At 65.4% G+C, this 50,080-nt stretch carries 41 protein-coding genes; 22 read left to right on the top strand and 19 right to left on the bottom strand.

The window, feature by feature from the left end:
• Nucleotides 1–1,059 (top strand): tRNA (uridine(54)-C5)-methyltransferase TrmA (trmA, locus tag N7333_RS13880; RefSeq protein WP_279858991.1); only part of this gene is annotated, 1,059 nt, incomplete at its 5' end.
• Nucleotides 1,060–1,097: 38 nt separating this feature from the next.
• On the opposite strand, the gene N7333_RS13875 is transcribed toward trmA, so the two are convergent.
• On the bottom strand, nt 1,098–1,481 hold the full coding sequence (locus N7333_RS13875) for a DUF4345 domain-containing protein (protein WP_011920987.1): 384 nt from the start codon (nt 1,479–1,481) through the stop codon (nt 1,098–1,100).
• Between the two features lie 129 nt (nt 1,482–1,610).
• Between N7333_RS13875 and N7333_RS13870 the strand changes: the two genes are divergently transcribed.
• Both N7333_RS13870 and N7333_RS13865 read left to right on the top strand, forming a co-directional pair.
• Nucleotides 1,611–2,045, top strand: coding sequence for a DUF411 domain-containing protein (locus N7333_RS13870; RefSeq protein WP_129482886.1), 435 nt, complete (start codon nt 1,611–1,613; stop codon nt 2,043–2,045).
• A 37-nt stretch (nt 2,046–2,082) separates the two neighbouring features.
• Nucleotides 2,083–2,943, top strand: coding sequence for a neutral zinc metallopeptidase (locus N7333_RS13865; RefSeq protein WP_129482885.1), 861 nt, complete (start codon nt 2,083–2,085; stop codon nt 2,941–2,943).
• 9 nt (nt 2,944–2,952) lie between these two features.
• On the opposite strand, the gene N7333_RS13860 is transcribed toward N7333_RS13865, so the two are convergent.
• The 3 genes from N7333_RS13860 to N7333_RS13850 form a co-directional block, all read right to left on the bottom strand.
• The gene (locus N7333_RS13860) at nt 2,953–4,122 is read right to left on the bottom strand and encodes a multidrug effflux MFS transporter (RefSeq protein ID WP_011920984.1); all 1,170 of its coding nucleotides are present in this window, start codon (nt 4,120–4,122) and stop codon (nt 2,953–2,955) included.
• 92 nt (nt 4,123–4,214) lie between these two features.
• Nucleotides 4,215–7,352 (bottom strand): efflux RND transporter permease subunit, encoded by a 3,138-nt coding sequence (locus tag N7333_RS13855; RefSeq protein WP_011920983.1) that lies wholly within the window; start codon nt 7,350–7,352, stop codon nt 4,215–4,217.
• Nucleotides 7,353–7,357: 5 nt separating this feature from the next.
• Nucleotides 7,358–8,509, bottom strand: coding sequence for an efflux RND transporter periplasmic adaptor subunit (locus tag N7333_RS13850; protein WP_003242823.1), 1,152 nt, complete (start codon nt 8,507–8,509; stop codon nt 7,358–7,360).
• 138 nt (nt 8,510–8,647) lie between these two features.
• On the opposite strand from N7333_RS13850, the gene N7333_RS13845 reads away from it, so the two are divergent.
• Nucleotides 8,648–9,268, top strand: a complete 621-nt coding sequence (locus N7333_RS13845) for a TetR family transcriptional regulator (protein ID WP_003242822.1) — start codon at nt 8,648–8,650, stop codon at nt 9,266–9,268.
• Between the two features lie 48 nt (nt 9,269–9,316).
• Here the strand turns inward: N7333_RS13845 and N7333_RS13840 are convergent, their stop codons facing one another.
• On the bottom strand, nt 9,317–9,514 hold the full coding sequence (locus tag N7333_RS13840; protein WP_041772807.1) for a cation transporter: 198 nt from the start codon (nt 9,512–9,514) through the stop codon (nt 9,317–9,319).
• 138 nt (nt 9,515–9,652) lie between these two features.
• On the opposite strand from N7333_RS13840, the gene N7333_RS13835 reads away from it, so the two are divergent.
• From N7333_RS13835 to cueR, 13 genes are all read left to right on the top strand, one after another.
• Nucleotides 9,653–10,042, top strand: a complete 390-nt coding sequence (locus N7333_RS13835) for a hypothetical protein (RefSeq protein WP_003242820.1) — start codon at nt 9,653–9,655, stop codon at nt 10,040–10,042.
• Between the two features lie 64 nt (nt 10,043–10,106).
• Nucleotides 10,107–12,479, top strand: coding sequence for a heavy metal translocating P-type ATPase (locus tag N7333_RS13830; RefSeq protein WP_129482884.1), 2,373 nt, complete (start codon nt 10,107–10,109; stop codon nt 12,477–12,479).
• Nucleotides 12,480–12,612: 133 nt separating this feature from the next.
• On the top strand, nt 12,613–14,670 hold the full coding sequence (locus N7333_RS13825) for a type VI secretion system tip protein VgrG (RefSeq protein WP_129482883.1): 2,058 nt from the start codon (nt 12,613–12,615) through the stop codon (nt 14,668–14,670).
• Nucleotides 14,667–15,509 (top strand): DUF4123 domain-containing protein, encoded by an 843-nt coding sequence (locus N7333_RS13820; RefSeq protein WP_129482882.1) that lies wholly within the window; start codon nt 14,667–14,669, stop codon nt 15,507–15,509. The genes N7333_RS13825 and N7333_RS13820 overlap by 4 nt, the downstream gene beginning before the upstream one ends.
• Complete coding sequence (locus tag N7333_RS13815) at nt 15,506–15,976, top strand: DUF3304 domain-containing protein (RefSeq protein WP_129482881.1); 471 nt, start codon at nt 15,506–15,508, stop codon at nt 15,974–15,976. The genes N7333_RS13820 and N7333_RS13815 overlap by 4 nt, the downstream gene beginning before the upstream one ends.
• Nucleotides 15,963–16,442: a DUF3304 domain-containing protein gene (locus N7333_RS13810; RefSeq protein WP_129482880.1), complete on the top strand. Its 480-nt coding sequence runs from the start codon at nt 15,963–15,965 to the stop codon at nt 16,440–16,442. The genes N7333_RS13815 and N7333_RS13810 overlap by 14 nt, the downstream gene beginning before the upstream one ends.
• Nucleotides 16,429–16,899 (top strand): DUF3304 domain-containing protein, encoded by a 471-nt coding sequence (locus N7333_RS13805; RefSeq protein ID WP_129482879.1) that lies wholly within the window; start codon nt 16,429–16,431, stop codon nt 16,897–16,899. The genes N7333_RS13810 and N7333_RS13805 overlap by 14 nt, the downstream gene beginning before the upstream one ends.
• Nucleotides 16,896–18,710 carry a DUF2235 domain-containing protein gene (locus N7333_RS13800; protein ID WP_252576730.1) on the top strand — a complete coding sequence of 605 codons (1,815 nt, stop codon included), beginning with the start codon at nt 16,896–16,898 and terminating at the stop codon, nt 18,708–18,710. Before N7333_RS13805 ends, N7333_RS13800 begins: the two co-directional genes overlap by 4 nt.
• Before the next feature lie 82 nt (nt 18,711–18,792).
• The gene (locus tag N7333_RS13795) at nt 18,793–18,945 is read left to right on the top strand and encodes a hypothetical protein (RefSeq protein ID WP_177491153.1); all 153 of its coding nucleotides are present in this window, start codon (nt 18,793–18,795) and stop codon (nt 18,943–18,945) included.
• Between the two features lie 142 nt (nt 18,946–19,087).
• Nucleotides 19,088–20,089 carry a hypothetical protein gene (locus tag N7333_RS13790; protein ID WP_129482878.1) on the top strand — a complete coding sequence of 334 codons (1,002 nt, stop codon included), beginning with the start codon at nt 19,088–19,090 and terminating at the stop codon, nt 20,087–20,089.
• Nucleotides 20,089–20,433 (top strand): hypothetical protein, encoded by a 345-nt coding sequence (locus tag N7333_RS13785; protein WP_252576729.1) that lies wholly within the window; start codon nt 20,089–20,091, stop codon nt 20,431–20,433. Before N7333_RS13790 ends, N7333_RS13785 begins: the two co-directional genes overlap by 1 nt.
• Before the next feature lie 12 nt (nt 20,434–20,445).
• On the top strand, nt 20,446–20,790 hold the full coding sequence (locus N7333_RS13780) for a hypothetical protein (protein WP_252576728.1): 345 nt from the start codon (nt 20,446–20,448) through the stop codon (nt 20,788–20,790).
• Nucleotides 20,791–20,826: 36 nt separating this feature from the next.
• Complete coding sequence (gene cueR / locus N7333_RS13775; RefSeq protein WP_129482877.1) at nt 20,827–21,258, top strand: Cu(I)-responsive transcriptional regulator; 432 nt, start codon at nt 20,827–20,829, stop codon at nt 21,256–21,258.
• Between the two features lie 81 nt (nt 21,259–21,339).
• On the opposite strand, the gene N7333_RS13770 is transcribed toward cueR, so the two are convergent.
• A complete protein-coding gene (locus N7333_RS13770) occupies nt 21,340–22,227 on the bottom strand; it encodes a PA4780 family RIO1-like protein kinase (RefSeq protein ID WP_129482876.1) in 888 nt (295 codons plus the stop codon).
• Between the two features lie 86 nt (nt 22,228–22,313).
• Entirely contained in the window at nt 22,314–23,201 is an 888-nt protein-coding gene (locus tag N7333_RS13765) for a LysR family transcriptional regulator (protein WP_129482875.1), read from the bottom strand.
• Nucleotides 23,202–23,300: 99 nt separating this feature from the next.
• Between N7333_RS13765 and N7333_RS13760 the strand changes: the two genes are divergently transcribed.
• Both N7333_RS13760 and N7333_RS13755 read left to right on the top strand, forming a co-directional pair.
• Nucleotides 23,301–23,942 (top strand): NAD(P)-dependent oxidoreductase, encoded by a 642-nt coding sequence (locus N7333_RS13760; RefSeq protein ID WP_129482874.1) that lies wholly within the window; start codon nt 23,301–23,303, stop codon nt 23,940–23,942.
• Between the two features lie 75 nt (nt 23,943–24,017).
• On the top strand, nt 24,018–24,317 hold the full coding sequence (locus tag N7333_RS13755; RefSeq protein ID WP_129482873.1) for a DUF2218 domain-containing protein: 300 nt from the start codon (nt 24,018–24,020) through the stop codon (nt 24,315–24,317).
• Nucleotides 24,318–24,416: 99 nt separating this feature from the next.
• On the opposite strand, the gene N7333_RS13750 is transcribed toward N7333_RS13755, so the two are convergent.
• Nucleotides 24,417–25,160 carry a 5-oxoprolinase subunit PxpA gene (locus tag N7333_RS13750; RefSeq protein WP_129482872.1) on the bottom strand — a complete coding sequence of 248 codons (744 nt, stop codon included), beginning with the start codon at nt 25,158–25,160 and terminating at the stop codon, nt 24,417–24,419.
• Between the two features lie 229 nt (nt 25,161–25,389).
• On the opposite strand from N7333_RS13750, the gene N7333_RS13745 reads away from it, so the two are divergent.
• The gene (locus N7333_RS13745) at nt 25,390–27,621 is read left to right on the top strand and encodes a TonB-dependent receptor (RefSeq protein WP_129482871.1); all 2,232 of its coding nucleotides are present in this window, start codon (nt 25,390–25,392) and stop codon (nt 27,619–27,621) included.
• Nucleotides 27,622–27,704: 83 nt separating this feature from the next.
• On the opposite strand, the gene N7333_RS13740 is transcribed toward N7333_RS13745, so the two are convergent.
• From N7333_RS13740 to N7333_RS13715, 6 genes are all read right to left on the bottom strand, one after another.
• Nucleotides 27,705–29,900: a TonB-dependent siderophore receptor gene (locus N7333_RS13740; RefSeq protein WP_279858990.1), complete on the bottom strand. Its 2,196-nt coding sequence runs from the start codon at nt 29,898–29,900 to the stop codon at nt 27,705–27,707.
• A 242-nt stretch (nt 29,901–30,142) separates the two neighbouring features.
• Nucleotides 30,143–31,255 (bottom strand): alpha-hydroxy acid oxidase, encoded by a 1,113-nt coding sequence (locus N7333_RS13735; RefSeq protein ID WP_129482869.1) that lies wholly within the window; start codon nt 31,253–31,255, stop codon nt 30,143–30,145.
• Between the two features lie 82 nt (nt 31,256–31,337).
• A complete protein-coding gene (locus N7333_RS13730) occupies nt 31,338–32,006 on the bottom strand; it encodes a Fe2+-dependent dioxygenase (protein ID WP_279858989.1) in 669 nt (222 codons plus the stop codon).
• A gap of 136 nt (nt 32,007–32,142) precedes the next feature.
• Entirely contained in the window at nt 32,143–34,437 is a 2,295-nt protein-coding gene (locus N7333_RS13725; protein ID WP_279858988.1) for a TonB-dependent siderophore receptor, read from the bottom strand.
• Between the two features lie 287 nt (nt 34,438–34,724).
• Nucleotides 34,725–35,888 (bottom strand): type III PLP-dependent enzyme, encoded by a 1,164-nt coding sequence (locus tag N7333_RS13720; protein ID WP_003242791.1) that lies wholly within the window; start codon nt 35,886–35,888, stop codon nt 34,725–34,727.
• A gap of 436 nt (nt 35,889–36,324) precedes the next feature.
• A complete protein-coding gene (locus N7333_RS13715; protein WP_279858987.1) occupies nt 36,325–38,856 on the bottom strand; it encodes a sulfite reductase flavoprotein subunit alpha in 2,532 nt (843 codons plus the stop codon).
• Between the two features lie 236 nt (nt 38,857–39,092).
• Here N7333_RS13715 and N7333_RS13710 point away from each other — a divergent pair, with 236 nt between their 5' ends.
• Complete coding sequence (locus N7333_RS13710; protein ID WP_096827364.1) at nt 39,093–40,676, top strand: peptide chain release factor 3; 1,584 nt, start codon at nt 39,093–39,095, stop codon at nt 40,674–40,676.
• A 36-nt stretch (nt 40,677–40,712) separates the two neighbouring features.
• On the opposite strand, the gene N7333_RS13705 is transcribed toward N7333_RS13710, so the two are convergent.
• Nucleotides 40,713–43,133 (bottom strand): membrane-bound PQQ-dependent dehydrogenase, glucose/quinate/shikimate family, encoded by a 2,421-nt coding sequence (locus N7333_RS13705; protein ID WP_129482865.1) that lies wholly within the window; start codon nt 43,131–43,133, stop codon nt 40,713–40,715.
• A gap of 167 nt (nt 43,134–43,300) precedes the next feature.
• Between N7333_RS13705 and cobB the strand changes: the two genes are divergently transcribed.
• Nucleotides 43,301–44,008, top strand: coding sequence for a Sir2 family NAD+-dependent deacetylase (gene cobB, locus N7333_RS13700; RefSeq protein ID WP_129482864.1), 708 nt, complete (start codon nt 43,301–43,303; stop codon nt 44,006–44,008).
• Nucleotides 44,009–44,242: 234 nt separating this feature from the next.
• Here cobB and N7333_RS13695 read toward each other — a convergent pair whose 3' ends face one another.
• The 4 genes from N7333_RS13695 to N7333_RS13680 all read right to left on the bottom strand — a co-directional run.
• Nucleotides 44,243–46,423: a hypothetical protein gene (locus N7333_RS13695; protein WP_129482863.1), complete on the bottom strand. Its 2,181-nt coding sequence runs from the start codon at nt 46,421–46,423 to the stop codon at nt 44,243–44,245.
• A gap of 117 nt (nt 46,424–46,540) precedes the next feature.
• Nucleotides 46,541–48,265: a fructose-specific PTS transporter subunit EIIC gene (locus N7333_RS13690; RefSeq protein WP_129482862.1), complete on the bottom strand. Its 1,725-nt coding sequence runs from the start codon at nt 48,263–48,265 to the stop codon at nt 46,541–46,543.
• An 11-nt stretch (nt 48,266–48,276) separates the two neighbouring features.
• Nucleotides 48,277–49,197, bottom strand: coding sequence for a 1-phosphofructokinase (gene pfkB, locus N7333_RS13685; protein ID WP_129482861.1), 921 nt, complete (start codon nt 49,195–49,197; stop codon nt 48,277–48,279).
• Nucleotides 49,197–50,080, bottom strand: an 884-nt coding sequence (locus N7333_RS13680; RefSeq protein ID WP_347815291.1) for a putative PEP-binding protein, incomplete at its 5' end; no start/stop codon positions are given. The genes N7333_RS13680 and pfkB, both read right to left, overlap by 1 nt.

Genomic DNA, 50,080 nt, shown 5'->3' with positions numbered 1-50,080 from the left:
TACGACGCCCAGCTCGCCGAGAAGAAGCAGCGCCTGATCGAGCTGCTGGCCCCCTTCGCCGCGCCCGAGCCCGAGGTGTTCGATTCGCCGCGCGAGCACTACCGCCTGCGCGCCGAGTTCCGCCTGTGGCGTGAAGACGGCCAGCGCCACTACGCGATGTTCGCGCCGGGCGACAAGCACACGCCGATCCTGCTCGACGACTTCCCCATCGCCAGCCTGCGCATCAACGAGCTGATGCCGCGCCTGCGCGCCGCCTGGCAGGCCAGCGAGGCGCTGTCGTTCAAGCTGTTCCAGGTGGAATTTCTCACTACCCTGGCTGGCGACGCGCTGATCACCCTGGCCTACCATCGCCCGCTGGACGAGGCCTGGCAGGCCGCGGCGGAAAAACTGGCCAGCGAGCTGAACGTCTGCCTGGTCGGCCGCTCGCGTGGCCAGCGCCTGGTGATCGGCCGCGATTACGTGGAAGAGGAACTCACCGTGGCCGGGCGCCGCTTCCGCTATCGCCAGCCGGAAGGTGCCTTCACCCAGCCCAACGGCGCGGTGTGCGAGAAGATGCTGGGCTGGGCGTATGAGGCTCTAGGCGAACGCGATGACGACCTGCTGGAGCTGTATTGCGGCAACGGCAACTTCACCCTGCCGCTGGCCACCCGCGCGCGGCGCGTGCTGGCCACCGAAATCAGCAAGACCTCGGTGAACGCCGCCCTGGCCAACCTGGCTGACAACGGCGTGAACAACGTCGAGCTGGTGCGCCTGTCCGCCGAGGAGCTGACCCAGGCGCTGAACGAGGTGCGCCCGTTCCGCCGCCTGGCCGGCATCGACCTGAAAAGCTACGACTTCGGCAGCGTCTTCGTCGACCCGCCGCGCGCCGGGATGGACCCGGACACCTGCGAGCTGACCCGGCGCTTCGAGCGCATCCTGTACATCTCCTGCAACCCCGAGACCCTGGCCGCCAACATCGCCCAGCTGAGCGACACCCACCAGGTGACGCGCTGCGCCCTGTTCGACCAGTTCCCCTACACCCACCATATGGAAGCGGGTGTATTGCTGGAACGGCGCTGAAGCACCTGCCGTAGCCCGGATGCAATCCGGGCTACGGTTCAGCGTGACAAGCCGCGCAACGCCCACCAGGCCAGGCCGGCCGAGACCACCTCGAGCAGCAGCGCGTAGAGGTTGAAGGTCTGCTGCGTGCCGCCATCGAGCCACAGCCCGGCAATGCGCGCCAGCGCCAGCACGCTGTACAGCAGCACCAGCAGGATCAAGGCCGGACGCAGCAGGTCCTGGCGCATCAGCGCCATCGCCAGGTAGGCCGCCAGCCCCAGTTGCAGCCCTCCGTAGTAGGCCCGGACTTCGGTCACCGCGGCGTTGCTCATCAGCAGCGCGCCGCTGAGGCTGGTCATTTCTTCGGGGCGGATGAAATAGGCCAGCCCCAAGCCGACCAAGGCAGCGATCTGGATCAGCAGGACGATTCGTGCAAGCAGCATCGACGGGTTCCCGGTAGCCAAGGATGCACGCAGCATAGGCCGCCGTCGGTCGCGACGCATAGTCGCAATGGCTTGGGCCATGCCACAGCCGGCGCTATGCTGGGCATTCGTTTTCCCTGGAGCCTTGCCATGCGCCGTTCACTGCTCGCCCTCTTTCTCTTCACCAGCCTGGCCCAGGCCGGCGAAGCCCTGACCATCGACGTGCATCGCGACGCCAACTGCGGCTGCTGCAAGGCCTGGATCGATCATCTGCAGGACAACGGCTTCACCGTCAACGACCATGTCGAGGCCGACATGAGCGCGGTTAAGCAGCGGCTCGGCGTCCCGCCACGTCTGGCGTCCTGTCACACCGGGGTGATCGACGGCAAGTTCGTCGAAGGCCATGTACCGGCCGCCGACATTCTCAAGCTGCGTAAGCGCGTCGACCTGATCGGTGCTGCCGTGCCCGGCATGCCCATGGGCTCGCCCGGCATGGAGTACGGCGACCGTGTCGATGCCTACCAGGTGATCGGCCTGGACAACCAACGCCAGGATGTCGTGCTGAGCGACTATCCGGGCAACTGACCGCACCTACCGCAACGACCGATCAGGGGAGCGAACGATGCGCTGGCAACGCGGCAGACGCAGCGACAACGTGGTGGATGCCCGTGGCCGCACCGGCAGACGCGTGGGCGGCGGCCTGAGCCTGGGCGGCGTCGCCCTGGTGGTCATCGTCAGCCTGATGATGGGCCAGGACCCGCTGCAGATTCTCGGCCAGATCGCCGACCAGGCCACCCAGTCCCAGGTCGGCCCGTCAGGTGGCGTACCGGCCGCCAATGACCAGCAGCGCGAGTTCGTCCGCGCCATTCTCGGCGACACTGAAGACACCTGGCGCGAGCTGTTCCAAAGCGCCGGCCAGCAGTATCGCGACCCGCAGCTGGTGCTGTTTTCCGGCGGCGTGAACTCGGCCTGCGGCTTCGCCAGCTCGGCGGTCGGCCCCTTCTACTGCCCGGGCGATCAGCGGGTCTACCTCGACATGACCTTCTTTCGCGAGATGGAGCAGCGCTTCGCCGCCGCCGGCGACTTCGCCCGGGCCTACGTGATCGCGCATGAGGTCGGCCACCATGTGCAGACCCTGCTCGGCGTCTCGGCCAGGGTTCACGCGGCTCGCCAGCGCGGCGAGCGGGTCGAGGGCGACGGCGGCCTGCTGGTGCGTCAGGAACTGCAGGCCGACTGCCTGGCCGGCGTCTGGGCCCACCATGCCCAGCGCCGCCACGACTGGCTCGAACCCGGCGATCTGGAAGAGGCGCTGAATGCCGCCAGCGCCATCGGCGACGACCGCCTGCAGAAGCGCACGCAAGGCCAGGTGGTACCGGATGCCTTCACCCACGGCACCTCGGAGCAACGCGTGCGCTGGTTCAGCACCGGCTTCGAGACGGGCCAGCCGGGACGCTGCGACACCTTCAAGGCAGCCCGCCTGTAACGCGCCGTATCAGACCACGAAGCGCTTGCTCCAGCAGGCGAAAGCACAGGCGACGCCGCCACACAGGGCGATCACCAGGGCCATCGGCATGGCCGAGCCATCATGCAGGAAGGCCACCAGTGCCGAGGCGCTGGCCGCCACGCTGAACTGCATGCTACCCAGCAGACCCGATGCGCTGCCGGCATGCCGGCCCTGCCCGGCCATGGCACACGCCGTGGCATTGGGCAGCACGCAGCCCAGGCTGGCCACGCAGACGAACAGTGGGATCAGCAGCGGCCACAGCTGCGCCGGCTGCCACAACGCCAGCGCCAGCAGGCACAGGCCGCTGGCCAGATACACCAGCACCATGCGCCGCAGCCACAGCGCCGGGCCGCCGCGCAGCACCAGACGCGCATTGACCTGCGCCATGAGCACGAAGCCCGCCGCGTTGCTGCCGAACAACCAGCCGTAATGCTCGGCCGGCACGCCGTACAGCTCGATGAAGACGAAAGGCGAGCCGGCGATGTAGGCGAACATCCCGGCCATGGCCACACCACCGGCCAGGCTGTAACCCATGAACGGCGCATTGCCGAGCAGGGCCCGGTACTGGCCGAAGGCGCCGCTCAGGGGCGCGGGCTGCAGATGCTGCGGACGGGTTTCCGGCAGCCACAGCAGCACGGCCAGCAGGCACAGGCCGGAGAAGATCGCCAGGCTGTGGAAGATCCAGGGCCAGCCGAGGGTTTTCAGCAGCAGACCACCACCCAGCGGCGCGAGGATAGGCGCCAGGCCCATCACCAGCACCAGTTGCGAGAACACCTTGGCCGAAGCCAGCGGATCGCACAGGTCGCGCACCACTGCGCGGGTAATGACCATGCCGGCGCAGCCGCCCAGGGCCTGCACGAAGCGCGCCCCGATCAGCCATTCCAGGCTCGGCGCCAGGGCGCAGGCCAGCGAGGCCACGGTGAACAGCGCCACCCCCGCCAGCAGCGGCACGCGCCGGCCGTAGCGATCCGCCAGCGGGCCGTAGAACAGCTGACCGATGGCGATGCCGACGAAGTAGGCCGCCAGCGACAGCTGCACATGCTCGACGTCGGTGGCGAACTGCTGCGCCAGGGTGGGGAAACTTGGCAGGTAGAAATCAATGGCCAGCGGGCCGAAGGCGCAGAGCGCGCCGAGAATCAGAAGCGTGCGGAGGTTCATGAGCGTTCCGGGCTATTTGTTAGCCGACTAATCATCTCACCGACCGCACGCTCGACGGAAGGCCGGGCCGCCAGATAGCGGCCCGCCATGTCTCAATGCGCCTCGTCTCCCACCTGCGCCTTGCCGCGACGACTCAGGCGCTGCGCCCCGGTCTCCACCAGCAGGTAGAACATGGGAATGAGGAAGGTGGCCAGCAATGTGGCCGCGAGCATGCCGCCGATCACCCCGGTGCCGATGGAGTGGCGGCTGGCCGAGCCGGCCCCGGAGCTGATTGCCAGCGGCACGCAACCGAGGATGAACGCCAGCGAGGTCATGACGATCGGGCGGAAACGCAGCTTGGCCGCCTCCAGCGCCGAGTCGAAGATACCCTTGCCTTCGGCGCGCAGCAGCACGGCGAACTCGACGATGAGGATGGCGTTCTTCGCCGCCAGACCGATCAGGGTGACCAGGCCGACCTGGAAGTACACATCGTTCTGGATGCCGCGCAGCCACACCGCGAGAATCGCCCCGAACACCGCGAAGGGCACCGCAGTGACCACCGCCAGCGGCAGCGTCCAGCGCTCGTACTGCGCCGCCAGGATCAGGAACACCAGGATCAGGCCGAAGACGAAGGCCTGGGCGCCCGAGCCCTGAGTCGCCAGTTCCTGATAGGCCGAGCCGATCCAGCCCAGGCTGTAGTCCTCGCCGAGCACCTCGTCGGCCACCGCCTGCATGGCCGCCAGCGCCTGCCCCGAGCTGTAGCCGGGCGCCGGGCCGCCGAGTACCTTGGCCGAGGGATAGACGTTGAAACGGTCATAGGAATCCGGCCCGAGGATGCGCCGCACCCGCAGCAGGGTCGACAGCGGCACCAGATCGCCGGTGCTGGAACGGACGTAGACCTGGCCCAGATCCTCCGGTTTGCGGCGGAACTCCGATTCGGACTGCAGGCTGACCTGCCAGGTACGCCCGAAGAGGGTGAAGTCGTTGACGTAGTAACTGCCGAAGGTGGCCTGCATGGCGGTGAACACGTCGCTGACGCTCACGCCGAGCGCGCGGGTCTTGGTGCGATCCAGGTCGATGTAGTACTGCGGCACGTTGGCGCTGAAGGTGCTCTGCACGCCGGCCAGTTCGGGACGCTGGCTGGCAGCCTGGACGAAGGCCTGCACCTTCTCGCCGAGCTGCTCGACGCTGCCACCGGAACGATCCTGAATGTAGGATTCGAAGCCGCCAGTGGTGCTCATGCCGGTGATCGGCGGCGGGTTGAACGACAGCACCAGGCCGTCCTTCTGCGCGGCGCCCATGCCCATGAACTCGTGGGTCAGGTTGCGCGCATCGAGCTCCGGCGTGCGTCGCTCGCTCCAGTCCTTCAGTGGCACGAAGGACACCCCGGCGTTGCTGCGCACGCCGAAGGTGAGCACGTCGAAACCGGCGAAGGTCACCACATCCTCCACCGCCGGGTGCTCCATCAACTGCTGGCTCACCGCACTGCTCAGCGCCTCGGTGCGATTGAGCGAGGCGGCCGGCGGCAGGTAGTAGGCGTTGATCACGTAGCCCTGATCCTCGTCGGGCACCAGCGAGCCGGGCACCCGTGCGAATAGCAGCATGATCAGCGCGATCATGCCGCCGAACAGCAGCAGGCCGACCAGCGAGCGCTTGAGGAAGAAGCGCACCCCGGCGCCGTAGCCCTCGGTGGCCTTGTCGAAGAAGCGGTTGAAGGCGCGGAAGGGCGCCGCCGGCTCATGATGGCCGGGCTTGAGCAACAGGGCGCAGAGTGCGGGCGAAAGGGTCAGGGCGACGATCCCGGAAATCACCACCGACACCGCGATGGTGATCGCGAACTGCTTGTACATCTGCCCGGCCAGGCCACCGAGGAACCCCACCGGCACGAACACCGCGCAGAGCACCAGGACGATGGCGATGATCGGCCCGGTGACCTCCTCCATCGCCTTGATCGACGCCTCACGCGGGCCGAGCCCCTGGGTGCGCATCACCCGCTCGACGTTTTCGATCACCACGATGGCGTCGTCCACCACGATGCCGATGGCCAGCACCATGCCGAACAGGGTCAGCAGGTTGATGGAAAAACCCAGCATGTACATCCCGGCGAAGGTGCCGACCAGCGACACCGGAATGGCCAGCACCGGAATCAGCGTGGCGCGCCAGTTCTGCAGGAAGATGAATACCACCAGCACCACCAGCACCAGCGCCTCGAAGAAGGTGTGGATTACCTCCTCGATGGAGACCTGGACGAACTTGGTGGTGTCGTAGGGAATCTTGTAGGCGATGCCCTCGGGAAAGCGCTTACTCAGGCGCTCCATGGTGCGCTGCACTGCTTCGGCGGTGTCCAGGGCGTTGGCGCCGGGCTGCAGGTAGATGCCGAAGGCGGCGTTCTGCTGGCCGTTCAGGGTGGTGACCAGCGAGTAGTCCTGCGCCCCCAGTTCGACCCGGGCCACGTCCTTGAGCAGCAGGCTGGCGCCGGTGGCATCGGTGCGCAGGATGACGTTCTCGAACTCCTTGGGATCGGTGAAGCGGCCCTGGGTGGTGACCGTGTAGGTGAAGTCCTGCGGCTCCTTGAGCGGCTGCTGGCCGAAGCTGCCGGCGGCGAACTGCGAGTTCTGCTCGCGGATGGCGTTCACCACATCGGTGGGCGTGAGGTTGTACTGCGCCAGCTTGTCCGGGCGCAGCCAGATGCGCATGGAATAGTCCTTGGAGCCGAACTGGCTGGCATCGCCCACGCCGGGCAGGCGCTTGAGCTCGTCGATGACGTTGATCAGGGCGTAGTTGCTGATGAAGATCGGGTCACGCGAGTCATCCGGCGAGTAGAGGGTGATCACCTGGAGAATGTCGGAGGACTTCTTCTCCACCTTCACGCCCTGGCGGCGCACCTCCTCGGGCAGCTTGGCCAGCGCCGCCTGCACCTTGTTGTTGACGTTGATGGTGGCCTGATCGGGGTCGGTACCCACCTCGAAATAAACCGTCAGGCTCATCGCCCCGCTGCTGGACGAGTTGGACAGCTGGTAGATCATGTCCTCGACGCCATTGATCGCCTGCTCCAGCGGCGCCGCCACGGTCTCGGCGATCACCTGCGAACTGGCGCCGGGATAAGCGGCCGAAACCGAGACCTGAGGCGGCAGGATTTCCGGGTACTGGGCGATGGGCAGCGCGCGCATGGCGGCCAGGCCCGCCAGCACGATGACGATGGAGATGACGGTGGCGAATACCGGGCGATCGATGAAGAAGCGCGAGATCATGGCCGTTACTCCTGAGCCGGGGTCTGGGCCGTGGCCGCCTTCGCCTCCTCGACCTGCACCGGGCTGTCCGGACGCACCTTGGCCAGGCCATCGACAATCACCCGCTCACCATCGCTGACCCCGGACAGAAGCAGCCAGCGCCCGCCCGATGTATCGCCCGTGGCGACCTGGCGCATGCGCGCGATGCCCTGATCGTCGACGACGTAGACGAAGGTGCCGCGCGGCCCCTGAGCCACGGCCCGCTCGGGCACAGTGATGGCCTGCGGGCGCGTCAGCCCCTTGACCTTGACGCGCACGAACTGCCCCGGCAGCAGCTTCTGATCGGGGTTGGGCACCACGCCGCGGGCACTGACGGTGCCCGTACCGCGATCGATCAGGCTGTCGGTGAAGTCCACCTCGCCGGGCACCGGATAGGCCGAACCGTCGCCGAAGTGCACCTCCACACTGAGCTTGCCGCTGGCCGGCGGCACCAGGCTGCCCTCGGACAGCTCGCGCCGCAGGCGTTCGGCCTCGGCATCCGGATAGGCGAAATTGACGAAGATCGGGTCGAGCTGGGTGATCTGCGTAAGCAGGCTGGCACTGGGGTCGCCAGCGACGATCAGGCTGCCTTCGGAGACGCTCTCCTTGCTGGTGATGCCGGTGATCGGCGCCTTCACCGTGGTGTAGTCGAGGTCGATCTGGCGCGACTGCACCTCGGCCTGGGCCGCCTCGATATTGGCCTTGCTCTGCTCGAAGTTGGACACCGCATTGTCCAGCTCGCTCTCGCTGGCGAAGCCCTTCTTCTGCAGTTCACGGATGCGCTTGAGGTCGCGGTCGGTCTGTCGGAAACGCGCCTGCTCCTGCGCCAGCGCGCCCTTGGCACGAGCCAGGGCGGCCTCGTAGGGGCGCGGGTCGATGCGAAACAGCACCTGATCCTTCTGCACCCGGCTGCCTTCCTGATAGGTGCGTTCCTGCAGGATGCCGCCGACCTGCGCGCGTACCTGCACCTCGCGATAGCCCGTGGTGCGGGCCGGGTACTCCAGCACGATCGGCAATTCGCCGGCCACCACGCGCTCCACCGTCACCGCGGCTGGCGGCGCATCGGCAGCCAGTGCAACCGACGACAACAGAGCTAGATTGAAGGGCAGGCAGCAACGCAGCAGACGAACGAGCGGCATGGGGAACTCCTCTCCTTGGCGACACGCACTGCAGAAGAGGCGCAACGGACCGGACGGTCACGCTGCGCCACCAGCTGGCAGGGTAAAATCGGTACACTCGGCACCAAAAAAAGCCTAGCTTCAATTAACCGGAGCGCCATGCGTAGAACCAAAGAAGATGCGGAGAAAACCCGCTGCGCCATCCTCGCCGCAGCGGAGCAGTTGTTTCTCGAACAGGGGGTGGCCCATACCAGCCTGGAGCAGCTGGCACGACGCGCCGGCGTGACGCGCGGCGCCATCTACTGGCACTTTCAGAACAAGGCGCACCTGTTTCACGAAATGCTCAACCAGGTGCGCCTGCCGCTGGAGCCGCTGGCCGAGCAGCTGGAGGCGGCCGACAGCCTTGTCTCTCTGCAGATGCTGCGCGATCTGTGCGTCGAGGCCATGGCCAACCTGGTGCAGGACGAGCAACGCCGGCGCATCTTCACCATCCTGTTGCGGCGCTGCGAGTTCACCGAAGAGCTGCGTGAAGCCGAGGAGCGTCACGAAGCCTTCATCAATCAGTTCATCGACCTGTGCGAACGCCAGTTCGCCCAGGAGGCGGTGCAGCCCCTGCTGCAGCCGGGCATCACCCCTCGCCTGGCGGCGCGCACCCTGCATGCGCTGATCGTCGGCCTGTTCAGCGACTGGCTGCGCGACCCCAATCTGTTCGATCCGCAGCTCGACACCCCGGCAATGGTCGACAGCTGCTTCAGGGGGCTGCTGACAGCCTGGACATAGCATCGCCATGGAGCCCTGCGCTCGGCAGGGCTCCGGGCCGAAGGGTGCTCAGGCTGGCTGCGCCTCGTAGCCCTCTTCGCGAATCGCCGCCAGCAACTGCTCCTGACTCAGCCGGCTGGCCACCCGCACTTCACCGCTCGCCAGCTCGACCTGTACTTCGGCCGCCGCATCCAGCGCCCTGATCGCTTCGCCGATGGCCCGCACGCAGTGCCCGCAGGACATGCCACTCACCTTGAAAATCTGCATCTGCCAACTCCTTGAGGTTGATTTGCCTGCAGCCAGTCTCAAGCTTGCCACCATGGCAAGGTCAAGCCCCTGGCCTGGATCACTTGCTCATCCCACCATATCGGCCAAGCTCTGTAGACCACCGAAGGGAGAGTCGCCATGCGCCCCGTTCTGTTGCTCGCCGCCCTGCTGAGCCCGACGCTCGCCGCCCAACCCCTGGCCCCGCTGCCTACCACGACCCAAGGCGAAGGCTATGCGGTGCTGATCGTCTCGCGCGAGCGTCTCGAGGTGGCCACCACCTGCGAGGTGGCGCTGTATCTGTATGACCAGATGGCCGCACGTCTGCACCAGGGCCAGTCGGTGGCGTTCAACCTGCCACCGGGCAAGGTCTCGTTGCGCCTCGGCCTGACCGGCAGCGGCTCCTGCGAGGGCGGGATCGCCCAGCTCAATGGCGAGGCGCTGGACCTGTACGCAGGCGAGGTCCGGCGTTATCGCATCGCCATGGACAGCAGCGGCCTGCGACTGCATGCCGCGCCGCCCTCGCACTGAAGGCTTGACCTTGCCATGGGGTCAAGGTTGATCCTGTAGCCATGCCGTTACAGGGAGCCCGACCATGACCACCTTCGACCTGCCGATCCAGGGCATGACCTGCGCCAGTTGCGCCGGACGTGTCGAACGCGCACTGCGCAAGCTGCCACAGGTGACCAGCGCCAGCGTCAACCTGGCCAGCGAGCAGGCACGCGTCGAAGCGCCGGGCGCCAGCCTGACGCAGCTGATCGCCGCCATCGAGGACGCAGGCTACGCCGTACCCAGCCAGCCGCTGGAACTGGGCATCGAGGGCATGACCTGCGCCAGCTGCGTCGGCCGTATCGAACGCGCCCTGCACAAGGTGCCCGGCATCCGCCAGGTGGCGGTCAACCTGGCCGACGAGAAGGCTCACCTGCAGGTGCTCGCCGGTTTCGATCCGCAGCAGGCCGTGAAGGCCGTGGTCGCTGCCGGATACAAAGCCACCCTGCCCGACGCTCGCCCGAGCACCGACGACGCACACCGTCGCCTGCGCCGCGAGCGCCTGACACTGCTGGCGGCCATTGCCCTGACCCTGCCGCTGGTGCTGCCGATGCTGGTGGAGCCCTTCGGCCTGCACTGGATGCTGCCGGCCTGGCTGCAGTTCCTGCTCGCCACGCCGGTGCAGTTCATCTTCGGCGCACGCTTCTATCGCGCCGCCTGGCAGGCGCTCAAGGCGCGTGCCGGCAACATGGATCAACTGGTGGCCATCGGCACCAGCGCCGGCTACGGCCTGAGCCTGTATCAATGGGCCGTAACGCCGCCTGGCGGCATGCCGCACCTGTATTTCGAGGCCTCGGCGGTGATCATCAGCCTGATCCTGCTCGGCAAGTACCTGGAAAGCCGCGCCAAACGCCAGACCGCCAGCGCCATCCGCGCCCTGCAGGCGCTGCGCCCGGATCGCGCCGTGCGCCTGATCGACGGCCGCGAGGAAAACGTGGCCATCGAGGCCCTGGCGCTCGGCGACCAGGTGCTGGTCAAACCGGGCGAACGCTTTCCGGTGGACGGGCGCGTGACGGAGGGACACAGCCACGCCGACGAGGCACTGATCAGCGGCGAAAGCCTGCCGGTGGCCAAGCAGCCGGGCGACAAGGTCACCGCCGGCGCCATCAACGGTGAAGGCCGCCTGCTGGTGGAAACCACCGCCCTGGGCGCGGAAACCGTGCTGGCACGCATCATCCGCCTGGTGGAAGACGCCCAGGCGGCCAAGGCGCCGATCCAGAAGCTGGTGGACAAGGTTAGCCAGGTCTTCGTCCCGGCGGTGCTGCTGGTCGCCCTGGCCACCTTGCTCGGCTGGCTGGCATTCGGCGCGCCACTGGAAAACGCCCTGCTCAACGCCGTGGCGGTGCTGGTGATCGCCTGCCCCTGCGCGCTGGGCCTGGCCACGCCGACCGCGATCATGGCCGGCACCGGCGTCGCCGCGCGCCACGGCATCCTGATCAAGGACGCCGAAGCGCTGGAAGTGGCCCACGCCGTCGACACCATCGCCTTCGACAAGACCGGTACCCTCACCGAAGGCAAGCCGCGCATCGTCCATATCGGCCTGGCCGAGGCCAGCGAGGACGAACTGCTGCGCCTGGCCGGCGGCCTGCAGCAGGGCAGCGAGCATCCCCTGGCCAAGGCCGTGCTGCAACGTTGCGCCGAACGACAGATCGCCCTGCCCGCGCTCAGCGACAGCCGCGCCCTGCCCGGCCGCGGTATCGCCGGTACGGTGAGTGGCCGTGCGCTGCAGTTGGGCAGCCATCGCCTACTCGACGAGCTGCACCTGCCAAGCGGCCCGCTGGCCGAATACGCCCGCTCATGGGAGGCCGAAGGCCGCACCCTGTCCTGGCTGATCGAAACCGGCGAGACGCCGCGTCTGCTGGGCCTGCTGGCCTTCGGTGACACGCTCAAGGACGGCGCCGTGCAAGCCATCGCCAAGTTGCGCGAACAGGGCATCGGCAGCCACCTGATCAGCGGGGACAACCCGGGCAGCGTCGCCGCCGTTGCCGACGCACTGGGCATCGATCAGCCCCACGCCCAGGTGCTGCCGGCAGACAAGGCGCGCCTGATCGGCGAACTGCGCCAGCACGGCACCGTGGCCATGGTCGGCGACGGCATCAACGACGCCCCCGCACTGGCCGCCGCGGATGTCGGCATCGCCATGGGCGGCGGCACCGATGCCGCCATGCACGCGGCCGGCATCACCCTGATGCGCGGCGACCCGCGCCTGGTGCCCGCCGCGCTGGAAATCAGCCGACGCACCTACGCCAAGATCCGCCAGAACCTGTTCTGGGCCTTCATCTATAACCTGGTCGGCATTCCCCTGGCCGCAGCCGGCCTGCTCAACCCCATGCTCGCCGGCGCCGCCATGGCGCTGTCCAGCATCAGCGTGGTGAGCAACGCCCTGTTGCTGACCCGCTGGAAACCGCAAGACCTCTAGCAAGGGAGCGAGCCCGGACGCCTCGGCGCTTTTTTCATGACCCGGTGCATAGTATGGGAATGCCATCATTGAACCGAGACGCCGCGTCCGGCACCCTTCAGGCCTCGCCCAACTCAAGGATGGAGGCCACGGCATGCTGGATGCCAACCAGGCGCATATCACCCTCGCCATTCCCGCCGTCGACAACGACCTGCAGGTACTGAGCTTCGAGGGGCGCGAAGCGCTCAACAAGCCCTACCGTTTCGATATCGAGCTGGTCAGCCAGCGCGCCGATCTCGACCTCGACGCGCTGATCAACCAGACCGCCTACCTGACCTTCGGCCCCTCCGGCAAGGGTGTGCATGGCGTGGTCTACGCCATCGAACAGGGCGACTCGGGCAAGCGCCTGACGCGCTACCGCATCAGCCTGCGGCCTCAGCTCGCCTATCTGGCTCATCGCCACAACCAGCGCATCTTCCAGCACCTCACCGTGCCGCAGATCATCGGCCAGATCCTCGAAGAGCACGGCATCCAGAGCGACGCCTATCAGTTCCAGCTCGGCTACCTCTACCCCGAACGCGACTACTGCGTGCAGTACGACGAGAGTGACCTGCACTTCATCCAGCGCCTGTGCGAGGAAGAAGGCATCAGCTTCCATTTCCAGCACAGCGAAGACAGCCACCGCCTGGTGTTCGGCGACGACGCCAGCGTCTTCCCCAAGCTCGATCCGCTGAATTACCAGCAAGGCAGCGGTCTGGCCGCCGATCACGAAGTGGTACGCGCCTTCGGCGTGCGCCTGGAAACCCGCAGCACCCATGCCACCTGGCGCGACTACGACTTCGAGCAGCCCAAACTGAGGATGGAGGCGGACTACCGCAGCGAGTTCAGCCCGGCGCTGGAAGTCTACGACTACCCTGGTCGCTTTACCGACCGCACACGCGGCAAGCACCTGGCCAAACGCAGCCTGGAGCGCCTGCGCAGCGACTACGAACTGGCCGAAGGCGAGAGCGATGCGTACCTGATCAGCGGCCACTTCCTCGCCCTGGCCGGCCACCCGCGCCAGCAGTGGAATGACCTGTGGCTACTCGATGAAGTGATTCACGAAGGCAAGCAGCCGCAGGTGCTGGAGGAGTCGGTCACCAGCAACACCCTGCCCGGCGATGGCTTCCAGCAGGGCTACCGCAACCGCTTCACCGCCACGCCCTGGGACATTCCCTACCGCCCGGCGCTCGAACATCGCAAACCCAAGGTACTGGGTAGCCAGACGGCCGTGGTCACCGGTCCGGCTGGCGAGGAAATCCACTGCGACCAGTACGGCCGGGTGAAGGTGCAGTTCCATTGGGACCGCGAAGGCCTGGGCAACGACACCACCAGTTGCTGGCTGCGCGTGGCCTCCAACTGGGCCGGCAAGGCCTACGGCGGCATCGCCATTCCCCGGGTGGGCATGGAAGTGCTGGTCACCTTCCTCGAAGGCGACCCCGACCAGCCGCTGATCACCGGCTGCCTGTACCACGCCGAGCACGTCGTGCCCTACGACCTGCCGGCGAACAAGACCCGCAGCGTGTTCAAGACCCTGAGCAGCCCCGGCGGTGGCGGCTACAACGAATTTCGCATCGAAGACCGCAAGGGCGCCGAGCAAATCTACATCCACGCCCAGCGCGACTGGGACGAGAACATTGAGCACAACCAGAAGATCCGCGTCGGCAACGAGCGCCACGATACGGTCGAAGCCAACAGCTACACCGAGCTTAAGGCCGAAGAACACCGCACCACCGACCTCGACCGCAAAGTGGAAGTGCGCGCCAACGACCACCTCACCGTCGCCGTCACCCAGCACAACAGGATCGGCACCGGCCAGTTCATCGAAGCCGGCAACGAGATTCACTACAACGCCGGCAGCAAGGTGGTGATCGACGCCGGCATGGAACTCACGGCTTCTGGCGGCGGCAGCTTCCTCAAGCTCGACCCGAGCGGCGTGACCCTGAGCGGGGCGACGATCAAGATGAATTCGGGGGGTGGGCCGGGTAGAGGGTCGGGGTTGAAGATTTTGATGCCGGTGATACCGGGGATGGCCGATAGCGACCAAGCGGGCAGTTTGCTCGAACGCGTCACGGCCGGAAAAAAGTTAACGCCCCCCAAGGGCATCTGCCTCGAATGCCTGCGCAAAGCCATGCGCGAAGGTAACGCAATCCTGGCAGGAATCTCGATATGAATGATCTGGACGTCTCGCGCAGTGACTGGGAACAGGCGCTGGCCGCTAGCCATAGCCTGACCATGGTGGTGGAGCTTGGCCTCCTCTCCACCGATGCCCGCCAAGCGCTGCTGGCCGAGCATAGTATCTGGCCGTTGCTGCACCAGGCAGACATGGAGCATCTGCGCTACGAAGGCCCGGCAATGGTCGAACTGAGTGGCCAACCGTTCAGCGCCTTGCAAGAACAATACGAACGGCTCGCACCCGCTGCCCGGCATGGCTGGCTGAGTAGCCGCCTGAGCATGCTGCAGTTGCAGCAACACCTGGGCGATGCCCTCGCCTGCCGCGACATCGATGGCGACACGCTGCTGATACGCAGCTACGCGCGCAACGTGCTGCCCGTCCTTCATGCACGCCAGGAACAACCCTGGCACGCCTGGCTATTCGGGCCCATCGAACACTGGTGGCTACCGAGCGCCCAGGGCTGGCAGCGCTTCGAGGGCCTGGCGCAAGGCAGCGTGCCTGCCTATCACCCCATCGAACTCGACCAGGCGCTGGTCGAAGCGCTGGGTGTCGATCTGCATGCCCAGGCGCTGGTGGAGGAGTTGCAACAGCATGCCCCGCAGGTATTTCTCAGCGACTGCCATGGCGAGCGCCTGGATCAGGTAAGCCAGGCACTATCGCACGCTCGAGAAGCAGGCTTGAGCCAGCAGTCGGATCAAGCCTTCCACGCGCTCTACAGCTTGATGAGTGGCCAATCGTTAAGCCTGCATCCCGATTGGCCATTGATGCTGCAGCGCGTGGAGCATGAGGGGCTGGCCCTCGCCAACGCGCTCGCCGAGCGGGACGAACAGGGATGAAGTGGGCGCCATCATCGCCACACAAAAGCCTGATCGGTTTGTTGCTAGTGGGGGCGTTACTGCTGGTTTGTATGGCTTGGGCTTACCGGCAAATGCCCGGCGCAACTCTGTACGTACACAACCACACCGACCGCCCCATCTTCAGCTACGCCGTCAACGAAGCCTGGGGTGGAAATGCATCGGCTTTTGGCGGAGGAGGTGCCGCCTGCTGCTCACGTATCGAGGGTGATGTGCTGAGCGTGCAATGGATCAAGAGCACCACCCAAGCCCAGTACGATGCTGGGCTGCGTGAGGAAACCATCACCCGGCAAGTACCCAGCCCGCCCCGCACCCGGCAAGACAATTACCTGCATGTGCATTTCTTTCCGGGGGATCAGGTACGTCTGTTCTGGAGCCCCACCCCAGGCAGCCCTTACAAGGCACTAAAGGAAGCCCCCGAACAAGAGATGGCAGATGAACCCCGTTGATCAAGGGCTCCGCCGCTGGCGGGCCTTGCCGGCCTCAGCCAGATCGCTGATCAAACTGCTGCTGCCGATAGTGTTAGTGCTCACCTACGTAGCCTGGGTTTACACCCGCATGCCCGGCGCCATTCTGTATGGACACAACCATACGGATCGCCCTGTCTTCAGCTATTTCGTTAACGAGGCCTGGGGTGGCAATGGTGGGGCCGTATGCTGCACGCGTATCGAAGGCGATGTGCTGACAGTGCAATGGATCAAGAGCACCACCCAAGCTCAGTACGAGGCTGGGCTGCGGGAGGAAACCATCACCCGGCGAGTGCCCAACCCGCCTCGTACCCGGCAAGACAAGTACCTGCATGTGCACTTCTTCCCCGGTGATCAAGTCCGTCTGTTCTGGAGCGCCAATCTGGACAGTCTTTACGAAAACTTCAAGGAAGCACCCGAACAGGAGGTAGCAGATGAACCGCATTAATAAAGGGCTCCGCCGCTGGCGTGCCTTGCCGGCCTCGGCCAGATCGCTGATCAAATTGTTGCTGCCGGTAGCGCTGGTGCTCACCTATGCAGCCTGGGCTTACACCCGTATGCCCGGCGCCATTCTGTATGGACACAACCATACGGATAGACCTGTCTTCAGCTATTTCGTCAACGAGGCCTGGGGTGGCAATGGTGGGGCCGTATGCTGCGCGCGTATCGAAGGCGATGTGCTGACAGTGCAGTGGATCAAGGGACGCACCGGGGAACAGGTTCGCCAGGGCGTTGAAAAAGAGACCATCACCCGGCAAGTGCCCAACCCGCACCGCACCCGGCAAGACAAGTATCTGCATGTGCACTTTTTTCCGGGGGATCAGGTGCGTCTGTTCTGGAGCCCCAATCTGGACAGCCCTTATGAAAACCTCAAGGAAGCACCCAAGGAAGGTACTACGCCATGAGCAACACCATTGCCGAACAGGCAGCGGCCATGTCCGCACGCTGCAACCCTGCGCAACGCAGCTCGCATATCGCGCCCTGTGAACATACCTTGAGGATCGGTTTTTTCTTCGACGGCTTCGGGCGTCACCGCATCAAGGATATGCAAACGGGGCGGGTCAGTAACATCGCTAAACTGTTCCTTGTACATAAGTTTGATCAACCCAATCAGCCTCAGGATCCACTCTTTTCATATAGAAAATTCTATGCATCCGGCCTGGGTGAGGATTTTTCCGCTGACTTGAATCTAATCGCCAATAGTGGACTAGCTAGCTTCGAGTCGACGGCCAGCGATATACCGGCTGACGCGGTCAAGGATGAGGCCATCGAGACTGCTAAGGATATCCTCGATGCCAAACGCAGTTGGTGGGAACGCATCAGCCGAGACCTCAAGGCCTTTCTGCAAAAGCCTGTCAAGGCGGGGAAGTTGCTCCAGGGAGCTTTAATCGATGCCAGCGTCGAGCTATTGGCTCCTGTGCGTGATAACGCCTTCGTAGCCGAGCTGTTGAAGACCGGCGCTGATACGCGTATCGAGGGCGCAATTGATTTCATCAATGACGCAATAGGCAAGATCGAGGCACAAACCGGTCGCCCCCTTCTCAAACGGATCGAATTGACCGTCTATGGCTTCGATTACGGCGCCACTTTGGCACGCGCCTTCCTGCATGAACTGCTAAGCCGTGAGCCGCAACCCGCCGACGGCACTTACCGCTATCAGGGCAAGACGCTGACTATCCTCTTTGCTGGGCTCTTCGATGGTGTTGACCGCAGCCATGTCGACCTTCCTTACCTGCCCTTGCCCGTGCGCACCGTGCTGGACGATGGCGGCCCCTTGCCCGAGCACGTCAAGCAGGCGTTGCATCTGGTGGCGGCCCATGAACGTCGCTTCTACCGCCGTGCTCGCCTGCTTGGCAGCAGCAAGGCCAACTGGCGGGAGAAATGGATGCCCGGCGTTAGCGAGGATATCGGCGGCAGCCTGCTCCCCGGGGAGCAGAAGCCCAGTGCCGAACTGGCCCTGGTGAGCCTGCATGAGATGTATCACGCCGCGCGCAGAGCGGGGGCGCCATTTCCTTCGTTGGATCAGCTGTATGAAATCGATGCGGATACTGCCTCTCTCTTTATCTTCAACGATCACTTCGAGCAGGCCAGCGCCAAAGGGCTGAGCCGCCATTATGAGCGCGAGGCGCAAACCAGCATCGCCGAATTGAAGAGCGTCAAGCCCTTCTATGCCGTCGCCCCCATGCGCCCGCAGGAGTTGCTCTTCGCCGCCCATATGCGTCTGTACATCCGCTGGCTGGCCGCGCTGTGGAGGCCCTACCAGGAACGCCTGCGACAACTGGCAGAAGAGGAAGAGCGCCTGCGCATCAGTGCACTGGGCAGCATGAGCGGCATGCTTGGTATCTCTCGCGAAACTGCGGCGCAACGTGATGACCGTACACAGCGCCTGCAAGCCATCACCGACGAGCGCGCCAGGCTACGGGATGACTTCGGCTGGCTGGAAGAGGTCGATGAAGAGGCCAATGACATGCGCCTGGCCCTGAACAATCCCAAGCTGGGCTGGCGCGCAGCGGGTACGCGGGAGCAGGCCGATATCTGGCTGGTACTGCTGTCGGAATGGTTCGACAAGAACCCCAGAGAAGTCAGTGAGTCCGTGCATCGCTTCTTCGGACACTTCGTCCATGATCGACTCGTGTTCAGCGTCGCGCAGCGCTCAGCACAGCAGTTTCAAGGGCAGAGCTTCTTTGCGTTGCGCGGATTCGATGTGGCTTCGTGATCACGATGTTCGCCATCCCGGGTTGCTGACCTAGCCGGAGAGTGTCTCTACCACCGACTGCACCCACCACTGGCTGGCCGCTGTGCACAGCCAGTGGCTGTCCATCCATCAGGGTATGGGCCTGCGCCTGAGCGGCAAGCTGCCGGCACAGCCGGAGGGCAGCTACTGGCAGTTGCAGGTGATCTACCATAACCCCCTGGCCATGCTGACCGGCACCCTTAACCCCGCCAACTAGTGGTCGGTGGTGCCCAGGGCATGCGCTATATCATCCGTGGTACCAGTATTACCGAGCATGGCAGCAGCGACGGCCCATTGCTCAGCGACAGCCTACCCGCCGTTGAGGTCGAACGGACAGTCTTGACTCCCGAGGATCAGTAATGAACGCACAGGCCGGCGATATCGAACGCGGCTTTCTCCGCCAACAGGAGCATCTGGCCCCTTTGCCGATACCAACCGGGCAGCCACCCCAGGATCTGATGAATATCATCTGGCGCAAAAACTCGGTTTATCTGGATATCGGTAGTTTCGCCATGGGGGGGGGGTGGATGACGCTGCATGCCATGTCCCTCGTATTCATTGCGATTTCTGTTTGGGTCGTTGCAAGCTCTTCTGCCGTTCCAGGTGTAACTTGGGTCTATCTGGGGATTATCCCATTGGTGGGGGCGGCGATCATGGGGCCGCTTTGGTACTTTTTTATAAAGCAATGGCGTAAACCACTGACACCGCCCCTGCGCTTCAACCGACAGCGCCGTGAGGTCTGCGTGACCGAGCCGGACGGCAACTACTGGTTCGTTCCCTGGGAGCGTGTGCATGCTGTGTCCCCCAGCGCGCTTAGCCTCAATACCGGCGGCGCCAGCAAGCAGGGTGCACTTATCCTCTGGTTGCCCCTCGAAGGGCAGGAGCATGAGGCCTATTCGGAGAACAAACCGGGCTGGGTGATGATGCTCAATACCGGAGGTGGCACTGGCTCCATGGCGCAGTGGGAATGTATTCGCAGCTTTATGGAAATCGGCCCGGAGGCGGTGCCTGATACCACCCGTGAAGACGCCTATGAGAAGGTTCAGCGCGGCGGCTACCTGGGGGCATGGATCGAGGCATTCCAGCAGTTGTTCCGCGAGCTGAAGCAAGGCCAGTTCGGTGCTGCCTGCATGACCTTTCTCGGCCTGACCATTTTCGGTTTGCCCTGGATTGCGGTACTGCTGATCCGAAAACTCGCCAATATCCCCGACCTGACCGCCCCAGAAGCGGTGGAATGGTCAAACCCCCTGCCACCCGAACAATGGGCCAAGCGCTCCCCGGAACTGGAGCGTGCTATCGCAGAGCGGGAGGCTGAGCTGGCCCGACAGGTAGGCACAGCGGACGATGAATCGAGCCGATAATGGACGCCACACTATCGGTCAGGGCCGTTCTGGCGAATACCCTATTGCTCATACTGGTGACCGGCACCCTCAATCATGTCTATGCTGCCTTCTTCGGGATTCGCAGGCTGGATAGGTACTTCTCCAGCAAGCCTGATCCAAGCTGGGAATCACGGAGCCCATTCGATGGTTTCTATAGATTGCACAAGTACAGTTTTCTCTACTCGCTAGGCATACGCCGCCCCACTGTAGGCGCGGGTCTATCGCTCTGGCTGTATTTCTCGTTCTTCAGCCTCACCATCATTTGGATCACATTAGGCTTGGCGGCGCTCGGCAGGTATTTACAGATTGGCCCCTTTGCCTAGGCGTATCCCGGCGTGAGTGACGCATCGCCCCTGGAAATCGTGCTGGTCCTCGTCTGGGTGCTGCTTTTCGTCGCCGGCGGCTTCAACGGCATCTACATGTGCTTCCATGGGATAAGTCGGCTCGACCCATACTTTTCCAGGCTTCCTGATTTCAGGCAGGAGTCCGTCAGCCCTTTCGACCGTTTCTGCCGGATGCACCGTTATAGCTTCCGCTACACCCTGGGCTTGAACAAACCCAGGGTCAGCCTACCCCTGTCGATATGGTTGTACTTCACTTGCTTCAGCCTGACGGTATTCTGGATCAGCATGATCATCGGCCAACTCAAGATTCATTTCGGGTTCAACCCTCTGGCATAGTCACGCGGAGTTTCTGCCGACAAGAAGGCTGCATCCATGAACATCGGCCAAGCCGCCAAGCACACCGGCCTCAGCGCCAAGATGATCCGCTACTACGAGTCCATCGACCTGCTGCCGCGCGCCGGGCGGTCGGAGAGTGGTTATCGGCAGTACAGCGCGTCGGATCTGCACCGCCTGGCCTTTATCAAGCGGGCGCGGGATCTGGGGTTTTCTCTGGAGGAAGTGGGCCGGCTTCTGGCCCTGTGGCAGGACAAGCAGCGCGCCAGTGCCGATGTGAAGGCGCTGGCCGAGGGACATATCGCAGAACTGGAACGCAAGATCGCCGAGATGAGCGCGTTACGCGATACGCTGGTGGAGCTGGCCGACAGTTGTCAAGGCGATAGCCGGCCGGATTGTCCGATTCTGCAGGGATTGGAGGAAGGGGTGGGCTGCGGTGCGCCGGGGTGTTCGTCGCACCGTCAACCGTAGGGCCGCGCCAGTTATAAAGTCCCACCCGCGGCACCGGGCGCAGTGTGAAGATGGTGCGAACGGCGCACCCTACGCCCCCTCTCAACGCATCCAGGGTGGTGTGGGTTCGACGTCCTTGGGCTCGTCTTCGGCGTTGCGCAGCGCCTGTTTCTTCGCTTCTTCGGCCAGGGCGGCCTTGATCTCGCGCATCACCGCATCGATATCGGCGGCGTCCTCAGGTTCGGCGAACTCGCCGGTCAGCTGGGTGTGCGGCGTCAGTTTGCCGGCCTCGTAGAGTGCCCACATTTCCTTGGCGTACTTGGTGTATCTCAGCTCGGGGGCGAACTGGCCGAAGTACTCGGCCATGTTGCGCACGTCGCGCTCGAGCATGCTGAAGGCATGGTTGTTGGCCGCCGCGTCCACCGCCTGCGGCAGGTCGATGATCACCGGGCCGTCGGGGCCGAGCAGCACGTTGAATTCCGACAGGTCGCCATGCACCAGGCCGGCGCAGAGCATCTTGACGATCTCCTGGATCATGAAGGCATGGAATTCACGGGCGTCGTCCGGGTGCAGGTCGACGTCGTTGAGCCTGGGGGCCACGTCACCCTCGCCATCGGTGACCAGTTCCATCAGCAGCACGCCATCGAGAAAGTCATAGGGCTTGGGCACCCGCACGCCAGCACTGGCCAGGTGAAACAGCGCAGCGACCTCGGCGTTCTGCCAGGCCTGCTCCTGCTCCTTGCGCCCGTACTTGCTGCCTTTGGCCATGGCGCGCGCCTGGCGGCTGCCGCGCACCTTGCGCCCTTCCTGATACTCGGAGGCCTGGCGGAAGCTGCGCTTGTTGGCTTCCTTGTAGACCTTGGCGCAGCGCAGCTCGTCGCCGCAGCGCACCACATAGACCGCTGCTTCCTTGCCGCTCATCAGCGGGCGAAGCACCTCGTCCACCAGGCCATCCTCGACCAGGGGTTCAATACGTTTGGGCGTCTTCATCGGTGCGAATCACGGGTCCTTTCTGATGGAGAGATTGATTGCCGGCCATCCTCGCACAGCCAGAGACGGATGCCGACTGTTGATCATCATGCGCTGACCAGATGCCGCCTTAGCGCCTCGATGGCATAGCGCACCTTGGCCGGTTGCGCGTCGCGACGCGGGGTGACGATATGCAGGCCGATCGGCTCCAGCTGCCAGTCCGGCAGCAGGGCCAGCAGCTCGCCGCGCGCCAGCAGCTCGCGGATTTCCGGCTCCGGCTGCAGCGAAACGCCCATGCCCGCCAGGGTGAACTGGCGCGCCGCAAGAACGTTGTTGCAGGCGATGCGACTTTCCAGACGCAGGCGCTGCGTTGCGCCGCCCGGCCCGTGCAGCTGCAGATGCTGGCTGCGCTCGGTGTTCAGCGCGATCCAGTCCAGATCGAGCAGTTGCTGCGGCTGCGTCGGCCAGACGTGGCGCGCCAGGTAGGCCGGCGCAGCGCAGACCAGCATGCGCCAGTCCGCGACATGCCGGGCCACCAGGCTGGAGTCATCCAGCTGGCCGACGCGGATGGCCAGGTCGATACGCTGCTCGATCAGGTCGATCTGCTCGTCCTGGAAAAACAGACGCAGGCTCAGCGCCGGATGCGCGCTCAAGAGCGGCGCCAGCGCTTCACTCAACACCGGCCCGGAAAAGCCGACCGGTGCGGCGATACGCAGCTCACCAACCGGCGCGTCACGCTGCTCGGCCAGACGTTGCTCGGCCTGCTCGGCCAACTCGACGATTTGCCTGCAACTCTCGTAGAACTGGGCCCCCGCCTCGCTCAGGGTCAACTTGCGCGTGGTGCGATGCAGCAGGCTGACGCCAGTGGCCTCCTCCAGCCGACGGATCTGCTGGCTGACGGCCGACGCGCTCATGCCTAGGACCTCGGCGGCAGCGACCATCGAGCCCTTCTGCACCACCGTGGCGAACAGCGCCATGCGTTTGAGCTGCTCCATTATGAAGCCCTGCTTAATTATCCAAGTGCATCAAGCCAGTTTTTCCGGCGTTTATCCATAGGGATGATGTGTTCACCTTCACACACCGAGGCACTCCCCATGAAACTCGCCCTGATCGGCGCCAGCGGTTACGTCGGCGCGCCGCTGCTGCAAGAAGCCCTGAATCGCGGCCACCAGGTCACCGCCCTGGTACGCCATCCGGAAAAACTGCCCGCTCATGCCAATCTGGTCGCCGTGCGAGCGGACGTGCACGACAGCGCGGCGCTGGCCGAACAGCTGCGTGGCCACGATGCGGTACTCAGTGCCTTCAACCCCGGCTGGGGTGTGGCCGACATTCGCGAGCAGTTCATCGCCGGCAGTCGTGCCATCCTCGCTGCGAGCAGGCAGGCCGGAGTCAGGCGCCTGCTGGTGGTCGGTGGCGCCGGCAGCCTCTATGTCGCCCCCGGCCTGCAGCTGATCGACACGCCGGATTTTCCCGCCGAGTACGAGGAAGGCGCCGAGGGCGCACGCCAAGCACTGAACATGCTGCGTGACGAGCATGAGCTGGAGTGGACCTTCCTCTCCCCCGCCGCCCTGCTCGAGCCGGGGCCGCGCACCGGCAAGTTCCGCCTCGGAGGCGACGAGTTGCTGATGGACGGCGACCAGCCCGGACGCATCTCGCTGGCGGACCTGGCCGTGGCGCTGCTGGACGAAGTCGAGCAGCCGCAGCATGTCCGTCAGCGTTTCACCCTGGCCTATTGAACCGACTTGCCGCCGCTACGCGATGGAGCGGCGGCCACCAGCAGACCCGGTGCGCAATGCACCCAAGGAGCAGCGATGAACACATTGAGCAGCAGCGCTTTCGTCACCACCGACACGCCCGCGCGCTACATCGGCCGGCTGTGCAAGCACTTCGCACACAAGATTCCGGTCAGCTTCGACGCGCAACAGGGCCGTATCGAGTTCGCCTTCGGCCTGGCCTCGCTGCAGGCCGAAGCTCACGGGCTGCGCCTGCGGGTCGAGGCCGCCGGCAGCGAAGAACTGCAACGCCTGCAGGAGGTGGTGGCCAGTCATTTCGAGCGTTTCGCCTGGCAGGAGGCGCTGACCCTGGACTGGCAGCCGAACGGCCCCCGCTAGCCGGCCTGCGTAGGGGGTGTTGCGCGTACCAATCGCTGCGTGGCTTGCAAAAACTCGCTGGTGCGCACGGCGCACCCTACGTCATGTTTGGCTCGCGCCTCACAATGCATCCAGCTGCGCCCGCAAGCGTCGCAGCACGGCCAGCGACTCGGGGTTGTCGCCGTGCACGCACAGGCTGTCGGCGCGCAACTGCAGCGGCTTGCCATCGATATCGGCAAAGGGCTCGCCACGGGCGATGGCCAACGCCTGGGCGAGGATGCGCTCGGGATCCTGGTGCACCGCGCCACTGAGCCGGCGTGGAGCCAACTGGCCGTCCGAGAGGTAGGCGCGGTCGGCGAAGGCTTCGAACATCAACGGCACGTCCGCCTCGTCGGCCAGGCGCAGCTCTCGGCCGTTGTCGGCCAGAGCCAGCACCATCAACGGCAGGCCCTTGCGGTAGCAGTGGCAGGCATCGAGCACCGCCATCAGCAGCGCATCGTCGCGCACCAGATCGTTGTACAGCGCGCCGTGCGGCTTGACGTAGGCCAACTGGCCACCGGCGGCGCGGCAGAAGGCATCCAGCGCGCCGATCTGATACAGCACCAGCGCCCGCACCTCTTCGGCCGAGCATTGCAGATGGCGGCGGCCGAAGCCCTGCAGATCCGGATAGGAAGGATGCGCGCCGATGCGCACGCCATGCTCCATCGCCAGGTTGACGCTGCGCGCCATGATCAGCGGATCGCCGGCATGGAAGCCGCAGGCGAGGTTGGCCTGATCGATCAGCGGCATGGCCAGCGCATCGTCGCCCATGCGCCAGGCACCGAAGCCCTCGCCCATGTCGCAGTTGAGAAGAATACGGTTCATGCCGGCAGCTTAGAGCGCCTGGAAAACATCCGCAAAGCCTGTCCGCGCATTCGAGAATTTATCGCACTTACAAAATTTACACCTGGCTGCAGCCCAGCCACCACGGCACGTCCAGGCCGTTGCCGTGGTCATCGATCTCACCCGCGATTGAACCCTATATGCAAATCACTATCATCCCGGCCGTTCGCAACCGTTCCGCCTGCACTCTCATACTGCCAGGAGTAGATCGATGTCCGCCCTCAATTCCCGTACCGCCCTGGCTAGCGCCGTTGCGCTGGCCGCCAGCTTCGGCGCCCAGGCCAACGAGCCGATCGCCCTGGGCGACGTGGTCGTCAGCGCTTCCGGCTTCGAACAGAAGATCACCGAAGCCCCCGCCAGCATCAGCGTGATCAGCCGCGAGGAGTTGCAGCAGAAGCGCTACAGCAACCTGGCGCAGGCATTGGAAGACGTCGAAGGCATCGACGTGCGCCAGGGCACCGGCAAGACCGGCGGCCTGAACATCAGCATTCGCGGCATGCCCAGCGACTACACCCTGATCCTCATCGACGGCCGGCGCCAGAACACCGCGGGCAACGTCACGCCCAACGGCTTCAACGAAACCGCCACCAGCTTCATGCCGCCGATGTCCGCCATCGAACGCATCGAGGTGATTCGTGGGCCGATGTCGACCCTGTATGGCTCTGACGCCATGGGCGGCGTGGTCAACATCATCACCCGCAAGGTGGCCAAGGAATGGGGAGCCAGCCTGAGCCTGGACCACACCTTCCAGGAGAACCGCGACTATGGCGCCACCAGCAGCACCAGCCTCTATGCCAGCGGCCCGCTGGTCGAAGGCCTGCTGGGCCTGGCTGTGCGCGGCAGCTTCTATGACCGCGGCGAGTCGGAGCTGCAGTTCGACAACGACAGTACCGTCAGCAAGCGTGGCGCGTCGCCGGTCGAGGGCCGCAACGCGACCTTCGGCAGCCGCCTGACGCTGACCCCGAACGAAAGCCACGACTTCTCGCTGGATTTCGAGCGCGGCCGTCAGGTCTACAACAACGACGACTGCCAGCTGGGCAATCTCGATGGCAAGAACGGCGGCAGTGCGACCGACGGCTGCACCACCAATGCCCCCTTGCGTGCCAATGGTTACAAGGATGAACTGCGCTTCCAGCGCGATCAGTTCGCCCTCAGCCATACCGGACGTTTCAGCTTCGGTACGCTGGAAAGCAGCGTCACCCACAACACCACGGAAACCTTCGGCCGCACCATTCCCGGTAACCCGATCGGCAACTCGTACACCGGATTCCCCTCGATCATCATCGGCGACGACCGCGAGCTGAAGTCGACCGATCTGGTCGTCGACACCAAGCTGGTCGCTCCAGTGGGCGAATCGCACATCACCACCGTCGGCGCTCAGTGGTGGGACGCCAAGGTCACCGACGGCATCGCCGACGAAGATTTCCAGCAGACTTCCTGGGCGCTGTTCGCCGAAGACGAGTGGCGTCTGCGCGACAACCTGGCGCTGACCCTGGGCGCCCGCTACGAAGATCATGAAGCCTTCGGCGGCCACATCAGCCCGCGCGCCTACCTGGTCTGGAACACCACTGACGCCTGGACACTCAAGGGCGGCGTCAGCCGTGGCTACAAGACTCCGACGCTCAATCAGCTGCACGATGGCATCAACGGTGTGACCGGCCAGGGCTCGACCATCACCATCGGCAGTCCGGACCTCGACCCGGAGATCACCACCAACACCGAAATCGGCGCGTACTACGACAACCTCGCCAACTTCAATGCCAACGTCACCCTGTTTCACAACAAGTTCAAGGACAAGATCGACGACGGCACACCGCTGGCGAACTGTTTCTACACGGCGAACCCGAACCAGCCAGGCTGCGTGAGCTATGGCCCGGGTTTCACTCAGGAGAACTTCGCCCAGAGCGTGAACATCGGCGAAGCCGTGACCAAGGGCGTGGAAGTAGCGGGTCGCTGGCAGTTCGCACCGGCCTGGGCGCTGGCCGTCAACTACACCTACACCGACAGCGAACAGAAAAGCGGCATCAACAAAGGCGCGCCTCTCACCAATACGCCGGAGCACATGGCCCATGCGCGCCTGAGCTGGGCTGCCAATGACCGCCTGACCCTGTGGTTCAAGGGGGAGTATCGCGGTGAGCGCGCCCGCTTCACCGATCGTTACGCCAACCTGACCGCCGCGAACAAGGCCCTTTACGATGCCGTCGGTGATCTGAAGGCTTATGAAGTCTTCCACCTCGGGGGTTCGTTCAAGGCGACCGAAAACCTGACGTTCAGCGCCACGATCTACAACCTGTTCGACAAGGACTTCACCAGCGGCAGCTACTACACCACCAACACCGGTTCCACCGGATGGGCGTCCGACTACACGCAGATCGGCCAGTCGACCACCGGCACTCTGGAAGAAGGGCGCCGCCTCTGGCTGTCCACCGTCATCGAGTTCTGATTCAGGACACTGCAATGCAAAACGCCAGCCCCCGGGGCTGGCGTTTTGCTTTCTGGCGACTTCCAGGGAAGCCGCAGCGGCACTCAGAAGCTGTAGGTCGCCGACAGGATCGCCGAGCGCGCATCGCCGTACTCGATGGCCGAGGAGCGGGCGGTGGTACCGATGTTCTGCCGCACACGCTCGACGTAATCCTTGTCGAACAGGTTGTTGACGTTCAGCTGCAGGTCGAGGTTGCGGTTGACCTTGTAGCCGATCATCGCGTTGTGCAGCCAGTAGGCGTCGAGTTTGGCCTGGGTGCTGGCACTGACGTTGCGCTCGCTGACGTAACGGGCGCCATAACCCAGCGTCCAACCCTGAGCGACCTCGTAGGTGGTCCACAGGTTGAACGAGTGCGGCGGGGTGTTGCCCAGCGCCTGACCCTCGCGGTTCGGGTCGATGGTGGACTTGAGGGTCTCGCTGTCGAGGAAGGTGTAGTTGGCGTAGACGTCCCAGCGCTCGCTCAGCTTGCCGGTAGCCCCCAGCTCGACACCCTGCACGCGCTGCTCGCCCGCCAGGATATAGCTGCCATCGGCCAGCTGCTCGCGCGCATCGGTCTTGTCGACGCGGAACAGCGCGCCATCGAGCATCAGGCGGCCGTCGAACAACTCCCACTTGGTGCCCAGCTCCCAGGTCTCGTTCTTCTCGGGATTGAGGCTCTGGGTCGCGGCGTTCAAGCCACCGCCGTTGGAAGCGACGTTCTCCGCCGAGGGGTTGAAGGAGGTGCCCCAGGCGACGTAGATGCGGCCATTTTCGGCCGGCTTGTAGACCAGGCCGGCACGGCTGCTGAGCTCTTCATCGGTGGAGGTGAAGCGGCCGGTGCGCACATGACTGGCGGAGAAGGACTCGCTCTCGGCATCGAACCAGTCATAACGCAGCCCCAGGTTCAGGTCCCACTGCGGGCTCAGTGCAATGCTGTCGAACACGTAAAGCGCACGGTTATCCAGCTGGTTCTCGGTGTAACCGGTGGTGGTCTTGTTGATCGGGCCGTTCCAGCGACCGGGCGGGTTGGACAGGTCGAAACCGCTGCCCGGATACACGGCATTGCCCAGGCCATGGTTGTAGGTCTTGAGGTCGAGATTCTCGCGCGACACCTCGACACCGGTGACCAGCTCGTGGGCCAGCCCGGACGTGTCGAAGCTGGCGCGCAGGTTGGTCTGGTTGATCCACATTTCGGTGGTGACGTCACGCCCATAACCCTGCGGGCCGGCCGGACGATAATTACCCGCCGGCACGCCGGTCAGGTTCACATGCGACGCGGAAACCACCGTCTCGCGATCCACACGGCTGTAACGGGTCAGGTTCTGCAGACGCAGCGCGTCGTTGATGTCGTGCTCGAGGTTGACGGTGAACGCGTCCTGCTCGATGCGCTCCTTGTCCAGATTCTTCCAGCCGAAGTAATCCTCGCGGCTGACGCCGGCCAGCTTCTTGCCATCCAGCGCGGGCACGCCGTAGTCGGGCAGGTTGTCATCGCTCTGGTGGAAATAGCTCAGGGTCAGGCGAGTCGCCTCGCTCAGGCCCAGCGCCAGCGAAGGCGCGATGCCCCAGCGCTCACGGTCGATCTGGTCACGCCCGGGGACATCGTTCTCGTGCGCCATCAGGTTCAGGCGCACGGCGCTGCCGACACCCACGCCATCGAGGGTCTGGTTGGTGTCCAGGGTCAGGCGGTGGTAGTTGTCGGTGCCGAGGCCGGCGCCGATTTCGGTGAAGTCTCGCTGCAGCGGCTGCTTGCTGATGATGTTGATGCTGCCGCCCGTGGTACCTGCGCCCCCGAATACCGAATTGGGGCCCTTGATGACCTCGACCTGCTCGATATTGAAGGTATCGGTGCGGCTGGTCTGGGCGCTGTCGCGCAGGCCGTCGATCTGCAGGTTGGCGTTGGCGGAGAAACCGCGGATGTTGATGCTGTCACCCGAGCCGCCACCGCCCTCCCCGGCGTTGAAGGTAATGCCGGAGACGTTGGACAGCACCTGGCGCAGGCTCAGCGCCTGCTGCTCACGAATCACCTCGGCCGGCACCACATTGATGGTCTGCGGCGTATCGAGCAGCGGTTTGACGTACTTGGCCGATGCGGAGCTCTCCGTCTTGTAGCCGCTGTCCCTCTTTGCCTTGACGGTCAGATTGTCCAGCTGCACGGCGTCGTCAGCCAGAGCGGGCAGGCTCAGCGAGGCGACTGCAAGACCGACGGCAGTGGCCAGCAGGCGCTTGGAAGGCAGGGAGCGTTGGCAGTTCTTGGCGCACATTTGATAATTGCTACCTTAGACTATTGATAATTATTCACATAAATACTCGGACGTTGCCCTTGATATCCGGGGGTCACGAGCAGCGGGTCGCGCAGGCACGGCGAAGCGGCTTGCAGCTAAATGCAAATCTATATCATCCGCATGAAATAATCAGCAACAACCTTGCGCTCTTATGCGCATGTTGCGCACAGGATCCATGCCCCAGGGGTTGGCGGCGGTCCTGCTGGCCGATGGCAGGCGGCCTAGCGTAGCGTCGAACGCCAGATGACCTGCGGCCCGATACTGGCCAGATCGGCGCAGCCGGTCAGGGCCATGGCCACTTCCAGCTCGGCCCGCAGCAGTTGCAGCACATGCGCCACGCCTATAGCCCCGGCGGTCGCCAGAGCGAAGACGTAGGGCCTGCCCACCAGCACGGCGTCCGCCCCCAGCGCCAGCGCCTTGAGGATGTCGCTGCCACGCCGGATACCGCCATCGAGCAGCAGCGGCACACGCCCCTGCACAGCGGCGGCGACTTCGGGCAGCACGTCGATGGTCGCAGGCAGACCATCGAGCGTGCGTCCGCCATGGTTGGAGACGATCAGCCCGTCCATCCCCGCCGCCATCGCCTGTTCGGCGTCGGCGCCGCTCATGATGCCCTTGAGCAGGATTGGCAAGCGCGTCTGCTCACGCAGCCAGGTGAGGTCGGCCCAGGTCGGCGCCGCGGCCAGCAGCGGGCCACCCAGCAGCAGACTGCCGTTGTGCGGCTCGGCCTGTGCCTGCAGTGGCCGCATTCCGCGCAGATTGACCGCCTCGACGCCTGCCGGCAGGGCGAAACCTGCGCGCTGCTCGCGATTGCGCACGCCATTGACGGGGGCGTCCACGGTCAGCACCAACGCCTGGTAGCCGGCGCTTTCTGCACGGCGGATCAAGGCCGCAGTGAACTCGCGATCAGGCTGGATATACAGCTGGAACCACAGGGGTGCCTGCGCCTGCGCCGCAATGGCCTCCAGCTCGACGCTGGCCTGGGTGCTGACCACCATGCCGGCGCCCAGCGCAGAAGCCGCGAGCACGCTGGCCAGCTCCCCCTCCGGATGCGCCAGCTTCTGATAGGCCACCGGCGCGAGAAAGACCGGATGGGCGAAATCCTGGCCGAACAGGCGCAGGCGCGTATTGCCGCCGCTCAGATCCTGCAGCACCCGCCCACGCAGGCGCAGCCGCTCGAACGCGGCGCGATTGTCGGCCAGGCTCAGCTCGTCGGCGGCGCCGCCGGCCAGATAGGCCCAGGCCTGCTCGCTCATGCGCTCGCGGGCATAGGGTTCGTAGTCGGCGACGGCGGCGATGGTCGGTGGAATCTGCTGCAGTTTGGGCAAGGCCATGGCGTTTCTCGGCGCATTGTCATCGTTGATTCGTAGCCCGGATGCAATCCGGCGCATGCAGCGCAGTTGGCGCTGGGCTGACTCAGGTCTGCGTCCATTGCCGCAACAGGTTGTGGTAGATCCCGGTCAGCCGAACCAGTTCGGGGCTGTCCGGCACCTGCTGGCGCAGCGCCTGGATGCTGTCGTCCAGCTCCAGCAGCACGCTGCGCTGCTCGTCCTGACGCACCAGGCTCTGCACCCAGAAGAACGATGCCAGACGCGCGCCGCGAGTCACCGGCTCGACCCGATGCAGACTGCCGCTGGAATAGAGAATCAGATGGCCGGCCGGCAGCTTGATGCGTTTGTCCTGCACCACCAGCTCGCCGCCTTCGTACTCGTCCGGCTCGCTGAAGAACAGGGTGGCCGAGAGGTCGGCGCGAATCCGATGCGGCGTGCCCGGCACGCTGAACACGGCGTTGTCGATATGGTCGCCATAGGTGCCGCCCTCGGTATAGCGATTGAAGCGCGGCGGCACCACCTTCAGCGGCAACGCGGCGGCCATGAAACGCGGATGCTGGGCCAGGCAGGCCAGGATGAAATCGCCCAGTTGCTGCGTCAGCGGGTCATCCTGAGCAAGCTGCTGATTGGCCTTGACGTTCACCGCCTGGTGCCCGGCGGTGAGCCGACCATCCTGCCAGTTGCCGCCCTCGAGCGCGGCGCGGCACTGCTGCAGTTGTTCGGCATTCAGCACGTCGGGAATGCTCAGCATCATGTTCGGGGTTCTCCAGGGCAAGCGCCGTTGCGAATGATTCTAAAGGGCAGCCGCACTCGGAAAGAAGTCCGATCGGCTGCCACCCAATGAAAACGCCCCGACTGCGTTGCAATCGGGGCGTTTGGGCACAGCGTGCTTAGAAGTGGAAGTTGGTGCTCAGGGTGAAGGTACGTGGATCGCCGAGCATCACGCGACGCCCGTTCCAGTTGCTGGACACGGCGTATTCCTCGTTGGTCAGGTTGTCGATGTTCAGGCGCACGTCGACATTCTGGTTGACCTCGTAGCTGGCCATCGCGGCGAAGGTGGTATAGCTCGGTAGCTTGCCGTACAGACCATTGGCGACGATGCGGCTGGCGTCATCCGGACGTCCGAGGTAGGACGAACCGACATGCTGCGCACCCAGACCCAGGGTCAGCCCCACCGGCAGACGGTAGGTGGTCCACAGGTTGCCGGAAACCTTGGGCGTGAAGGCCAGCTCGTCGCCATCGGTACGCTGGGCGGTGCCGTAGTCGCTCGGATTGGCGCGACGACGCACTTCATCCAGGTAGGCGCTGTGCTTGCGCTCGCTGTCCATGAACACGATGCCGGCGAAGACATCCCAGCTGTCGGTGATCTTGCCGCTGGCGCCCAGCTCAAGCCCTTTGACCACCTGCTCGCCGTAACCCTTGAGGCTGTCGCTGGTCTCGCCGACGTCACGACCGGTGATGGCGACCTTCTTCTTCTCCGTGTAGAACAGCGCCGCAGTGGTGGACAGGCGCTTGTCGAAGAAGTCCCACTTGGTCCCGATCTCGTAGTTGTGCGCACGCACCGGATCGGCGCCATCGACGAACCCGGGGAAGGCCTGGCCGTTTACCCGCGAAATGTCCGGGTTGGACAGGTAAGAGCCCGGGGGCTGGGTGGAGACGCCATAAGCTGCGTAGACACTGCCGTTCTGCGCCGGCTTGTAGACCAGACCGAGCTTGCCGCCGATGCTGAACTCACGGTCATCGAAGCCATCGGCACCGACGGCCGTGCCGGTCTGAACGTTACGGCTGCGAATGTCCACGTCGTACTGCTCCAGGCGCAGGCCGCCGGTCAGCTGCCACTGCGGCGTGAACTCCAGGGTGTCGTAGACGTACAGCGCTACGGTATCGACGTTTACGTCGCTGCGCTCACGCAGACGGCTGCGCTTGGAGACCGGCCCGCTGCGCTCCCAGTCCGGGTCGAAGATGTTGGTGTTGCCTGGGTTGACCTCGGCATAGGTCCCCGCCTCCGCCTCCTCACGAGTGAGTTCGAGACCGGCCGCAAGATTGTGCTTGATCGAACCGGTGGCGAACTGCGCCGAAAGGTTGGTCAGGTTGCTCAGGCTGGTGTTGACCCGGTCGTAGAACTGCGTATCGGTGCGCAGCTGCGTACCGCCCAGATACTGGAAGGGTACGGTGTAGCGCGCCTGACGGTCGACGCGGGCCCAGCGGGTCTGGTTGCTCAGGGTCATGCCGGTGGACAGATCGTGCTCCAGACGTAACAGCAGCGCGTCGCTGGTGGTGTCGTCGAAGTCCGATTTGAGGCCGTAGAACTCATCGCGGTCGACCCCGGAGAGCGCCGGGTTGTAGGGAGTGTCGCCCTTCATGCCCTTGACCGAGGCCCCCGAGACGCCCCAGTCCGGGCGGTCGTTCATCTCGACATGCTCGTAAGCGAGGATGGCGCGAGTTTCCGTACCCAGGCCGAAGGCCAGCGACGGCGCAAAACCCCAGCTGTTCTTCTCGGCATGCTCACGGCCGGCGACGCCGCTGTCCTCGACCAGCAGGTTGAGGCGCAACGCGGTGCTGTCGTTGATGATCTGGTTGGTGTCGAGCGTGGCACGGCGACGCGGCTCGGAGTCGTACTGATCAAAGCCGAAGCTGGCGCCACCGGCGATAAAGCTTTCCAACGTCGGCGTCTTGGTCACCTGGTTGACGTAGCCACCGGCGCCACCGCGGCCGTTGTCGGCCGCCGGGCCTTTGAACACCTCGACCTGCTCGACGTTGAACACGTCGCGGGTATAGCTGCCGTTGTCACGCGCGCCATCGACGAAAATGCTGCCGCTGGTATCGAAACCGCGCAGGCTGAAGTTGTTGGTGCCGCTGGCAAAGCCGTTTTCGCCGGCGTTGAAGCTGATGCCAGGGGTGTTCTTCAGCACATCGGTCAGGGTGCGGGCGTTCTGCTGACGGAACAGGGTTTCCGGAATGACGTTGACCGTTTGCGGCGTATCGAGCAATGCGGCGGTCTGTTTCGGCGAGGACGCCTTGTCGACCTTGAGCCCGTTCTCCTGCTGCCCCTGGACGGTTACATCGCCCAGTTCGACTGCCGACTCCTTCGCCACGGCAAAGCCGGACAGCAGGGCCAGGCCGACGGCCGAGGCCAGCAGATGCCGCTGGGGAAAGGGTGCACGCTTGTTATGTTTATCGCTCACGAGAATCACTCCAGATGAAAACTGCGCGCGATAGTATTTGAGATTCAATCGTAATCAATCTTTACGAATGATTTACATGAAACTTATTTGTAACAAAATTGTCGGCGCCCTTTCGCTCCATCTGACGGACCGCTCTGGCACGCTGAATAGCGGGAATCAGCCGGCTCTGGTCGGCAGAAACGACAACGCCCACACAAGGTGGGCGTTGATCGAGCAACCGTGACATCACCGGTAGGGTGCGCCATGCGCACCGCTACTGGCGGGCAGGCGCAACCTACGCGGCGGTCTTACAGGTAGTAGGACTTCAGCGGCGGGAAGCCGTTGAATTCCACCGCGCTGTAGCTGGTGGTGTAGGCGCCGGTGGACAGCCAGTACAGGCGGTCGCCGCTGGCCAGGTTCAGCGGCAGGCCGTACTTGTAGTGCTCGTACATGATGTCGGCGCTGTCGCAGGTCGGGCCGGCGATCACCACCTCTTCCATCTCGCCCTTCTTCTCGGTCCAGATGGGGAACTTGATCGACTCGTCCATGGTTTCGATCAGGCCGCTGAACTTGCCGACATCGGCATACACCCAGCGCTCGACCGCGGTGCGCGACTTGCGCGCCACCAGCACCACTTCGGACACGAGCACGCCGGCGTTGGCGATCAGCGAGCGGCCCGGCTCGAGAATGATCTCCGGCAGATCGTCACCGAAGTCCTCCTTGAGGAAGCGGGTGATTTCCTCGGCATAGGTTTCCAGGTCGTTGGTGCGCTGGATGTAGTTGGCCGGGAAGCCGCCGCCCATGTTGATCATCTGCAGGGTGATGCCGTCTTCCTCGCGCAGGCGCTCGAAGATCACCTTGACCTTGGCGATGGCGGCGTCCCACACATCGATATCGCGCTGCTGGCTGCCGACGTGGAAGGAGATGCCGTAGGGCACCAGGCCCAGCTGCTTGGCCAGGATCAGCAGGTCCAGGGCCATGTCCGGCTGGCAGCCGAACTTGCGGCTCAGCGGCCAGTCGGCGCTGGTGGAGCCTTCGGTGAGGATGCGCACGTAGATCTTAGAGCCCGGCGCGGCCTTGGCGATGTTGCGCAGGTCGGCCTCGGAGTCGGTGGCGAACAGGCGCACGCCCTTGTCGAAGAAATAACGGATGTCGCGCGACTTCTTGATGGTGTTGCCGTAGCTGATGCGCTCCGGGCCGACACCGGTGGCCATGACTTTGTCCAGCTCGTAGATCGAGGCGATGTCGAAGCTCGAACCCTTGTCGCGCAGCAGTTCGATGATCTCCACGGCGGGGTTGGCCTTGACCGCGTAGTAGATCTTGGCGAAGGGGAAGCAGTTGCCCAACTGATCGTAGGCGTCACTGATGATCTGCCGGTCGATCACCACGAACGGGGTTTCGTGCTGATCGGCGAACGCCTTCATGCGGGCAAAAGTGGCGGGTGCGTAATAGTCTTCGACCTTGATCGACATGCTGGTGACTCCAATGGCAAAACCGGGAACACATTGATTCGGGCAGCAGAACCGCTTACAGGTTCCACCACGTGTCGGGGCTGGCCGCGCAACACGCCGGCCTGAACGTCTGACAGTTTCCCCACTTTGGTTCGCCTACTTCCCAAGGCATGTCGCCGAGCATCACCGGTACCGACCATTCGCCGGCCGGCAACCTCTCGTCGTCAGTACTTGAGCCGGATGGATCGTTTCCAGCATGGACGTTCGGGCGCGGACTTTAAGACCATGCGCCGCGCAGATCAACCGGAAATTCTGCCTAATTTCAGCACGTTCCGGATATCACACAAAACGTCCTGAAATGCTGAACAGGCGGGGCTTTCAGCCAGTTTCGCGCACCCGTGTTTCAGTGCCATTGCAGCACCTCGCGGCGAGCGGCTTGCACCGCTCGCCCACCGGCTCAATACACGTCGCGGCGATAGCGCCCTTCCTCGATCAGATCGTCCACCTCTTGGTCGCCGAGCAGCTCGCGCAATGCCGCATCCACGCCGCCGGCCATGCCCTGCAGGCTGCCGCAAACGTAGATCGCCGCGCCCTCGGCCAGCCAGGCATGCAGACGCTCGCGCTGCTCGCGCAGCAGGTCCTGCACGTAGCGCTTGTCGGCCTGGTCGCGGGAGAACGCCAGATCCACATGCTGCAGCTCGCCTGCGGCCAGCGCCGCCTGCAGCTCGTCGCCACAGAAGAAGTCGCAGGCGCGGTTGCGCTCGCCGAACAGCAGCCAGTTGCGCCCCTGCCCGGCCAGTGCCCGTGCGCGCAGCAACGAGCGCAGTCCGGCCAGGCCGGTACCATTGCCGATCAGGATCAGCGGGCGGTCGTCGTCCGGCAGGTGGAAGCCGCTGTTGCGCCGCACCCGCGCCAGCAATTGCCCGCCGGCTGGCAGATGCTCGGTCAGCCAGCCGGAGCCCAGACCGAGCCTGCCGTCGACCTGCACGGCCTGGCGCACGATCAGTTGCAGCACACCGTCGGCCGCCACCGAGGCGATGGAGTATTCACGCGAACCCAGCGGCGCCAGGGCATCGACCAGCGCCTGGGCGTGCAAACCGACCAGATGCGCGAGGCTGTCCGGCAACTGGCGTTCGGCCAGGGCTTCGCAAAGGCTCAGCGAATGGCCATCGAGGGTTACCGGCTCGAGGCCGTCGCAGCCGGAGTGCTGCAGCCAGGCCTGCACCGCAGCCGGCGCATGACGCGGACGAATTTCCAGGATGTCGCCGGCCTGCCAGGTGCTCTGCGCAGGCGGCGTCAGGCCGAGGAAGAACACCGGCGCACCCTGACTGCCGGGGTTGAGCAGGCGTCGTTCGGCCAGCGTCCAGCTCTGCCAGGGCGCCTGTTCGAAGCGCATCGGCGCGGCGCCGGTCAGCTCGCTCAGCTGCTGTTGCCAGCGCTGCAGTGCGGCCTGGTCAGCGCCATCGACCTCGACGCTGTCGAACAGGCGCTGCGCGCCCTGCAAACCCAGCCAGTCGTTGATGCGCCGGGCGAAGCCGCAGAAGTGCTGATACTGCCGGTCGCCCAGCGCCAGCACGGCGTAGCTCAGCTGTTCGAGCGGCAGCGAGCCGCCCAGCACCTTGCGCTCGAAACCCAGCGCGGCGTCCGGCGCCTCGCCGTCACCGAAGGTGCTGACCACGAACAGCGCCTTGCGCGTCCGGCGCAGGCTGTCGGCATCGAGGCGCGACAGCGGCTCGACCCGCACCGGGATGCCGGCGGCCTGCAATTGCCCGGCGCTCTGCCAGGCCAGTTGCTCGGCAAAGCCGCTCTGGCTGGCGAAGCCGACCAGCCAGCCTTCACCTGAATCATCCGTTTTCATGGCACTGCGCGCAGCCACTGCTGCGCGCTTCTTGCGTCGGCGATCCAGGTACAGCAGCCAGCCGGTGACGAAGAACAGCGGCATGGCCGCCGTGGCCAGCATCATCAGGATGCGCCCGGTCAGACCGAAGTATTCGCCGACATGCAGGGCATAGACGCTGGTCAGCAATTGCGCCTTGAAGCTCTTGTCGGCGTAGCGCTCATGGCGGCTGACGACGCCGGTAGCGGGGTCGATCTGCAACTGGTTGAAGGCACGCACATGCTCGGCGTCGTCGAGCACATAGAAGACCGTCGCCGGCTGCCCCGCCACCGGCGGCAAGCGCAGGTTCCAGGCGACCAGCCTGGGCCCGGCGGCCTGTTGCACGCCCTGCCAGATGGCCGAGTGATCGACCTGCAGTGCAGGCCCGGCGCTCGCATCACGTCCAGCGCGCGACCGCCCTTCGCCATGCTGTTCGGGCGGATTGTCCGAGAGCAGGCGCGTCAGCCCTTCGCGGTACCAGTCGTAGGACCAGTACAGGCCGGTGAGCCCGGCGCAGAGGTAGAACAGCAGCGCCCAGGTACCGGCCACGGCATGCAGGTCCCAGTTGAAGCTGCGACCCTTCTTCTTCCAGTCCAGGGTCAGCCAGGTGCGCCAGTTCAGCGCCTGGCGCGGCCAGCGCAGATACAGGCCGGACAGACAGAAGAACAGCAGCGCCAGGGTGCTGGCCGCGGTGATCTGCTTGCCCACTTCGCCCATGGCCAGGAAGCGGTGCAGCTGCAGCATCAGGCCGAAGAACTGCTGACCGACGGGCTCGGCCAGTATCTGTCCGGTGTAGGGGTCGAAGGTCACGCGCGGCCCGCGCCGCTCGCCCGGCGGCGGCGCGAGAAAGGCAGTGCCGGGGCCATCGTGGCGGCTATCGAGCCACAGGCTGGCGACCCGGTCGGCGCTGGCCGACTCGATCCTGGCGACCAGTTCGGCGGGCTCGAGCCAGCCCTGCTCGCTGCGCTGGATCTGCCAGCGCTCGGCATTCAGGGCCCGGGTGATCTCGCCCTCGAAACTGTAAAGGGCTCCCGTGATACCCATGATGGCCAGCACCAGGCCGGCGCTGATGCCGAAGAACCAGTGCAACTGGAAGATGATTTTCTTGAACACGACGGAGCAACCCCTGCCCTGACCCACTGCGACGGGCGGCTACTCTATATGGGAATAATTTTCATAACCATTCATTTACGCGTTATTTACGCATCTGCGCAGGTGCCGAGAGGCATCGCCCGGCGCGCTTGAGAAACCCGATGGTCGCCCCTCGGCCAGCGCCTGCAGTTATCGGTATAATCGCCAGTTTTCCAGGCACCAAGGTGCCTTCAACGCTTCCATCCAGGCACATATTCATGACCACCCAGGCCGCCGAAGTCGCCAAGCGCCGTACCTTCGCCATCATTTCCCACCCGGACGCCGGTAAGACCACCATCACCGAGAAGCTGCTGCTGATGGGCAAGGCCATCGAAGTGGCCGGCACCGTGAAGTCGCGTAAATCCGACCGTCATGCCACCTCCGACTGGATGGAGATGGAGAAGCAGCGCGGCATCTCCATCACCACCTCGGTGATGCAGTTCCCCTACCGCGAGCACATCGTCAACCTGCTCGACACCCCCGGCCACGAGGACTTCTCCGAAGACACCTACCGCACCCTCACCGCGGTGGACTCGGCCTTGATGGTGCTCGACGGCGGTAAGGGCGTCGAGCCGCGTACCATCGCCCTGATGGACGTGTGCCGCCTGCGCGACACGCCCATCGTCAGCTTTATCAACAAGCTCGACCGCGACATCCGCGACCCCATCGAGCTGCTCGACGAGATCGAGGCGGTGCTGAAGATCAGGGCCGCGCCGATCACCTGGCCGATTGGCTGCTACAAGGATTTCAAGGGCGTCTACCACCTGAGCGGCGACTACATCGTGGTCTACACCCCGGGCCACGGTCACGAGCGCACCGAAGCCAAGATCATCCAGAAGCTGGACTCCGACGAGGCCCGCAACCACCTGGGCGACATGTACGAGCGCTTCGTCGAGGAGCTGGAGCTGGTGCAGGGTGCCTGCCATGAATTCGAGCCCGAAGCCTTCCTCAAGGGCGAAATGACCCCGGTGTTCTTCGGCACCGCGCTGGGCAATTTCGGTGTCGATCATGTGCTCGACGCCGTGGTCGACTGGGCGCCGCGCCCACTGCCACGCGCAGCCAACGAGCGCACGGTGGAGCCGACCGAGGAGAAGTTCTCCGGCTTCGTGTTCAAGATCCAGGCGAACATGGACCCGAAGCACCGCGACCGCATCGCCTTCATGCGCATCTGCTCGGGCAAGTACACCCAGGGCATGAAGATGCGCCACGCGCGCCTGGGCAAGGACGTGCGCGTCGGCGACGCCCTGACCTTCTTCTCCAGCGAGCGTGAACACCTGGAAGAAGCCTACGCCGGCGACATCATCGGCCTGCACAACCACGGCACCATCCAGATCGGCGACACCTTCACCGAAGGCGAGAACCTGGGCTTCACCGGCATCCCGCACTTCGCCCCGGAACTGTTCCGCCGTGTGCGCCTGAAGGATCCGCTGAAATCCAAACAGCTGCGCCAGGGCCTGCAGGAGCTGGCCGAGGAAGGCGCCACCCAGGTGTTCTTCCCCGAACGCAACAACGACATCGTGCTCGGCGCCGTCGGTGTGCTGCAGTTCGACGTGGTCGCCAGCCGCCTGAAGGAGGAATACAAGGTGGAGTGCGCCTACGAGGCGATCAACGTCTGGTCGGCGCGCTGGATCGAATGCAGCGACGAGAAGAAGCTCAAGGAATTCAAGGACAAGGCCTACGAGAACCTCGCCGTGGACGGCGGCGGCCACCTCACCTACCTGGCCCCGACCCGCGTCAACCTCAGCCTGATGGAAGAGCGCTGGCCGGAGATCAAGTTCCGCGCGACTCGTGAGCACCACTGACATTGAACAAGGCCCGCTCTGCGGGCCTTGTTCCGTTTACTCATCTTCCTCCAGCGTCCAGGCCACCAGCGAGTCGCCCATGCGCGTACCGAACGAGCCGTGCCCGCCGGCCATCACCACCACGTACTGCTTGCCGGTCTTTTCCGAGACGTAGCTGATCGGCGTGGCCTGGCCGCCTGCCGGCAACCTGTCCTTCCACAGCTCCTCGCCGGTGCGCATGTCGTAGGCGCGCAGGTAGTAGTCCAGGGTGCCGCTGAGAAAGCCCAGGCCACTGGCGGTGATCAACGGGCCGCCGAGGTTCGGCACACCGACGGTCAGGGGAATACCCAGCGGCGCACTGTCGCGGCTGGTGCCGTTCTTGCGCTGCCAGACCTTGTCCATGCTGCGCAGGTCGACCGCGGTGACATAGCCCCATGGCGGCGCCTGGCATGGCAGCCCCAGCGGTGACAGGAAGGGCTCCAGGCTGACCATGTAAGGCGCGCCGAGGTTGGGTTGCAGGCCGCGTTCGCTGCCGCCGGCACCGGCCTGCTCGCCGCCCTCCTCGCGCTTGACCAGGCGCGAGACGAAGGCCAGGTAATTGGGCGCGCCGAAGAGGATCTGCCGCTGCGGATCGACCGCCACCGAGGGCCAGTTGAACACCCCGACGTTGCCCGGATAGATCAGCGAACCCTGCTCCGACGGCGGGGTGAAGTCGCCCTCGTAACGCAGTCGATGGAATTGGATGCGGCAGATCAGCTGGTCGAACGGCGTACCGCCCCACATGTCGCGCTCGTGCAGCGGCTCCTCGGGGGCATAGCTGAGTGCCGAGGCCGGCTGGGTCGGCGCGGTGAAGTCGCCCTCCACCGTGCCCTGCGGCACCGGCTGTTCGCTGACCGGCACGATGGGCTCGCCGCTGCGCCGGTCGAGCACGTAGAGGTCGCCGCGCTTGGTTGCCTGGATGATCGCCGGCACCGGCCCCTCGGGGCCTTCGATATCCACCAGGGTGGGCTGGGACGGCAGGTCGCGGTCCCACAGATCATGGTGCACGGTGCGAAACTCCCAGCGCACCCGTCCGCTTTCCAGGTCGAGCGCCACCAGCGCCGCGGTGAAACGCTCGGCCTCGGCGCTGCGCTGCACACCCCACTGATCGGGCGTCTGGTTGCCCATGGGGATGTACACCAGGCCCAGTGCCTCGTCCGCCGTGGCGATGGTCCAGGAGTTCGGCGTGCTGCGCACGTAGGTTTCGCCGGCTGGCAGCGGCTCGGTGGCATCGGGACGGCCAGGATCGAAGTTCCACACCAGCTCGCCGCTGCGCACGTCATAGGCACGAATCACCCCGCCCGGCGAATCCACCGAGCCGTTGTCGGTCACCGAACCGCCAACTATCACCAGCTTCTCGGTGACCACCGGTGGCGAGGTGGGCAGGTAGACGCCCAGCGCGTCATCGCCCAGGCCCACCTTGAGATCGACCATGCCGCCCTCGCCGAACTCCTCGCAGGGCTCGCCGTCGTGCACATCGAGCGCGTACAGGGTCGCGTCGTTGGTCGGCAGGAACAGGCGCTGGGTGCAGCGTGGCGGTGCCTGCGGCGAAAGCTCGGGGAGCGCGCCGTCTCGCGCCGCGATCAGCGGGCCGGCATAGGCAGCCGCATCGTGATAGGCCAGGCCGCGGCAGGTCATGTGCTGGTAGTACTCGGCCTGGCGATTGATGGCCGGGTCGAAGCGCCAGCGCTCCTCGCCGGTATCGGCATCCACGGCGATGGCGATGCTGTGCGGCGTGCAGATGAACAGGTTGTCACCGACCTTCAGCGGCGTCACCTGATTGGTAATCTCCCCGGGGTCGCCTTCACCGGGCAGATCGCCGGTGTGAAACTCCCAGGCCTTCTTCAGCCGCCCGACATTGGCCGAGGTGATCTGCTCGGCACCAGCGTAGCGTTCGCCACGCGACGAGCCGCCGTAAGCTGTCCATTCGCTGGCCGAACGCCGGGTCGGCACCGCGGCGGCAGCGGCCATGCGCGGCTCGTCGAAACGGCCGGGCAGGCGATGGTAATCCTGGGTCAGCGAATAGCCCGCCATGCCCGCGCCCAGCAGCAGGCCGATGCCCAGCACCACGCTGGCGCCGTCACGCCAGGGCTGCCCGGGGGCGATGTGCCGGTTGATCCACGGCAGCAGCAGCCACAGGCCGAGCACGCACCACAGGTCGATGCGCGGCGCCATCTGCCACCAGTCGAAGCGCACCTCGTACACCGTCCAGGCCAGGCTCGCCAGCAGCACCAGGGCGTACAGCCACAGGGCCGCCCGCTGGCGGCGATGAATCAGCACGCCCACCAGCAGCAGACCGAGGCCGGCCAGCAGGTAGTACCAGGACCCGCCCAGCCACGCCAGATAGGCGCCACCCAGCGCCAGCAGCGCACCGAGCATGGCGACCAGCCAGGCCGTCAGGGTGATGCGCAGGGGCTGCACCTTGTTGTTCTCGAACATTCCTAACTCCCCGAATCACCGCCCCGTCCAGACCGGGGCCGTGATCTGTGGATACGGAGCACAGGCGAGAGTTCAGGGATTCTGCGGCGGCATTAGGCTCAGCCAACTCCCCGCAGCACCGGCCTTGGCATAAAGTGGCGCCTGACCCCGATCTCCCTGGAGCGCCAATGTCTCATCCGAACATCGTCATCCTTACCGGTGCGGGGATTTCCGCCGAGAGCGGCATCCGCACCTTCCGCGCATCCGACGGCCTGTGGGAGGACCACCGCATCGAAGAGGTGGCCACGCCCGAAGGCTTCGCCCGCGACCCGGCGCTGGTGCAGCGCTTCTACGACATGCGCCGCGCCCAGCTGCGTGATCCGGCCATCGCGCCGAACGCCGGGCATCTGGCCCTGGCCGAACTGGAGGCCGGCTGGCAGGGCGATTTCCTGCTGGTCACGCAGAACGTCGACAACCTGCACGAGCGTGCCGGCTCCAGGAACCTGCTGCACATGCACGGCGAGTTGCAGTCGATGCTGTGCAGCAACAGCCAGCAGCGCTTTCCACTACTGGATGACATGCCGGTCAGCCGGGCGTGCACCTGCTGCGGCCTGGTCGGCACCTTGCGCCCGGATATCGTCTGGTTCGGCGAGATGCCCTATCACATGGAGCGCATCTACGACGCCCTGGAGCAGTGCGAGCTGTTCGTCAGCATCGGCACCTCGGGGCATGTCTACCCGGCGGCGGGTTTCGTCGAGCAGGCACGTCGTGCGGGCGCGCATACGCTGGAGATCAATCTGGAACCGAGCCAGGGCCATTCGCTGTTCGCCGAGAAACGCTATGGGCCGGCTACCGAGCAGCTGCCGCGCTGGGTGGCGGAACTGTTGGCGGGTTGAGCGGCATGAGCCCGGACGCCGTAGGGCGGACCGGGACGCCGGCCGCTCGTAGCGCCAGCGAACAGTCCGCCGCATCTCCGTGTCAGACACGTCCAACGGCGGCGCACTGCTTCGCGAGTACGCTCTACCCGGCTAAGAGCCACAGACCTTGTAGGAGCCAGCTTGCTGGCGATCAGTCTATCCGCCACAACAAGATCGCCGGCAAGCCGGCTCCTACAAAAGCACCCGCGCCCTTCAGCCAGCCGCGGCGTCGACGGGCGCCGCCGCTTCGGCCGGCACCTCCGGCGTCGGCTTGAACACGCCGTTGCTCCAGGCGTAGTAGCCCAGCCCCAGCGCCAGCAGCAGGGCGATGATCCAGGGCCATACCACCGGCTTGTTGGCATAGGGGTCGCGCAGCGCACGGTCGCTGCCCTTGGGCAGTACCGCCATCTGCGTGAGTTCGGTGCCGAAGGGAATGCTGATGCGCGCCTGGGCATTCACCGCCCAGCCGTTACCGTCGAGGATCGGCCCCAGGCTGCGCCGACGCAGCTTGAACCAGGCCAGCAGCATGGCAGGGCCGGAGATGGCCAGCAGCACGCAGATAAACAGCAGCGGAATCTGCCACCAGACCAATGACAGAATCCCCGTCACCACCGCGGCCAGCGCCGTGCCCAGGGCGCCGACGGCGAGGCCGATGGCGGCGAAGATCCCGGCGAACTTGGCGATATCGAACGCCGGTGCCGGCGTCGCAGCAGGCGCGGCGCCGGTTTCGCCGACCTTGGCCGCGGCCTTGTTGACCATGTCGGCGTCGCGGCTGGCCGCCAGCTTCTGCACCTGATCGGACACCAGCTTGGAAACGCGTCGATACGGCGACCAGAACGCCTCGCGGATGCTGATGGCGTTCTGCACCACCTTGACCACGGTGGCATCCCAGTCGTTGCCGTCGCGGTCGTAGAACAGACCATGGCGACCGGCCTGCAGGTCGCCCTCGCTACCGGCGGTCACCGCCACCACGATGTTCAGCGCCTCCTTGCCGCGCACCGGCTCGCCGCGACGGGTGCAGGCGCAGTAGAGCAGGAAGCAGTCGCTGGCCGCCGCCACCTTGGCATGCGCCTCGACATCGCCCACTTCCACCACCAGATCGCAACTCTTGCCGTCGATGTACAGCACGCCGGCCTGGAACACCGCCTTGTCCTGGCGGGCATAGAAACGCTGGAACGAGACAAAGTTTCGCAGCAGCTCAATCAGGCCGTGACGCAGGCGAATCAGCTTGTCCAGATCGACCAGGCCGCCAGCCGCCTCGGCCACCGCCTTGTCCTGCTCGACCAGGGCCAGCAGGCGCGTCTCGATGCCCTGCTCCACCAGTTCGAGAATGCGCCCGCGGCTCAGCACCTCGGCGATCGCCGGCTTGGGCGCCTCCGCCTGCCAGGCCAGGTAGTTGCCACAGAGCGTCAACAGGTGCTGCCACTGCTCGCGCGACAGGCTGTCCAGCTCGCCATAGACCGGCACCACCACGCGCTGACGGAAAGCGGCAATGGCGTCCTGCCAGGCCGGGTTGAGACCTTTGCTCAGCGGCAGATGATCGCCTTGCTGCACCGCGGCCAGCGGCAGGCCGGCCACTTCGCCGGCATCGGCCAGCGACAGCGAGGCCAGGCGCACCAGCTCCTCTTCTCGGGCGTTCATCAACGCCGCCGCGCGCGGGTCGAACTCAGCCATGGCCACACGGGTGAAATAGTCGTCGATCTTGTCGCGCACCGCGCTCAGCGTCTCGACCGCCGCCACCGTGCCCTCGCCGAACACGTCCAGCCCCTGCTCGGCGACCCGGGCATGCCAGGCGTGCATCTGCCGCGCCTGATCGAAGAAGGCAGCGATCTGCTCGACGCCGATGGCCGGCTCGCCACTGCGGTCGGTCTGCGCGCCCAGGCAGGCGATGATGTCGGCGATGGCCGCCTTGAGCGTGGCGTCGTCGGTAAGGCTGGCCGGCACCAGGCCGTCGCCGTTGGCCTCGTGCGGCGGGAACAGCTGCGCCAGGTTGGCGGTATCGGCTGGCGTCAGGCTATCGCCATCGGCACGCCCGAGTAGGCTCAGCAGGCGCTGGGCGGCCAGACGCAGGCGCGTGCCCTCGGCATCGTCGGTCAGCGAGGCCAGTTGCAGCGGCCCCGGCTGGAACAGCACCGCCGGGTCGGCCAGGCGTGCCAGGGTCCAGTCCACCACGTCGAGAATCTCCGGGGCGCGAATACGACCGTCCTTGTTCAGGTCGATGTAATCGAGCATGCGCCGGTCCAGCTCCAGGTTGTTCACCGGGCAGGCCAGGCTGGCCCAGAGTTTCTGGTCCAGGCCGCGCAGGGCGGCGAGGTCGGCCGGGGTTTCCAGTTGCACCTGATCGAAACCGCCGGCACGGAAGAAGCGCCAGCGATGCGCGAGAGCTTGAGTCATCTACAGAAGATCCTTTCTGGCTGAGGGGGATGGCGCCAAGGGGCAGGCGGGTGAGCCGCCGCCCCTACTTCCCAGGCGCTGATTAGGCCAGTGTAACCGAGCCTCGCGCCCCTGCACTCATTGCGCGCTGGCCACCAGCGGCTGCGCTTCGCCCTGCTTGATCAGCGCATAGAGCACGCCAGTGACCAGGCTGCCGGCGACGATGGCGAGCAGGTAGAGCAAGGCATGGTTGATCGCATTGGGGATCAGCAGCACGAACAGCCCGCCATGCGGCGCCATCAGTTTGCAACCGAAGTACATCGACAGCGCGCCGGTCAGCGCGCCGCCGGCGATGCTCGCCGGGATCACCCGCAGCGGGTCCTTGGCGGCGAAGGGTATCGCCCCCTCGGAGATGAAGCACAACCCCAGCACCCCGGCCGCCTTGCCGGCTTGGCGTTCGCTCTGGGCGAACTTGCGCCGCGCCAGCACGGTGGCGATGGCCATGCCGATGGGCGGCACCATGCCGGCCGCCATGGTCGCGGCCATCGGCGCATAACTGCTCGACGCCAGCAGGCCGACGGAGAAGGCATAGGCCGCCTTGTTGATCGGCCCGCCGAGATCGACGCACATCATGCCGCCGAGCAGCACGCCGAGCAGGATCGCGTTGGTGCTGCCCATGCCGTCGAGAAAGGCGGTGAGCCCCGCGAGCATGCCGGCCACCGGGCTGCCGACCAGGTAGATCATCACCAGCCCGGTGAACAGGCTGGCCACCAGCGGAATGATCAGAATCGGTTTGAGCGCCTCGACGCTGGCCGGCAGGCGCACCCAATGGGCGATGGCCTTGGCCGAATAGCCGGCAAGAAAACCGGCGACGATACCGCCGATAAAGCCGGCGCCCAGCGAGCTGGCCAACAGCCCGCCGATCATCCCCGGTGCCAGGCCCGGACGGTCGGCGATGGAATAGGCGATGTAGCCTGCCAGCAGCGGCACCATCAGCTGGAACGCGGTCTCGCCGCCGATCTTCATCAGCGCAGCGGCCAGGGTGCCCTCCTCCTTGAACGCCTCGATGCCAAAGACGAACGACAGGGCGATCAGCAGACCGCCGGCCACCACCATCGGCAGCATGTAGGACACCCCGGTGAGCAGGTGCTTGTAGGGGCCGGACTTCTCGCCGCTGGCGGCTGGCGCACTGCCGGCGCTGGGCGCCGCCTCGGCCAGCGGGCGTGCCTCGTTCAGGGCGCGTTCCAGGGTCTGTTGCGGCTGTTTCAGTGCCACGCCGGTGCCGCAGCGATAGACCTTCTTGCCGGCGAAACGGGCGGTGTCCACCTCGATGTCTGCGGCCAGCAGCACGGCATCGGCAGCGGCGATGGCGGCCTCGTCGAGCAGGTTGCGCGCTCCCACGGAGCCGCGGGTTTCCACCTGCAACTCGATGCCCATACGCATCGCCGCCTGCTGCAGCGCCTCGGCGGCCATGAAGGTGTGCGCCACGCCGGTGGGACAGGCAGTGACTGCCACCAGCCGCTTGCTCCCGCTCGGCGCGGCGGCATCCTCGGCATAGGGCCGGGCCCGCTCGGGGGCTTCGCGCAGAAAGCGCTGCGGGTCGGCCAGCGCCTCGGCCGGCGTGGCCTGCAGCAGGGGTTTGCCGACGAAACGGCCGAGCGCCAGCTCGCCGGTCTTGACCACCAGCACCAGATCGGCAGCGGCGATATCCGCCTCGCTCAAGGGCGCTCCGATGGCGCGGGCGTCGTGCACCTCGACACGGGTTTGCCAGCCCAGGCGCTCGGCTGCCGCCTGCAACAGACGCGAGCAGAGCACGCTGGTGACCTGGCCATTGGGGCAGGCGGTAACGATCAGCAGGTTCATGTCAGTGCCTCTTATTCTTCTATGGGGTGCAGTTGTACGGCCGCCTCGAGACGGGCCAACTGCTCGCGATCGTGGATGCCGAAACCGATCTGGGTGACCGCCTGCGCGGCCACCGCGGTGGCCAGACGCAAGATGCGTTCGGCCGGCCAGCCTTCGAGCAGGCCATGCAGGCTGGCCGCCAGCAGCGAGTCGCCGGCACCGACCGTGCTGGCCACCTCGACCCGCGGCGGCACCGCACGCAGGGCGATGTCCGGGCCATGCCAGTCGACACCGGCCGCGCCGCGCGACAGCAGCACATGCTCGATGCCCTGTGCACGCAGGCCCTGCACGGCGGCGGACAGATCGCCGCCGCAGACCTCGGCCAGTTCTTCCTCGTTGGGTTTGATCAGCCAGGGCGCGACGCCCAGCGCCGCACGCAGGGCCTCGCCACTGCTATCGGCCGCCAGCGGCACGCCACTGGCCTTAATCTGCCGCAGCAGGCCGGCGAACCATTGCGGCGTCACCCCACGCGGCAGGCTGCCGGCCACCACCACGGCGTCATGCCCGGCCAACAGCGGCTGCAGTTCGTCCTGCAGACGTTGCAGGTGCTCGGCCTCGACCTGCGGGCCGGGACCGTTGAGGTCGGTGATGCGACCATCGGCTTCGGCCAACTTGATATTGCTGCGCGTCTCGCCCGGCACGCGGACGAACAGGTCGTGAAAACCGCGCTTGTGCATCAGGCTGTCGAACGGTGCGGCGTTGGCGCGACCGAGAAAACCGGCCACGCTCAGGTTGTGGCCGAGGTCGGCGAGCACCTGAGCCACGTTCAGGCCCTTGCCGGCGGCGTGGCTGCGCAGCTCATGGCAGCGGTTGATCGCCCCGGCCTGCAGGCGCTCGAGGCTCAGGGTCAGATCCAGCGCCGGGTTCAGGGTGAGGGTCAGAATGCGTGCCATCAGTGCATCTCCGCGACCAGCGCGCGTACCGCGCCGGCACTGTCCAGGGTCAGGGCCCGTGCCGCCAGGGCACGAGCCTGCTGGCAATCCAGTTCGCGCACGCGCGCCTTGACCAGGGCAATCGAGCGCGGCGTCACGCTCAGCTCGTCGACGCCCAGGCCGACCAGCAGCGGCACGGCCAGACGGTCGCTGGCCAGTTCGCCGCAGACGCCGACCCACTTGCCCTCGGCATGCGCCGCCGTGGCGGTCATTTCGATCAGGCGCAGCACCGCCGGGTGCAGGCCGTCGGCCTGCGCCGAGAGGGTCGGATGACCGCGGTCGATGGCCAGGCAGTACTGCGTCAGGTCATTGGTGCCGATGCTGAAGAAGTCCACCTCGCGCGCCAGCACCGGCGCCAGCAGCGCCGCCGAAGGCACTTCGATCATGATGCCGAGCTGCAGATCGGCTACCTCGATCTCTGCGCGCAGGCGCTGCACCAGGTCACGCGCCGCGCGCCACTCCTCTACCGCGCCGACCATGGGGAACATGATGCGCAGCGGACGGCCATCGGCCGATGCCAGCAGTGCGCGCAGCTGGGTTTCGAGAATTTCCGGGCGCTGCAGGCTGAGGCGGATGCCGCGCACGCCGAGGAAGGGGTTCTCCTCGGCCGGCATCGGCCAGTAGGGCAAGGGCTTGTCGCCACCGACGTCGAGGGTGCGCACCACCAGCGGCCGGCCGTCCAGGGCGTCGAGCACGCGCCGATACTCGCGCTCCTGAGCGGCCTGGTCGGGCGCCTGGGCGTGCTCCATGAACACCAGCTCGGTGCGCAGCAGGCCCACCGCATCGGCGCCCAGTTCCACCGCATCGGCGGTTTCGCCACTGGCGCCGATATTGGCCGCCACCT

Source organism: Pseudomonas sp. GD04158 (assembly GCF_029834875.1).
Classification (GTDB): Bacteria; Pseudomonadota; Gammaproteobacteria; order Pseudomonadales; family Pseudomonadaceae; genus Aquipseudomonas; species Aquipseudomonas hydrolytica.
This window is presented reverse-complemented; position numbering and strand designations above follow the sequence as displayed.

Excerpts from the sequence above, each read along its gene's own strand:
- N7333_RS13875 (WP_011920987.1), bottom strand. The coding sequence starts at position 1,481 with ATGCTGCTTGCACGAATCGTCCTGCTGATCCAGATCGCTGCCTTGGTC.
- N7333_RS13870 (WP_129482886.1), top strand. The coding sequence starts at position 1,611 with ATGCGCCGTTCACTGCTCGCCCTCTTTCTCTTCACCAGCCTGGCCCAG.
- N7333_RS13865 (WP_129482885.1), top strand. The coding sequence starts at position 2,083 with ATGCGCTGGCAACGCGGCAGACGCAGCGACAACGTGGTGGATGCCCGT.
- N7333_RS13860 (WP_011920984.1), bottom strand. The coding sequence starts at position 4,122 with ATGAACCTCCGCACGCTTCTGATTCTCGGCGCGCTCTGCGCCTTCGGC.
- N7333_RS13855 (WP_011920983.1), bottom strand. The coding sequence starts at position 7,352 with ATGATCTCGCGCTTCTTCATCGATCGCCCGGTATTCGCCACCGTCATC.
- N7333_RS13850 (WP_003242823.1), bottom strand. The coding sequence starts at position 8,509 with ATGCCGCTCGTTCGTCTGCTGCGTTGCTGCCTGCCCTTCAATCTAGCT.
- N7333_RS13845 (WP_003242822.1), top strand. The coding sequence starts at position 8,648 with ATGCGTAGAACCAAAGAAGATGCGGAGAAAACCCGCTGCGCCATCCTC.
- N7333_RS13840 (WP_041772807.1), bottom strand. The coding sequence starts at position 9,514 with ATGCAGATTTTCAAGGTGAGTGGCATGTCCTGCGGGCACTGCGTGCGG.
- N7333_RS13835 (WP_003242820.1), top strand. The coding sequence starts at position 9,653 with ATGCGCCCCGTTCTGTTGCTCGCCGCCCTGCTGAGCCCGACGCTCGCC.
- N7333_RS13830 (WP_129482884.1), top strand. The coding sequence starts at position 10,107 with ATGACCACCTTCGACCTGCCGATCCAGGGCATGACCTGCGCCAGTTGC.
- N7333_RS13825 (WP_129482883.1), top strand. The coding sequence starts at position 12,613 with ATGCTGGATGCCAACCAGGCGCATATCACCCTCGCCATTCCCGCCGTC.
- N7333_RS13820 (WP_129482882.1), top strand. The coding sequence starts at position 14,667 with ATGAATGATCTGGACGTCTCGCGCAGTGACTGGGAACAGGCGCTGGCC.
- N7333_RS13815 (WP_129482881.1), top strand. The coding sequence starts at position 15,506 with ATGAAGTGGGCGCCATCATCGCCACACAAAAGCCTGATCGGTTTGTTG.
- N7333_RS13810 (WP_129482880.1), top strand. The coding sequence starts at position 15,963 with ATGAACCCCGTTGATCAAGGGCTCCGCCGCTGGCGGGCCTTGCCGGCC.
- N7333_RS13805 (WP_129482879.1), top strand. The coding sequence starts at position 16,429 with ATGAACCGCATTAATAAAGGGCTCCGCCGCTGGCGTGCCTTGCCGGCC.
- N7333_RS13800 (WP_252576730.1), top strand. The coding sequence starts at position 16,896 with ATGAGCAACACCATTGCCGAACAGGCAGCGGCCATGTCCGCACGCTGC.
- N7333_RS13790 (WP_129482878.1), top strand. The coding sequence starts at position 19,088 with ATGAACGCACAGGCCGGCGATATCGAACGCGGCTTTCTCCGCCAACAG.
- N7333_RS13785 (WP_252576729.1), top strand. The coding sequence starts at position 20,089 with ATGGACGCCACACTATCGGTCAGGGCCGTTCTGGCGAATACCCTATTG.
- cueR (WP_129482877.1), top strand. The coding sequence starts at position 20,827 with ATGAACATCGGCCAAGCCGCCAAGCACACCGGCCTCAGCGCCAAGATG.
- N7333_RS13770 (WP_129482876.1), bottom strand. The coding sequence starts at position 22,227 with ATGAAGACGCCCAAACGTATTGAACCCCTGGTCGAGGATGGCCTGGTG.
- N7333_RS13765 (WP_129482875.1), bottom strand. The coding sequence starts at position 23,201 with ATGGAGCAGCTCAAACGCATGGCGCTGTTCGCCACGGTGGTGCAGAAG.
- N7333_RS13760 (WP_129482874.1), top strand. The coding sequence starts at position 23,301 with ATGAAACTCGCCCTGATCGGCGCCAGCGGTTACGTCGGCGCGCCGCTG.
- N7333_RS13755 (WP_129482873.1), top strand. The coding sequence starts at position 24,018 with ATGAACACATTGAGCAGCAGCGCTTTCGTCACCACCGACACGCCCGCG.
- N7333_RS13750 (WP_129482872.1), bottom strand. The coding sequence starts at position 25,160 with ATGAACCGTATTCTTCTCAACTGCGACATGGGCGAGGGCTTCGGTGCC.
- N7333_RS13745 (WP_129482871.1), top strand. The coding sequence starts at position 25,390 with ATGTCCGCCCTCAATTCCCGTACCGCCCTGGCTAGCGCCGTTGCGCTG.
- N7333_RS13740 (WP_279858990.1), bottom strand. The coding sequence starts at position 29,900 with ATGTGCGCCAAGAACTGCCAACGCTCCCTGCCTTCCAAGCGCCTGCTG.
- N7333_RS13735 (WP_129482869.1), bottom strand. The coding sequence starts at position 31,255 with ATGGCCTTGCCCAAACTGCAGCAGATTCCACCGACCATCGCCGCCGTC.
- N7333_RS13730 (WP_279858989.1), bottom strand. The coding sequence starts at position 32,006 with ATGATGCTGAGCATTCCCGACGTGCTGAATGCCGAACAACTGCAGCAG.
- N7333_RS13720 (WP_003242791.1), bottom strand. The coding sequence starts at position 35,888 with ATGTCGATCAAGGTCGAAGACTATTACGCACCCGCCACTTTTGCCCGC.
- N7333_RS13710 (WP_096827364.1), top strand. The coding sequence starts at position 39,093 with ATGACCACCCAGGCCGCCGAAGTCGCCAAGCGCCGTACCTTCGCCATC.
- N7333_RS13705 (WP_129482865.1), bottom strand. The coding sequence starts at position 43,133 with ATGTTCGAGAACAACAAGGTGCAGCCCCTGCGCATCACCCTGACGGCC.
- cobB (WP_129482864.1), top strand. The coding sequence starts at position 43,301 with ATGTCTCATCCGAACATCGTCATCCTTACCGGTGCGGGGATTTCCGCC.
- N7333_RS13695 (WP_129482863.1), bottom strand. The coding sequence starts at position 46,423 with ATGACTCAAGCTCTCGCGCATCGCTGGCGCTTCTTCCGTGCCGGCGGT.
- N7333_RS13690 (WP_129482862.1), bottom strand. The coding sequence starts at position 48,265 with ATGAACCTGCTGATCGTTACCGCCTGCCCCAATGGCCAGGTCACCAGC.
- pfkB (WP_129482861.1), bottom strand. The coding sequence starts at position 49,197 with ATGGCACGCATTCTGACCCTCACCCTGAACCCGGCGCTGGATCTGACC.